The 56,417-nt window shown below is 71.3% G+C and carries 49 protein-coding genes (1 of these 49 running past the window's edge); 23 read left to right on the plus strand and 26 right to left on the minus strand.

Going from position 1 to position 56,417, the window contains the following annotated elements; all coding sequences use genetic code 11:
- The 4 genes from OKJ99_RS30870 to OKJ99_RS30885 all read left to right on the plus strand — a co-directional run.
- A partial coding sequence (locus OKJ99_RS30870; RefSeq protein WP_407700802.1) for an AMP-binding enzyme occupies positions 1–381 on the plus strand: 381 nt, incomplete at its 5' end.
- Positions 382–463: 82 nt separating this feature from the next.
- Complete coding sequence (locus tag OKJ99_RS30875) at positions 464–1,348, plus strand: LLM class F420-dependent oxidoreductase (RefSeq protein ID WP_326021239.1); 885 nt, start codon at positions 464–466, stop codon at positions 1,346–1,348.
- Entirely contained in the window at positions 1,345–2,217 is an 873-nt protein-coding gene (locus OKJ99_RS30880; protein ID WP_326021240.1) for an SDR family NAD(P)-dependent oxidoreductase, read from the plus strand. The genes OKJ99_RS30875 and OKJ99_RS30880 overlap by 4 nt, the downstream gene beginning before the upstream one ends.
- A 259-nt stretch (positions 2,218–2,476) precedes the next feature.
- Positions 2,477–2,827 carry an STAS domain-containing protein gene (locus OKJ99_RS30885; protein ID WP_326021241.1) on the plus strand — a complete coding sequence of 117 codons (351 nt, stop codon included), beginning with the start codon at positions 2,477–2,479 and terminating at the stop codon, positions 2,825–2,827.
- Between the two features lie 46 nt (positions 2,828–2,873).
- Here the strand turns inward: OKJ99_RS30885 and OKJ99_RS30890 are convergent, their stop codons facing one another.
- The 6 genes from OKJ99_RS30890 to OKJ99_RS30915 all read right to left on the minus strand — a co-directional run bounded on the left by OKJ99_RS30890 (position 2,874) and on the right by OKJ99_RS30915 (position 9,531).
- Positions 2,874–3,542 (minus strand): response regulator transcription factor, encoded by a 669-nt coding sequence (locus OKJ99_RS30890; protein WP_326021242.1) that lies wholly within the window; start codon positions 3,540–3,542, stop codon positions 2,874–2,876.
- Positions 3,535–4,644: a sensor histidine kinase gene (locus tag OKJ99_RS30895; protein ID WP_326021288.1), complete on the minus strand. Its 1,110-nt coding sequence runs from the start codon at positions 4,642–4,644 to the stop codon at positions 3,535–3,537. The genes OKJ99_RS30890 and OKJ99_RS30895 overlap by 8 nt, the downstream gene beginning before the upstream one ends.
- A 104-nt stretch (positions 4,645–4,748) precedes the next feature.
- Positions 4,749–5,288: a hypothetical protein gene (locus OKJ99_RS30900; protein ID WP_326021243.1), complete on the minus strand. Its 540-nt coding sequence runs from the start codon at positions 5,286–5,288 to the stop codon at positions 4,749–4,751.
- Positions 5,289–5,369: 81 nt separating this feature from the next.
- Entirely contained in the window at positions 5,370–7,142 is a 1,773-nt protein-coding gene (locus tag OKJ99_RS30905) for a glycoside hydrolase family 3 protein (protein ID WP_326021244.1), read from the minus strand.
- Positions 7,143–7,174: 32 nt separating this feature from the next.
- The gene (locus tag OKJ99_RS30910) at positions 7,175–8,452 is read right to left on the minus strand and encodes an MFS transporter (RefSeq protein ID WP_326021245.1); all 1,278 of its coding nucleotides are present in this window, start codon (positions 8,450–8,452) and stop codon (positions 7,175–7,177) included.
- A 74-nt stretch (positions 8,453–8,526) separates the two neighbouring features.
- Positions 8,527–9,531, minus strand: coding sequence for a LacI family DNA-binding transcriptional regulator (locus OKJ99_RS30915; protein WP_326021246.1), 1,005 nt, complete (start codon positions 9,529–9,531; stop codon positions 8,527–8,529).
- 189 nt (positions 9,532–9,720) lie between these two features.
- Between OKJ99_RS30915 and OKJ99_RS30920 the strand changes: the two genes are divergently transcribed.
- The gene (locus OKJ99_RS30920) at positions 9,721–10,386 is read left to right on the plus strand and encodes a GntR family transcriptional regulator (protein ID WP_326021289.1); all 666 of its coding nucleotides are present in this window, start codon (positions 9,721–9,723) and stop codon (positions 10,384–10,386) included.
- On the opposite strand, the gene OKJ99_RS30925 is transcribed toward OKJ99_RS30920, so the two are convergent.
- Positions 10,377–11,306: a carbamate kinase gene (locus tag OKJ99_RS30925; RefSeq protein ID WP_326021247.1), complete on the minus strand. Its 930-nt coding sequence runs from the start codon at positions 11,304–11,306 to the stop codon at positions 10,377–10,379. The genes OKJ99_RS30920 and OKJ99_RS30925 overlap by 10 nt on opposite strands.
- A 122-nt stretch (positions 11,307–11,428) precedes the next feature.
- Here OKJ99_RS30925 and OKJ99_RS30930 point away from each other — a divergent pair, with 122 nt between their 5' ends.
- The 5 genes from OKJ99_RS30930 (at position 11,429) to OKJ99_RS30950 (ending at position 17,552) form a co-directional block, all read left to right on the plus strand.
- Positions 11,429–12,382: a DUF2877 domain-containing protein gene (locus OKJ99_RS30930; RefSeq protein ID WP_326021248.1), complete on the plus strand. Its 954-nt coding sequence runs from the start codon at positions 11,429–11,431 to the stop codon at positions 12,380–12,382.
- The gene (gene fdrA / locus OKJ99_RS30935; RefSeq protein ID WP_326021249.1) at positions 12,379–13,926 is read left to right on the plus strand and encodes an acyl-CoA synthetase FdrA; all 1,548 of its coding nucleotides are present in this window, start codon (positions 12,379–12,381) and stop codon (positions 13,924–13,926) included. Before OKJ99_RS30930 ends, fdrA begins: the two co-directional genes overlap by 4 nt.
- A complete protein-coding gene (locus OKJ99_RS30940) occupies positions 13,923–15,395 on the plus strand; it encodes a YlbE family protein (RefSeq protein WP_326021250.1) in 1,473 nt (490 codons plus the stop codon). Before fdrA ends, OKJ99_RS30940 begins: the two co-directional genes overlap by 4 nt.
- 286 nt (positions 15,396–15,681) lie before the next feature.
- Positions 15,682–16,416 carry a glycoside hydrolase family 16 protein gene (locus tag OKJ99_RS30945; protein ID WP_326021251.1) on the plus strand — a complete coding sequence of 245 codons (735 nt, stop codon included), beginning with the start codon at positions 15,682–15,684 and terminating at the stop codon, positions 16,414–16,416.
- Between the two features lie 104 nt (positions 16,417–16,520).
- Positions 16,521–17,552: a LacI family DNA-binding transcriptional regulator gene (locus OKJ99_RS30950; RefSeq protein ID WP_326021252.1), complete on the plus strand. Its 1,032-nt coding sequence runs from the start codon at positions 16,521–16,523 to the stop codon at positions 17,550–17,552.
- A gap of 18 nt (positions 17,553–17,570) precedes the next feature.
- Here the strand turns inward: OKJ99_RS30950 and OKJ99_RS30955 are convergent, their stop codons facing one another.
- Positions 17,571–18,995 carry a glycoside hydrolase family 32 protein gene (locus tag OKJ99_RS30955; protein WP_326021253.1) on the minus strand — a complete coding sequence of 475 codons (1,425 nt, stop codon included), beginning with the start codon at positions 18,993–18,995 and terminating at the stop codon, positions 17,571–17,573.
- A gap of 200 nt (positions 18,996–19,195) precedes the next feature.
- Between OKJ99_RS30955 and OKJ99_RS30960 the strand changes: the two genes are divergently transcribed.
- On the plus strand, positions 19,196–20,164 hold the full coding sequence (locus tag OKJ99_RS30960) for a carbohydrate kinase family protein (RefSeq protein WP_326021254.1): 969 nt from the start codon (positions 19,196–19,198) through the stop codon (positions 20,162–20,164).
- 57 nt (positions 20,165–20,221) lie between these two features.
- On the opposite strand, the gene OKJ99_RS30965 is transcribed toward OKJ99_RS30960, so the two are convergent.
- Positions 20,222–21,820, minus strand: a complete 1,599-nt coding sequence (locus OKJ99_RS30965) for a glycoside hydrolase family 32 protein (protein ID WP_326021255.1) — start codon at positions 21,818–21,820, stop codon at positions 20,222–20,224.
- Between the two features lie 278 nt (positions 21,821–22,098).
- Here OKJ99_RS30965 and OKJ99_RS30970 point away from each other — a divergent pair, with 278 nt between their 5' ends.
- From OKJ99_RS30970 to OKJ99_RS30980, 3 genes are read left to right on the plus strand one after another with little or no spacing between them, the layout of a single operon-like run.
- Positions 22,099–23,535 (plus strand): extracellular solute-binding protein, encoded by a 1,437-nt coding sequence (locus OKJ99_RS30970; protein WP_326021256.1) that lies wholly within the window; start codon positions 22,099–22,101, stop codon positions 23,533–23,535.
- Positions 23,532–24,458, plus strand: a complete 927-nt coding sequence (locus OKJ99_RS30975) for a carbohydrate ABC transporter permease (RefSeq protein ID WP_326021257.1) — start codon at positions 23,532–23,534, stop codon at positions 24,456–24,458. Before OKJ99_RS30970 ends, OKJ99_RS30975 begins: the two co-directional genes overlap by 4 nt.
- 14 nt (positions 24,459–24,472) lie before the next feature.
- Positions 24,473–25,369 carry a carbohydrate ABC transporter permease gene (locus tag OKJ99_RS30980; RefSeq protein ID WP_326021258.1) on the plus strand — a complete coding sequence of 299 codons (897 nt, stop codon included), beginning with the start codon at positions 24,473–24,475 and terminating at the stop codon, positions 25,367–25,369.
- Positions 25,370–25,387: 18 nt separating this feature from the next.
- On the opposite strand, the gene OKJ99_RS30985 is transcribed toward OKJ99_RS30980, so the two are convergent.
- Both OKJ99_RS30985 and OKJ99_RS30990 read right to left on the minus strand, forming a co-directional pair.
- Positions 25,388–26,023 (minus strand): DUF1345 domain-containing protein, encoded by a 636-nt coding sequence (locus OKJ99_RS30985; RefSeq protein ID WP_326021259.1) that lies wholly within the window; start codon positions 26,021–26,023, stop codon positions 25,388–25,390.
- Positions 26,024–26,107: 84 nt separating this feature from the next.
- Positions 26,108–27,040 (minus strand): NADP-dependent oxidoreductase, encoded by a 933-nt coding sequence (locus OKJ99_RS30990; protein ID WP_326021260.1) that lies wholly within the window; start codon positions 27,038–27,040, stop codon positions 26,108–26,110.
- Between the two features lie 115 nt (positions 27,041–27,155).
- On the opposite strand from OKJ99_RS30990, the gene OKJ99_RS30995 reads away from it, so the two are divergent.
- Positions 27,156–27,533 (plus strand): winged helix-turn-helix transcriptional regulator, encoded by a 378-nt coding sequence (locus tag OKJ99_RS30995; protein ID WP_326021261.1) that lies wholly within the window; start codon positions 27,156–27,158, stop codon positions 27,531–27,533.
- Entirely contained in the window at positions 27,526–28,743 is a 1,218-nt protein-coding gene (locus OKJ99_RS31000) for a PucR family transcriptional regulator (RefSeq protein ID WP_326021262.1), read from the plus strand. The genes OKJ99_RS30995 and OKJ99_RS31000 overlap by 8 nt, the downstream gene beginning before the upstream one ends.
- 51 nt (positions 28,744–28,794) lie before the next feature.
- Here the strand turns inward: OKJ99_RS31000 and OKJ99_RS31005 are convergent, their stop codons facing one another.
- A complete protein-coding gene (locus tag OKJ99_RS31005) occupies positions 28,795–30,438 on the minus strand; it encodes an FUSC family protein (RefSeq protein ID WP_326021290.1) in 1,644 nt (547 codons plus the stop codon).
- Between the two features lie 359 nt (positions 30,439–30,797).
- Between OKJ99_RS31005 and OKJ99_RS31010 the strand changes: the two genes are divergently transcribed.
- Together OKJ99_RS31010 and OKJ99_RS31015 are read left to right on the plus strand one after the other, a co-directional pair.
- Entirely contained in the window at positions 30,798–33,308 is a 2,511-nt protein-coding gene (locus tag OKJ99_RS31010; protein ID WP_326021263.1) for an ATP-dependent Clp protease ATP-binding subunit, read from the plus strand.
- The gene (locus OKJ99_RS31015; protein WP_326021264.1) at positions 33,305–35,617 is read left to right on the plus strand and encodes an FdhF/YdeP family oxidoreductase; all 2,313 of its coding nucleotides are present in this window, start codon (positions 33,305–33,307) and stop codon (positions 35,615–35,617) included. The genes OKJ99_RS31010 and OKJ99_RS31015 overlap by 4 nt, the downstream gene beginning before the upstream one ends.
- 25 nt (positions 35,618–35,642) lie before the next feature.
- On the opposite strand, the gene OKJ99_RS31020 is transcribed toward OKJ99_RS31015, so the two are convergent.
- The 8 genes from OKJ99_RS31020 to OKJ99_RS31055 all read right to left on the minus strand — a co-directional run bounded on the left by OKJ99_RS31020 (position 35,643) and on the right by OKJ99_RS31055 (position 42,987).
- Positions 35,643–36,881, minus strand: a complete 1,239-nt coding sequence (locus OKJ99_RS31020; RefSeq protein ID WP_326021265.1) for a cytochrome P450 family protein — start codon at positions 36,879–36,881, stop codon at positions 35,643–35,645.
- Positions 36,878–38,122 carry a cytochrome P450 family protein gene (locus tag OKJ99_RS31025; protein ID WP_326021266.1) on the minus strand — a complete coding sequence of 415 codons (1,245 nt, stop codon included), beginning with the start codon at positions 38,120–38,122 and terminating at the stop codon, positions 36,878–36,880. The genes OKJ99_RS31020 and OKJ99_RS31025 overlap by 4 nt, the downstream gene beginning before the upstream one ends.
- Positions 38,119–38,745, minus strand: coding sequence for a GTP-binding protein (locus tag OKJ99_RS31030; RefSeq protein WP_326021267.1), 627 nt, complete (start codon positions 38,743–38,745; stop codon positions 38,119–38,121). The genes OKJ99_RS31025 and OKJ99_RS31030 overlap by 4 nt, the downstream gene beginning before the upstream one ends.
- The gene (locus tag OKJ99_RS31035; protein ID WP_326021268.1) at positions 38,720–39,079 is read right to left on the minus strand and encodes a DUF742 domain-containing protein; all 360 of its coding nucleotides are present in this window, start codon (positions 39,077–39,079) and stop codon (positions 38,720–38,722) included. The genes OKJ99_RS31030 and OKJ99_RS31035 overlap by 26 nt, the downstream gene beginning before the upstream one ends.
- Positions 39,076–39,510, minus strand: coding sequence for a roadblock/LC7 domain-containing protein (locus OKJ99_RS31040; RefSeq protein WP_326021269.1), 435 nt, complete (start codon positions 39,508–39,510; stop codon positions 39,076–39,078). Before OKJ99_RS31040 ends, OKJ99_RS31035 begins: the two co-directional genes overlap by 4 nt.
- A complete protein-coding gene (locus OKJ99_RS31045; protein WP_326021270.1) occupies positions 39,503–40,963 on the minus strand; it encodes an ATP-binding protein in 1,461 nt (486 codons plus the stop codon). Before OKJ99_RS31045 ends, OKJ99_RS31040 begins: the two co-directional genes overlap by 8 nt.
- A 240-nt stretch (positions 40,964–41,203) precedes the next feature.
- Complete coding sequence (locus OKJ99_RS31050) at positions 41,204–41,836, minus strand: class F sortase (RefSeq protein WP_326021271.1); 633 nt, start codon at positions 41,834–41,836, stop codon at positions 41,204–41,206.
- Positions 41,833–42,987, minus strand: coding sequence for a hypothetical protein (locus OKJ99_RS31055; RefSeq protein WP_326021272.1), 1,155 nt, complete (start codon positions 42,985–42,987; stop codon positions 41,833–41,835). The genes OKJ99_RS31050 and OKJ99_RS31055 overlap by 4 nt, the downstream gene beginning before the upstream one ends.
- 279 nt (positions 42,988–43,266) lie before the next feature.
- On the opposite strand from OKJ99_RS31055, the gene OKJ99_RS31060 reads away from it, so the two are divergent.
- Positions 43,267–45,345 (plus strand): phosphocholine-specific phospholipase C, encoded by a 2,079-nt coding sequence (locus OKJ99_RS31060; RefSeq protein ID WP_326021273.1) that lies wholly within the window; start codon positions 43,267–43,269, stop codon positions 45,343–45,345.
- 45 nt (positions 45,346–45,390) lie between these two features.
- On the opposite strand, the gene OKJ99_RS31065 is transcribed toward OKJ99_RS31060, so the two are convergent.
- From OKJ99_RS31065 to OKJ99_RS31085, 5 genes are all read right to left on the minus strand, one after another.
- Positions 45,391–46,080 carry a PepSY domain-containing protein gene (locus tag OKJ99_RS31065; protein ID WP_326021274.1) on the minus strand — a complete coding sequence of 230 codons (690 nt, stop codon included), beginning with the start codon at positions 46,078–46,080 and terminating at the stop codon, positions 45,391–45,393.
- A gap of 175 nt (positions 46,081–46,255) precedes the next feature.
- Positions 46,256–46,693, minus strand: a complete 438-nt coding sequence (locus OKJ99_RS31070; protein WP_326021275.1) for a VOC family protein — start codon at positions 46,691–46,693, stop codon at positions 46,256–46,258.
- 70 nt (positions 46,694–46,763) lie between these two features.
- Positions 46,764–48,356 carry a flavin-containing monooxygenase gene (locus OKJ99_RS31075; RefSeq protein WP_326021276.1) on the minus strand — a complete coding sequence of 531 codons (1,593 nt, stop codon included), beginning with the start codon at positions 48,354–48,356 and terminating at the stop codon, positions 46,764–46,766.
- 3 nt (positions 48,357–48,359) lie between these two features.
- The gene (locus OKJ99_RS31080; protein ID WP_326021277.1) at positions 48,360–49,304 is read right to left on the minus strand and encodes an alpha/beta hydrolase; all 945 of its coding nucleotides are present in this window, start codon (positions 49,302–49,304) and stop codon (positions 48,360–48,362) included.
- A 166-nt stretch (positions 49,305–49,470) separates the two neighbouring features.
- A complete protein-coding gene (locus OKJ99_RS31085) occupies positions 49,471–50,667 on the minus strand; it encodes a cytochrome P450 (protein ID WP_326021278.1) in 1,197 nt (398 codons plus the stop codon).
- Positions 50,668–50,827: 160 nt separating this feature from the next.
- On the opposite strand from OKJ99_RS31085, the gene OKJ99_RS31090 reads away from it, so the two are divergent.
- Together OKJ99_RS31090 and OKJ99_RS31095 are read left to right on the plus strand one after the other, a co-directional pair.
- Positions 50,828–51,415, plus strand: coding sequence for a dihydrofolate reductase family protein (locus tag OKJ99_RS31090; protein ID WP_326021279.1), 588 nt, complete (start codon positions 50,828–50,830; stop codon positions 51,413–51,415).
- A gap of 97 nt (positions 51,416–51,512) precedes the next feature.
- Positions 51,513–52,829, plus strand: a complete 1,317-nt coding sequence (locus OKJ99_RS31095) for a glycoside hydrolase family 125 protein (protein WP_326021280.1) — start codon at positions 51,513–51,515, stop codon at positions 52,827–52,829.
- Positions 52,830–52,853: 24 nt separating this feature from the next.
- Here the strand turns inward: OKJ99_RS31095 and OKJ99_RS31100 are convergent, their stop codons facing one another.
- Positions 52,854–53,501, minus strand: a complete 648-nt coding sequence (locus OKJ99_RS31100) for a TetR/AcrR family transcriptional regulator (RefSeq protein ID WP_326021281.1) — start codon at positions 53,499–53,501, stop codon at positions 52,854–52,856.
- A 137-nt stretch (positions 53,502–53,638) separates the two neighbouring features.
- On the opposite strand from OKJ99_RS31100, the gene OKJ99_RS31105 reads away from it, so the two are divergent.
- Positions 53,639–55,237 (plus strand): GMC family oxidoreductase N-terminal domain-containing protein, encoded by a 1,599-nt coding sequence (locus OKJ99_RS31105; protein WP_326021282.1) that lies wholly within the window; start codon positions 53,639–53,641, stop codon positions 55,235–55,237.
- Positions 55,238–55,420: 183 nt separating this feature from the next.
- Positions 55,421–56,417, plus strand: partial view of a Pls/PosA family non-ribosomal peptide synthetase gene (locus OKJ99_RS31110; protein ID WP_326021283.1) — the 5' portion only. 2,894 nt of this gene lie beyond the right edge of the window; the window shows 997 of its 3,891 coding nt (coding positions 1–997); it begins with the start codon at positions 55,421–55,423; the stop codon falls past the right edge of the window.

Genomic DNA, 56,417 nt, shown 5'->3' on the forward strand with positions numbered 1-56,417 from the left:
GGCGACGTCGGACGCCTCGACGAACGCGGCTTCCTCATCATCACCGACCGCCTCAAGGACATGTTCCTGGTCGGCGGGTTCAACGCCTACCCCGCCGAGATCGAACAAGCCCTGCGCGGCCACCCCGCCATCACCGACGTCGCCGTCGTCGGCGCACCGGACGAACGCCTCGGCGAGGTGGGCATCGCCTACTGCGTCCCAGCGGACGACACCCGGATCGACGCCGCCGAACTGACCGCCTGGGCACGGCAGCGCCTCGCCAACTTCAAAGTGCCGCGCGCCTTCGTCCCCGTCGACACCCTGCCCCACAACGCGGCGGGCAAGGTCGACAAGGTCACCCTCCGCGCACGCGCCCGCGAGGAACCGCCGTCCCGGACGTGAGCCGACCGTCCGGGTTCCAACTCGCCTCTTCCCGCCCTACGTTGCCCATCTCCCGCTGACACCCGTCCCCACAGGAGAGCGCATGAAGTACTCCGTCGTCCTCCCCGTCAACCTCGGCGTCCTCGGTGAGCCCTCCGATGTGCTGCGCGTGGCCCGGCACGCCGAAGAGCTCGGCTTCGAGTCGGTCTCCGCTGTGGAGCACGCCGTCGTGATCAGTGACACCGAGAGCCGCTACCCCTACGCGCCCGACGGCCGACTGCCCCTGCCGAACGACCTCCCCTACCCCGACCCGCTCGAACTGCTCGCCTACCTCGCCGCCGGCACCGACCGGCTCGGCCTCTCGACCGGCGTGCTGGTGCTGCCGAACCACAATCCGTTCGTGCTGGCCAAGCGTCTGGCCACCCTGGACCGGCTGAGCGGGGGACGGCTGCGGATCTGTGCCGGGCTCGGCTGGATGCGCGAGGAGATCGAGGCGTGCGGCGGCGACTTCGCGCGGCGCGGCAAGGTGGCGGACGAGTCGATCCGGCTGATGAGGGAGCTGTGGGCGTCGACTTCGCCCGAAGGGCTGTCCTTCCAGGGCGAGTTCTACGCGGTGGAGGGCGCGCACAGCTACCCCAAGCCGCATGCGGGACGCGCCGTGCCGCTGCACATCGGCGGCCACTCCGAGGCGGCGGCCCGCCGGGCGGGACGCCTCGGCGACGGCTTCCAGCCCCTGGGCCTGGCCGGCGACGAACTGACCGCGGCCCTCACCCTCGTACGGGAGACGGCGCGGGAGGCCGGACGGGATCCCGGTGACGTGGAGTTGACGCTGGGAGCGACGCTGCCGCGCGCGGCGGACAGGACCGAGTGGGCCGAGTCGCTCGGCGCCGACCGGCTCGTGCTGTCCGGGTCCCGGCACGCGACGTCCCTGGACGCGTTCCTCGATGAGTTGACGGCCTGCGCCGTGAAGGTGGGGCTGTCCCGGTGACCGAGTACCTCGCTCCCCCGCCAGGACCCGAACCGCCGTCCGCACTGCCGCGCGACCCCGAGCACCCGCTGTTCGCCGGGCGGACCGCCGTGGTCACGGGCGGGGCGCGCGGCATCGGCGCGGGCATCGTCCGGGCACTCGCGTATCACGGGGCGCGCGTAGTGCTGTGCGACACGGAGGGCGACGCGGCGCGGGCGACGGCCGAGACGGCGCTCGGCGACGGCTCCCCCGAGGTGACGGTCGTGGCCGGTGACATCCGCGCACGCACCACCGTCGACGCCCTGGTCGCGGCGGCCGGTGAGCCGGACTTCCTGGTGAACAACGTGGGTGACTTCCGCCCCTCCGGCCCGTTCCTCACCAGCGAGGAGCGGGACTGGCAGGACATGTACGAGCTGAACCTCCTGCACATCCTGCGGGTGACGCGGGCGTTCCTGCCCGCGATGGTGGAACGCGGGCACGGCGGCATCGTCAACCTGTCGTCCGTGGAAGGGCTGCGGGGCATTCCCGGCAGCGCGGTGTACGGGGCGTTCAAGGCGGCCGCCATCGCCTTCACGGCATCGCTGGCCGCGGAGGTCGGCCAGTACGGCATCCGTGTCAACGGCATCGCGCCCGACCTCACCGACACCCCGCAGACCCCGATGTGGGCGTCGACCGCCGCCAAGTACGGGGACCACGTGGGCAAATGGGTGCCGGTGGGCCGCTTCGGGCACCCGGCGGACCACGGCGACGCGGCGGTGTTCCTGCTGTCCGAGCAGTCCCGCTTCATGACCGGTACGACGCTGAACCTGGACGGCGGCACGATGGCGGCGCCGGGCTGGCTGCGGCGCGACGAGCACCGGTACACGAACATGCCGCGGGGGCTGCGTTGAGCGCCCGCGGCATGATCGTGCACTGGTGGCCCGGAGCGAGCCCCTGAAAGTCCCTCTCGCGCTCCCTGCACCGGCCATATGCCACTGCACGCCGAAAAGCGTCTGTTCGCCGTCGGCGATACGCTCCGCCATATGCCCAGGGCATGACCAGCGAGCATCCTTGGCCGCCTTCCGTCGGTTCTGATGCCAGGACGGTGCGCGCGGTGCTTCCATGGAACACTCAACGCACCTCAAGCGGGTAGGCCGAGGAGCAATAACCATGAGCACACCGACCTCACCCCCCTTCGACATCCACGTCGTGGACGCCGGAGACCTCGTCCTCCTCCACGCGCGCGGAGAACTCGACCTGAACACCGCGCCGGGCCTCGACCTCGCGCTGGTCCCCTTGCACCCACGCCGCTGCGAACTCGACTTCGCCGACGTGCCGTTCACCGACTCGACCGGCATCAACCTCCTCGTACGCCATCAACAGCTGGCCGCCGACGCGGGAGGCAGCCTGCGCCTGATCGCCGTCAGCGGGCCCGTCCGCCGGGTCCTGGACATCTCCGGCACCGCCGGTCTCCTGCTCACCTCCCCCGAACCACCCCCGCCGGAGGCCACCGGGCCCTGATCCGGACGGCCGAACCGCACGCGTGGCGCTGCCGGTTGGGGCCGGATCAGGCCAGGCCGGCGGCGATCGCGCGGCGGACGGCGTCGGCGCGGTCGCGGATGTCGGCCTTGGCGAAGAGGTTGTTGATGTGCGTCTTGACCGTGGCCTCGCTGATGAAGAGCTTCTCGGCGATGGCGCGGTTGGGCAGTCCCTGACCGATGAGCGTGAGCACTTCGCGCTCTCGCGGCGTGATGTCCGCGGGCAGCGACCGCGGGGCGGCCGCCGGTGCCGTGGTGCGCACCGTGGCCAGCAGCCGGTCCTGGACCGCGCGGTCGAGGACGGACTGGCCGGCGGCGGCCGCCCGGATCGCCCGCAGGATGTCCTGGCGGCCGGCGTTCTTCGTCAGGTAGCCGCGGGCGCCGGCGCTCAGCGCGGCCAGGATGGAGTCGTCGTCGGCGAAGGTGGTCAGCACGACCACCGCCACGCCGGGGTGTTCCTCGCTCAGCCGGCGGGTGGCCTCGATGCCGTCCATCTCCGGCATCCGCAGGTCCATCAGCACCACGTCGACCGGCCCCGCCGCCACGGCGCTCAGCACCTCGGTGCCGTTGGCCGCTGCCGTGATCACGTCGATGTCCTCGGACAGTGCGAGTACCGCCGCGAGGGGTTCGCGGACGGCGGCCTGGTCGTCCGCGACGACGACTCTCAACCGGTGCCGTCCATCGGCCTGTTCACTCATCGGGGATCACTGCCTCCACCTGCCAGCCGCCTGCGTCCGGCCCTTCGGCGACCGGTCCCGCAGTAAGGGTGCCATCCAGGAGGGCGACCCGCTCGCGCATCCCGATGAGTCCCATCCCGCTGCCGAGTCCCACGGTCACCGCACGGGCGGCGGGCCCGTTGCGGACCGTCAGCGTCGTCGAGGCCCCGGCGAACGCGAGCTCCACCGCGACCGTCCCACCCGGGGCGTGCCGGCCCGCGTTGGTCAGGGCCTCCTGGGCGATCCGCAACAGATTCTGCGTCCCGCGTGCCGACAGCGGCCGGACGGTGCCGGTGACGGTGAGCGCGTCGCGGTGGCCGGACGACTCCAGCATCGCGGTCAGCGTCTCGACCAGCGGCAGCGCGTCCTCACGCAGCGCGTGCACCGTCCACTGCGCCTGCTTGAGGCTCTCCTTGACCATGCTGTGCGCCTTCTGGTTCGCCTCGCGGACCTTGTCCAGGTCGCCGGTGTCCAGCAGCGCGTCGGCGAGCTCCAGCTGCATGTTGATCCCGGCCAGCGAGTGCGCCAGGACGTCGTGCACGTCCCGGGCGATCCGGCCGCGCTCGGCCAGCGCGGCGGTCCGGGCCTCGGCGCGTGCGGCGCGCTCGGAGGACTCGGCCGCGCCGATCACCGCTTCCAGCGCGCGCTGTTTGCTCCGGCTGAGCATGCCCGCCACCACGGGGACGCCGGTGGTGAGTCCCAGGACCCAGGGAAGGTTCGGATGCCCCGGGCCGACATCGAAGTAGAGCACCGCGCCGCACAGGAGACTGCTCGACGCGGCCAGCGGGAGCGACCACTGGGGAGGAAAGCGGTAGCCGATGTGGCCGACGAGGAAGAACGCGAACAGATAGCAGGCCCCGGTGCTGCTGACGCCGATCAGCGCGGCCGACGCGACGATCCCCAGCGCCAGTCCTACGAGGACGGCGCGCGGGGCGAACCGGGCTTCGGGCAGATGCCGGGCCAGCAGCGCCACCGAACACAGCACGAGCAGGACGCCGACCGCCAGGCCCCGGCCGCCGAGTCCCAGCGGCCGGACCGTCACGAACCCGCAGGCGATGACCGTCAGCGTGACGGCCCCGTGCATCCTGGGGTCCCTGCGCGGGACCACCGGGCGCTGCCCGGACTCCGGGCCGGACCCGACGTCCCGACCGCTCTCAGCTGTGGCCACGGCGCGACGATAGCCCACGATCAGGCGCCGTGGTCCGGGCTCAGAGCCGGTCGCGTCAGCTGCGCCCGCGGCCCACGGTCGACGAGGCGGCCGCGGACGAAGATGGTGGCCAGCCGTGTGACGACCTCGGTGAGGGCCATGAGGACGAACGCGGCGACCCACGCCTGGTCGCTGGTGATGTGGTGGGTGAGGCTGAAGCGGGCGACGTCGTCGCCGCCGCCGTGCTCGGTCCACAGCTGGAACCCCATGCGCGCGCCCATGCCGAGTACCCACAGGACCGCGGAGACCGCTCCGGCCTTGATCAGGAGATGCTCCCCGGAGACCCGGATCCGGGTGTAGACGCCGCCCCCGATGCCGAGCGCGGCGCCCGCGGCCACCAGGGTGCCGATCAGCACCAGGTCGTTGCCCCCGGTCGGGACGGAGTCGAGGTACTGCTGGGCCACGAAGGCCACGATCCCCAGCGGGACGAGGAAGGACTTCCAGTCCAGCCGCCCTTCCCGCAGCTGCCGGAAGACGACGAGGATGAGAGCGATGTCGGTGATCCACTCGGTCGTTGTCATGCCCTCAAGACTGCTGCGGCGAGGCGCTGACCACCTGGACCCATGGGTGGACCTCCGGGTGGACATCGGCGGCGCCCGCGTTCAGTACGTCATGCCGTGCCCGAAGCGGTACAGCGGTGAGCGCGTGTCGAAGGGGACGTCCTCGCGGCTCTCCTCGACCGCCTTCATCGACGACGGCAGGTCGAACGGCAGCCGTCCCTGCGGCGCGTCGGCCCCGAAGAGCAGGTCGAGCAGGGCGTCGTCCTCGGCACCGAAGTCGGCCACGACGGCCGTCGCCGCTTCGGCGATCTCCGTGAGCACGGCGGGGCGCTCCAGGTAGACGAGCACGACGGTGGGCACCTGCGCCGCGAGCCCGCGCACATGCCGCACGACGTCCTCGGGGAAGTCGAGCGAGCCTGCGTGGAACCACTCGCTGAGCGCGGTGCCCCGGTCCTCGTACGGGGCGCGCAGTCGCACCACGGCGACCTCGGCGTCCGCGACGTCGGGCACCAACTGGCCGTGTTCGGCGACCAGTTCGGCGTCCAGCCCCTCCGCGTACACACGCAGGCCGGTGCGGTCGGACAGCGGCAGCACGGCGTCGGCGTTCTTCACCAGGACCAACGAACGGCGCTGCGCCGTCCGTCCCGCTTCGCGCAGTGGCGCCGAACCGACGGTCTGCGCCGCCTGCTCGGCGTCGACCGTGCGCTGCTCGAAGAGTCCGAGCCGGAACTTCTCGCGCAGGAGCCTGCGTACCGACTCGTCGATGCGCTCCTGCGACACGGCGCCGCTGTCCACGAGTTCGAGGACGAGGTCCGTGCAGTCGTCGCCGCCGAACTGGTCGACGCCCGAGTCCAGGGCGCGGGCGATCCGCTGCGCCGGAGTCAGCTGTTCCAGACCGTAGGCGTGCGCCTCGAAGACGTCGCCGGAGAGCATGGTCGACTCGATGACGTTCCAGTCCGTGCAGACGATCCCGTCGAAGCCGTAGTGGCCGCGCAGCAGGTCGGTCACCACGGGCTTGTTGAACGCGAAGCCGACCTCCTCCCAGCCCGGCACGGCGAGCGGCATCCCGTAGTACGTCATCACCTGCGTCGCCCCGGCGCGGAACGCCGCGTCGAACGGCAGCTGGTGCAGCCGGGCCAGGCCGCCCGGGTACACCTGCTCGCGGTGCGCCGGGTCGTGCGCGTCCTCGCCGCCCAACTGCGGTCCGCCGCCCGGGAAGTGCTTGACCATCGCCGCGACGGAGCGGGCGCCGAGCCGCTCGCCGCCGCGCAGGCCCCGGATGAACGCGGCCGTCATGTTGGCCACCGTGACCGGGTCCTCGCCGAACGTGCCGTAACCGCGCGACCAGCGCGGGTCGGTGAACAGGTCGGCCATCGGCCCGAGCGCGACCCGGATGCCGAGCGCGGTGTGCTCGCGCCGCACCACCTCCCCGTACTCCTCGGCGAGCCGGACGTCACCGATCGCGCCGATGCCGGTGTGCTCGGGCCAGCGCGACATCCGCTCGATGGCCTGGCCCGCCGCCGGGCTGGAGAACATGCCGTGCCGCGGGTCCGTGGAGACGGTGACGGGAATGCCGAGCCGGGTGTCGGCGGCGAGCTCCTGGAGCCGGTTGTGCCAGAGCGCGATCTCGTACGGGTCGGTCCCGTTGAGGAGGTTGAAGTGGGTGATGTGGCGGTCCACGACCAGCTCGCGCGCGGTGCGCACCCCGTTGTCCGCGTCCGGCTCGGCGAGCAAGTGGCCGCCGGGAGCGAGGGTGTTGGCGGTGTGGAAGAGCTGTCCGGCCTTCTCCTGCGGTGTCATGCGGGAGAGCAGGTCCTCGACGCGCCGCTCAACGGGCAGTTCGGGGTTCAGGTACGGGGCGGAGGGGTGGTTCATGGCGGAACTTCCTTGTGCGGCGAGGGCGTTGCTCAGCGGCGCTTGACGGGCAGCACGGCCGGGATCGCGAGGAGCGCGGCGAGCAGACCGAAGACGAAGAGCGCGGGGTAGTTGTTGCCGTCCCCGAGGGCGAGCAGCGTCGGCGCGATGAGGGTGATCAGCGAGTACGGCAGTGTGGCGGCGATGTTCATGACGCCGAGGTCCTTGGCCGCGTTGTTCGGGTCGGGCAGCACATCGGCGGGCAGCGCGATGTCGACGGCGAAGTACACGCCCATGCCGACCCCGACGATCGCCTGCGCGATCAGGAACCCGGTCACCGACGTGGCCAGTGCCATCACGCCCATCGAGGCGGCGAGCAGCACGGCGGCCGTGAACACGATGGGCTTGCGGCGGCCGATCCGGTCCGAGATCCGGCCCGCGGGCACCGTCGCGATCAGGATGAAGATGTTGGCGACGAGGCTGCCCATGAACACGTAGTGGGTGACGGCGTCGTCGTTCTGGCCGAGATAGTCGGAGAGGTAGTACGCCATGTACGTGGTGACGGTGGCGTACGAGGTCCACATCAGGAAGCGGCTCAGCCAGGCCCAGCCGAAGTTCGGGAAGCGCACCGGGTTGGTCCACAGGAAGGCGATCAGCTGGCGGGCGGTCAGCGGCGGCACCTGCTCCTTGCTGACGCGGCGGTCCCGGCCGTAGAGCAGGAACGGCACGATCAGGGCGGCCCCGACGAGCGCGGGGACCAGCATCAGCGCGATGGTCGAGGTGTTGAGGGAGTCCACCAGGAAGGTGCCGCCGAGCGTCGCGAGCGGGTTGGCGAGGGCGAGCACCGCGGAGGCGAAGCCCATCTGCCGCTCGGGCACCTGGTCGGCGAGGGCGCCGTAGATTGCGGCCACCAGTGCGTTGTAGAAGCACTGCGCCAGACACCAGCCGACGACGATCTCCCAGGTGCTGTTCGCGTAGGCGATCACCACGATCCCCACGAAGCCGCCTGCCGTGCCGATCACCATCCAGGGGCGGCGGGCGCCGAACCGGGACGTGGTGCGGTCGGAGAGCAGGCCGAACAGCGGGTTGGCGACGAGCGCGACCAGGGCGCCTGCGCCGAGTGCCAGCGACAGGGCGCCCACCTTGCCGGCCGCGTCCATCCGCTCGACCTTGAGCGCGACGGAGATCAGCGACGGCACCAGTACGCCCATCCAGGCGCCGAGCAGGGCCAGGAAGTGGACGAGGACGAAGGTGCCGGGGACGCGCTCGCGGGCGTCGCCCCCGGGTGGTGCGGGGGCAGCGCCGGGTGCGGCACTGCTGGGGGCGGACATGGTCACAACTCTCCTTTGAGCCATGGGGCTTACTGCCTTGAGCCATGGGGCTCACTGCTTGGTCGGACTGGCTGTTACTGGTCCTCGTGGCTGCCGCAGGAGTCGCGGATCACGAGTTCGGTGGGCACGGTGAAGTGGGCCGGGGGCCGCCCGTGCTCGATGGAGTCGAGCAGCATCCGCACCGCGGCCGCGCCCATCTGCCGGAACGGCTGGCGGACCGTGGTCAGCGGCGGCTGCATGACACGGGCGATGGGGGAATCGTCGAACCCGATGACGGCGACGTCGTCGGGCACCCGATGGCCGGCGGCATGCAGGGCGTTGAGCGCCGAGAAGGCGATCTCGTCCCAGGCCACGGCGAGCCCGTCCGGGTCGGTGCCGAGCAGTTCGGTGATCTCGTCGGCGGTCGGCTCGCGGTCGGCCGGCAGCAGCGTGAGGTCCGGGTCGTACGGGATGCCGCCTTCGCGCAGGGCGTCCAGGTACCCCTCGAAGCGCTCCTGGGCGAAGGCGTCGTTCAACTGCCCGCCCACGAAGGCGATCCGCCGCCGCCCGTGCCGCACCAGGTGCAGCACGGCTTCGCGGAAACCGGCGCGGTTGGTGCTCTCGACGTACGGCAGGTCGAGGCGGTGGCCGCGGTCGTCGATGACCACGGAGGGCATGCTGGTGTGTGCGATGGCGCCGATGTGCCGGGGCGTGCCCTCGGGCATCAGCAGGATCAGCCCGTCCACGGGCAGCGTCGGCAGGGTCTGCGTGACGAACTCGCGCTCGGCGCGCTCGCCCGGCCGCAGCGGGTGGACCATCAGGTGCAGGCCGCGCCGCGCGGACTCCTCGGCGATCCCGTACTGGATGTCGGAGTAGCCCCACCACTGCTGGAGCGGCATGAGCAGCCCGAGCGTGTCGTGCCTGCCGGTGCGCAGGGAGCGCGCGCTGGCGCTCGGCGCGTATCCGAGGTCGGCGGCGATCCGCTGGATGCGCTCGCGGGTCTCGGCGCCGACGTCCGGATGCCCGTTCAGCGCACGGGAGACCGTGGGCTTGCTGACGCCGGCTTCCTTGGCGATGTCCGCGATGGTGACGCGGGGCATGGGGCCTCACCTGGTTCGTGGGTCGGGTTCCGGGGCTCGGTTCCGACACCTTCGGAACTGTTCCACAATCGATTGCGGAACAGCTCCGAAGGTAACTCCGGTGGGCCGTGGGAAGCAAGGGGCTCAAGAGAGCCTAGAATAGTATACCAATTCAGGCATTGATATACCGAAGGGATGCGCGAGGACCGGATGGCAGCGGAAGAGGGCAGGGAGGCCGAGTCGGTGCGGATCGCGCGGCAGATCCGTGACGACATCATCAACGGCACCCGCCCGCAGGGCAGCAAGCTCGTCGAGCGGGACCTGGCGAACGAGCTCGGCGTGAGCAGGGTGCCGGTGCGGGACGCGCTGAAGGCGCTGGTCGCGGAGGGGCTCGTCACGCCGCGACCCCGGACGTGGGCCGTCGTCCGCGAGTTCACGAAGAGCGACATCGCCGATCTCCAAGAGGTGCGTTTCGCGCTGGAGACCGTCACGTTCAAGCTGGCGGCGCAGCGGCGCACCCGTGCCGGGCTTCAGCAGTTGCGCGCCGTGCTCGACGCCGAACTCGACGCCGCGGCCTCGGGAGACGCCGTGACCGCGCGCCGGATCGCCGCCGAATTCCACGAGTGCGCCACGGAACTCGCGGGCAATCACGTCTTCGACGAGCTGGAGCTGACCCTGCGCAGTCGGATGCGCTGGCTGCTCGGCCAGCACGACGACCTGGCGAAGGTCGCCGAGGAACACCGGCTGCTCTACGAGGCCATCGAGCGGCGCGACGTCGCCGGGGTCGAGGCACTCGTGCTGCGCCACCTGGAGACCGGGCGGGCACAGCAGGAGGCACGCGCCCACAAGGTGGACCGACCGGCGGGTCAGTCGTAGACGATGCCCTCCGCGACGTCGCCGCGGATCTCGGTGCCGACCTTGCGGGCGAGCAGGTCGTCGAGCCGGTCGAGGGGGCCGATGAGGGCACGGCCACCGGCGCGCGCGACGCGGACGGCGGCGTCGATCTTGGGTTGCATCGAGCCCGCGGCGAAGGTGAGTTCGCCGATGTCCTCGCTGGAGGCGGTCTTGATGTCCCGCTGCTCGGGCGTGCCCCAGTTCTCGCTGACGTACTCGGCGTCCGTCAGCATGACGAGCATGTCGGCCCCCAGCTCCGCCGCAAGCGCCGCGCTGGCGAGGTCCTTGTCGACCACCGCCTGCACACCGCTCGTACGGCCGGCGCTGTCGGCCTTCACCGGCACACCACCGCCGCCGACACACACCACGAGCCGCCGGTTGTCCAGCAGGAGGCGGATGTCGGGGGCCTGGAGGACGCGGACCGGGTCGGGCGAGGGCACGACGCGGCGGAAGGTGTCGCCGTCCCGCGCGATCGTCCAGCGGTACTCCGCCGCCGCCTCGGCCGCGTCCTGGGCCGAGTAGGTCGGCCCGATGAGCTTCGTCGGCTGCTCGAAGGCCGGATCGTTCTCGTCCACCAGCGTCGTGGTGAGCACGGCCGTCACCTCGCGCTCACCGGCGAGGGCATTGGACAGCTCCTGCTGGATGACGTAGCCGATCATGCCCTGCGTCTCGGCGCCGAGGATGTCCAACGGGTAGGCGGCGACGTCCTGGTAGGCCAGGTTCTGCAGGGCGAGCAGGCCGACCTGCGGCCCGTTTCCGTGAGTGATGACGACTTCGTGCTCGCGGGCGAGCCCCGCCAGGGCGTCGCAGGACGACCTCACGTTGGTGCGCAGCCGGTCGGCCGTCATGGGTTCCCCGCGACGGGCCAGGGCGTTTCCGCCCAGTGCGACCACCACTCGCATGGTGACTCCCCTCTCCGTTCCGTGCTCCCGTTCCCCGTGCTCCCGGGAGGCAGCACCCTCGAAATGGTATACCAAATGGGCTAGGGTTCGGCCAGAAGCTCACCCACAAGAAGGTGGCGCCCATGACACCGCCCGCCCCGCCGCCCCTGACAGCACTCTCCGTCGACGGCAACCTGCTGGCACGCCTGCGCCACGGGCGGCTGACCGGGCACGTAGAGAGTGCGTTCACTCATGTCATCAACCTTCTGAGCTGCGATGACGAGCTGGTCTCCCTGTGTGCGCGCACCCTCGACGACGCACCGTGGAGCATGCGCGTCGACGTCGACGACTGGCAGGCCCGGGGCATCAGGGCGGGCACCCCCGTCACACTGGCCACCGATGCGATCACCCTCGGCGCCCCGACCCGCCACGTCGTGGTGCTGACGCCCGGCCCTCGGGAATGGCACTCCAAACCGGTCCCGCTGCGGCTGACCGGGCACCAACTGGCCGTACGGGCCGGGGTCCTCGCGGAGTTGCTCGACGCGCACGGTGCGCGCGGCGGCATGCGCACACCGCCCGACTCGGCGAACACCTTCGAGGCCGCGATGGGGGCGGAGCTGCGCCGGGGGCAGGACGCGCTGCACCGTTCCGTGCTCGCGGGCGACGGGCCGGGCACGAGCGCGGCGATCACCCAACTACTGGGCCTGGGCCCCGGGTTGACCCCGTCAGGAGACGACTTCCTGACGGGACTCGCGCTCCTCGCCGCCCAGCCCGGCAGCCGCATACCCGGTTACGTCACCGCCGCCCACGAAGTACTGGACCGCCTCCCCGACCGCACGACGCGGCTGAGCCGGACCACCCTGCGCGAAGCGCTGCGCGGCCGTGCGCGACAGAGCTTGCTCGACCTGCTGCACCTGTTGCTCACGCCCGACGAGTTGGTGGCGCCCGGCATGTCGCCCGCCCCCGCCGAGCTGTCCCGCCGCCTGCGGCCACCGGTCGACCGCGTGCTCGCCATCGGCCACACCTCCGGGGCCGACCTCCTGTCCGGTCTGCTGACCGGACTCCGCCTGGAAGCAGAACTGAAAGGTTCCATGTGAACGCCACCGCAGTGATCAAGAAGAATACGTACTTCGATTCGGTGTCGCTGATGTCGATCTCGACGAAGGCGAACCAACTCGACGGCGTGGAGCAGGCGTTCGTCGCCATGGCCACCGCGAAGAACAAGGAGGTGCTCAGCAACCTCGACCTGCTCACGGCGGAGCTGGAGGCGGCCGGCAACGGTGACCTCATGATCGTCACCGTGACCGGGGACGGCGTCGACACCGAGGCCACGCTCGCCCGGATCGAGGAGCTCCTCCAGCGCAAGGCCCCGGCAAGCGGCGGGTCGAGGGTCACCCACCGCACCCTCGTCTCCGCCGCCAAGGCGGACCCGACGGCGAACCTGGCCGTCATCGCCGTCAACGGTGCCTACGCGGCCCGCGAGGCACGCACGGCGCTCGACAACGATCTGCACGTCATGATGTTCAGCGACAACGTCGCACTCGACGACGAGATCGCGCTGAAGACCCTGGCCCACGACAAGGGCCTGCTGATGATGGGTCCCGACTGCGGCACCGCCATCATCAACAACGTCGGGCTCTGTTTCGCCAACGCGGTACGCCCCGGACCGGTCGGCATCGTCGCCGCGTCCGGCACCGGGTCGCAAGAGGTCAGCGTGCGCGTGCACGCCATCGGCGGCGGGATATCCCAGCTCATCGGCGTCGGCGGGCGCGATCTGAGCGCCGAGGTCGGCGGCGTCATGATGATCGACGCCATCCGCGCCCTCGCCGCCGACCCGCGGACACGGGCGATCGTCCTCGTCTCCAAGCCCCCCGCCCCGGCGGTCGAGCGGAAGGTGCTCGCCGAGATCGCCACCGCGGGCAAGCCGGTCGTCGTGTACTTCGTCGGCGGATCGGAGCAGGCGGTCACCGAGGCGGGCGGGCACTACGCCGCCGACAGCCAGGACGCCGCACTCCAGGCGGTGCGCCTGACCAGCGACCCGGAGGCCGCCGTGCCGGGCCTCGACACCGATCGCGTCACGTCGGTACGGGCAAAGCTCGACCCCCAACAGCGGTACGTCCGCGGCCTGTTCTGCGGCGGCACCCTGTGCGACGAGTCGATGTACGCACTCCTCGACGCCGGGGTCGACGAGGTCTGGAGCAACATCCAGAAGACCCCGGACCGCGTCCTCGGCGCGAAGGACGAGAGCCGGGGCCACACCTTCCTCGACTTCGGCGACGACGAGTTCACCAACGGCCGGCCGCACCCGATGATCGACCCGTTCCCGCGCCTGGAGCGCCTGCTGCAAGAGGCCCGCGACCCCGAAGTCGCCGTCGTCGTCCTGGACTTCGTCCTCGGGTACGGGGCACACGAGGACCCCGTCGGCGTGAGCCTGCCGGCGATCGCCGAGGCCAAGAGCGTCGCCGCCGCGGCCGGGCGCCACCTGGAGATCGTCGGCTATGTCCTCGGCACCGACCAGGACGACCCCCAACTCTCCGCACAGATCGCCCTGTTGGAGGGCGCGGGGGTCACCGTCACCCGCAGCAGCACCGAAACCGGGCAGTACGCCCGCGCCATCATCAGCGAGGGAGCCCGCGCATGACCACGCACACCAGCACGTCCGACGGCACACCCACCAGCACCCCCATCACCCCCATCACCCGCCTCTTCGGCGCCGAACTGAACGTCGTCAACGTCGGCCTCGCCATGTTCGAGGAGGACATCGCCGCCCAGAACGCCAAGGTCACCACGGTCGACTGGGTCCCGCCGGGCAACGGCAAGCCCGAGGTCATCGCCGCGCTCGACCACCTCGCGCGTCCGGACATCGCCGCACGCATCGAGGCCGCCAACGCCGAGGCGGTAGAGCGGATCACCAGCGCGAAGCCGATGCTGATCGGCTTCGGCCGGGCCATCGACGTCGTCCCCGGCATGACCCCGACCACCATCATCCACGCCGGGCCTCCCATCACCTGGGAGAAGATGTCCGGCCCGATGAAGGGCGCCGTACTGGGCGCCATCGTCTTCGAGGGCCTGGCCGCCGACCTCGCCGAGGCCGAACACGTCGCGGCCTCCGGCCGGATCACCTTCTCCCCCTGCCACGAACACGACTGCGTGGGCTCCATGGCGGGAGTCACCTCGGCGTCGATGTACATGCACGTCCTGCACAACGAGACGCACGGCAACCGCGCGTACACCAACCTCTCCGAGCAGATGTCGAAGATCCTGCGCATGGGGGCCAACGACGATTCGGTCGTCGAGCGACTGATCTGGATGCGGGACGTCCTCGGCCCCATGCTCAAGGAGGCCATGGAGATCGGCGGCCCGATCGACCTGCGGCTGCTGCTCTCCCAGGCGCTGCACATGGGCGACGAGGCGCACAACCGCAACATCGCCGGGAGCCTGCTGCTCATGCAGGAACTCGCGCCCCGCATGGTGCGAACGGGCTTCTCCGCCGAGCAGCAGAAGGACGTCTTCGACTTCATCGCCAGCTCGGACTACTTCTCCGGGCCGACCTGGCTGGCCATGGCCAAGGCGGCCCTGGACGCGGCGCACGGCATCGAGGACTCGACGATCGTCACCACGATGGCCCGCAACGGCGTCGAGTTCGGGCTGCGCGTCAGCGGCCTGCCCGGGAACCACTGGCTGACCGGTCCCGCCCAGAAGGTCGTCGGCCCGATGTTCGCCGGCTACCGCCCCGAGGACTCCGGCCTCGACATCGGGGACAGCGCCATCAGCGAGACGTACGGCTTCGGTGGCTTCGCCATGGCCGCGGCCCCCGCCATCGTCGCGCTCGTCGGCGGCACCGTGGAGGAAGCCCTCGCCCACACCCGCGAGATGGGCGAGATCACCACCGCGCGGAACCCGAACATCACCATCCCCTCCCTGGACTTCCAGGGCCTGCCGACCGGCATCGACATCCGCAAGGTGCTCGACACGGGCATCCTGCCGGTCATCAACACCGCCATCGCGCACAAGGAACCGGGCATCGGCATGATCGGAGCCGGTATCACCCACCCGCCCGCCGAGGTCTTCGAGAAGGCGGTCGTGGCGCTCGCCGCGAAGTTCTCCTGACCCAGCGGCGCCCCGTGCCCCTGCCGCCGCCTTCGCGTGCGGCGGGGCACCCAGGGCCCACCGGATCCTTCACCAGGACCACCAGGAACACCAGGAACACCCCGAACGGAAGGCAGCCGGCAGCACGGCGGCTTCAGCGTCCGCGCAGCGGATTCAACTTCCAAAGGCACGTGCCGACTTCCGCGCCCCGTCTTGCCAACTGGCGAACGGACTCCTACAGTCCGGCGACAAGTGGGGCGTGGGATCGCTCCCACGCCCGTTCGTTCATCCAAGCAATGGAGCCGCGATGACCGACATACCGCACAGGCCGAGCCGCAGGCGCATACTCGGCGCCGCCCTGGCCGCGCCGCCCGTACTGATGCTGGGCGCACAGTCCGCACGGGCCGATTCGTGGGGCGCCCCCGTGACCGTCGACTCCTGGAACAAGATCAGCGGAAGGTGGACCGCCAACAACGAGCTGGAGACCTACACACCGGACTGCGTCTGGTACGAGGGCGGCACGCTGGTGATCAAGGCGTACAACGCCGGGGGCGGCCTCTACTACGCGGGCCGGGTCGAGTCGACGGCGCTGTACGGGTACGGCACGTACAGCTTCACCGCGAACATGCCGAACGGGCAGGGGCTGCTGCCCGCGGTGTGGGCGGCGTACCTGAATCCGTGGCTGCCGGAGTTCGACGCGGCCGAGATCGTGGGACAGAACCCGAACGTCGTCCACCAGACCTCCCACGACGCCAACAACGCCCAGCAGCAGTTCTCCACGACGAACGCGTCCGGCTGGACGAACGCTTTCCACACGTACTCGTTCAGCTGGTTCCCCGATCACATCGACTTCGCCGTGGACGGCACCATCACCGGCACCACCTGGTACCGCACCCCGGCGGGTACGGGCATGCACTTCATCGCCAACATCGCGGTCGGCGGAGACTGGCCGGGCAACCCCGACGCCTCCACCTGGGCCACCGCCGACGGCGCCCGCTACCTCAAGGTCTCCTCCATCACGCACACGCCGTACTACCCGTGAGGTGAGGCGGCTTCGGGGCATCCGGCACACTGGAGCCCCATCGCCCTGTCCGGCCGGACACCTCGTCGTGCCGGGCCGGACACCAGGCCCCGAAGGAGCCCCGCGTGAAGCGCCCCACCGCCCGTGACGTCGCCCAGCTCGCCGGCGTCTCGCGTGCAGCCGTGTCGTTCGTCTTCAGCGGGCGGGCCGAGGGGAATCTGTCGGCCCGCACGCAGCAGCGCATCAAGGAGGCGGCGGACGCGCTCGACTACCGGCCCGACGAGGTGGCGCGGTCGCTGCGCGCGCGGCGTACGGGGGTGATCGGGATGCTCAGCGACTCGATCGCGACGAGCCCGTTCGCCGGGCGCATGGTGCTCGGCGCGATGGAGGCGGCGCGTGCGCGCGGCCATCAGGTGCTACTGATGGAGTCGGGCAGTGACAGCGCGGCGGAGGCCGAGGCGGTCGCCGAGCTGCGGGCACGCCGCGTCGACGGGTTCGTCTACGCGGCCATGGAGCTGAACGCGACGGACGTCCCCGAGGGCCTGGACCCGGCGCGCACCGTGCTCGCCAACTGCCTTGCCCGCAAGGAGGGTTCGTACGCCGCCGTGGTCACGGACGAGCGGGCGGGCGGGCGCGGCGCCGTCGACGTGCTGCTCGCGGCGGGGCACCGGGACATCGCCCTGGTGGGCGGCCCCAAGGGGAACATCGCCGCCGACGACCGCGCCCTCGGCTTCGCCGACGGACTGCGCGCGGCGGGCGTCAAGGTGCCCGCGCGGCGGCGACTGCGGGTCGGCTGGCAGATCGACGAGGGGTACGCCGCCGCGCTGCGCCTGCTGGACGTGGCGGAGCCGCCGACGGCCGTGGTGTGCGCCAACGACCGTGTGGCGACAGGGGTTTTGCTGGCCGCCGCCCGACTGGGCATCTCCGTGCCGGAGCGGCTTTCGGTGGTCGGGTACGACGACCAGGATCAGATGGCGGCTCATCTGGTCCCGGCCCTGACGACCGTCGCGCTGCCGCATCACGCGATGGGCGCGACGGCCGTGGACACCCTGCTCGACGCGGTGGAGTCCGGCGAACCGGTCGCCGCGGGGCGCGTGCGGCGCCTGGAGTGCCCGGTCGTCGCGCGCGCCTCGGTGGCGGCTCCGGCCGACGCCTGAGCGTCCGCGGTCACCGCATCACGGGTGTTCCCAGGCCGTCGCGTCGACGTCCGCGCCGCCCTGTGTCACCGACACCTGCCACGTGCCCTCCGGAGCCGGGTACACCTTCTCCGTGAGGGCGACCCGCTCGTCCCACACCACTTCCACCAGCGGCCCGTCGACCAGGATCCGCAGCCGTCCGCCGGTGCCGGTCGGCCCGCTGGCGGTGACCATGTCGGTGCGGGGGCGGGGGTGTGCGGCGGAGGCCGGCGCGCCCGTGCGGTCCAGGGTGAGGGTGCCGCGGGTGGGGTTGGCGCGCAGGGTGAGGGTGGCGCCCAGGTGGACCGTGACCTCGGTGTCCGGTTCCTGGACGCGGACGTCGGCCTGGATCTCGTACGCGGGAGGCAGCGGTGCACCCGGGGGCAGTTCCTCGCCGCGCAGCGCCGTCAGTTCGCGGGCGAAGGTGTGTCGCAGGGTGCCGTCGGGGTGCAGGCCGAGTTCGCGGGGGTGGGTGAGGCAGCCGGCCCAGCCCGCCGCGACGGACTCGGCCTCGGTGCGCGACTCCCAGCTCCAGCCCCACACCAGGGTGCGGTCGGCCTCGACGAGTGCGGTGGGCGCGTAGAAGTCCCGCCCGTGGTCGAGGAGTCCGCCGCTCTCGGGCAGGAAGCGCAGGCCGTCGCCGTGCGGACGCAGTGTGCCGGTGAGGTGGGTGGCGGTGTAGGTGACACCGTCGACCCACAGGGACAGCACGAGCATCCAGCGCCCCTCCCCCACGGGGAACAGGGCGGGGCACTCCCAGGCCGTGGCCGGCATCGCGTGCCGGGCGGCGGCGGGTGCGGCGGCGTCGAGGAGTGAACCGGCGTACTCCCAGGGCGAGTCGAGGGTGTCGCCGGTGATCCGGTAGAGGAGGACGTCGGGGCGCGGCGCCGTGCCGCGGTGCCCCGCGCCGATCAGGGCCCAGCGGCGGCCTTCGAAGGTGAAGACGTACGGGTCGCGGAACGCGAGCAGGTCGAGCCCCGGCGGCGGGCCGTCGACCACGGGCCGGGGCAGCGCGTCGAACCGGGTCAGGTCCGGGTCGACGGCGCGGGCCAGCATGACGCTGCCGATGCCGTCGTCGCGGTTCATGCCGGTGTAGACGGCGGTGGGGACCCCGTGGTCGACGACGGCGCAGCCGGACCAGGCGCCGAGCCGGTCGGGCCGCTCGGGGCCGGGGGCGAGGGCGACGCCGTGGTCGCTCCAGTGGGCCAGGTCGGGGCTGGAGGCGTGGCCCCAGTGGATGTCGCCCCACACGGCGGCGTGCGGGTTGTGCTGGAAGAACAGGTGGTAGCGGCCGTCGTGGTACAGCGGCCCGTTGGGGTCGTTGCACCAGTTCCCCGCGGCGGGCCGGACGTGGTGGCGCGGCGCCGAGCGGTCGGCGGCGGGTGTCGCGGTGGCCTGCGGGGCGCGGTGCGTGACGTGCGGCATGCGGCATGACTCCTCGACGTCGTGAACGCGGTTCGCGGGGCGTCGTGCGGGTCGGCGGCCGTTCGCGTACGCCCTGCGCAGCGCAACCTAGCACGTGATAGCTTCACTGCTCCCCCGGCCACCGCACCCCGTCCGGACCGACGCGAACACAGGGCATCCGGACACACCAAAGGACCCAACTCCCCGAAGGGACACGACCCTTGATCGTCGTCACTGGCGAGGCCCTCATCGACCTCGTCCCGCAGCCCGGATCCGAGCGGCCTGGATCCGAACGGCCCGGACCCGAGGGCCCCGAACCCGAGCAGTCCGGATCCGCAGGGGCGCTCGCCGCCCTCACACCCAAGCGCGGCGGCGGCCCGTACAACACGGCCGTGGCACTGGGGCGGCTCGGCGAGCGCACCGCGTTCCTGTCCCGCGTCTCGCGCGACGCCTTCGGCGAGGAACTGCTGACCGGTCTGCGCGCGGCGGGAGTCGACGTGTCGTACGTGCAGCGGGGCGCGGAGCCCACGGCGCTCGCGGTGGCCTCGGTGGGCCCCGACGGCTCGGCCGGGTACTCCTTCTACGTCGACGGCACCGCGGACCGCCTCTTCGCCGCGCCCGCCCAACTCCCGTACGACACGCGGGCAGTGTCGTTCGGCACCTGCTCGCTGGTCCTGGAACCGGGGGCGAGCGCGTACGAGGAGGTGCTGCACCGCACCCACGCGCGTGGCCTGTGCACGGCCCTCGATCCGAACATCCGACCCGGCCTGATCCCGGACCCCGCCGCCTACCGGGCGCGCTTCCACTCCTGGCTGGCGAGCACCACGCTGGTGAAACTGTCCGACGACGACAGCCGGTGGCTCGGCGGCGACCCCGCCTCCTGGCTCGGCCAGGGCCCGTCGGCCGTCGTCGTCACGCGCGGGGCGGCAGGCCTGACCGCCTTCACGCGGGCGGGCGAGGTGACGGTGCCAGGGGTGCCGGTGGACGTGGCGGACACCATCGGCGCGGGCGACACGGTCAACGCGGCGCTGCTCCACCGCCTTTCGGCCCACGACGCGCTGGACGCTGCGTCGATGACAGCCCTCAGCGAGGCGCAGTGGCGCGACATCCTCTCCTTCGCGGCGCGGGCGGCCGCGGTGACGGTGTCCCGGGCGGGCGCCGAGCCACCCTATGCCCACGAACTCGGCTGAGCTGTCAGGGATTTGACCGGGCACCCGTCCGCGTGCGCGAGCCGGACGGGTGCCCGGTCAGCCCAGCCCCAACTCCCGTATCTCCAGCGCGCCGAAGACGGCCGGCCCACCCGACGCGTACAGCGCGACCCGGTCGTCGCCGGGCAGGCCGAACGCCTGGTGGGTGTGGACATGGCGGCCCTCCCCCACGAACACCTCCACCGTCGTGCGGTCCACCAGGATGCGCAGCGCCAGCTTGCCCGCGTCCGCGTCGACCGGGCTGTGTGTCTCGCGGGTGCCGCCGGGGTAGAGGGTGCCGCCACGGTTGACGTACGCGTAGCCGGCCGCGACGTACACACCGACGTCCACGTGCCGGGTGCCTCCGGGGGCCTTGCGGAGCTGGAAGCCGACGTTCTCCGTCTCGCCGGGGGTCCAGCGCAGTTCGCCACGGATCTCGTAGGCGGTGCCGGTGAAGTCGAGGGGTGTGGTCCCGTCGACGCGCACGTCGCCGAGGGCGGTCGTGCGCGTGACGTAGGCGTCCAGGGCCGGGGTGGGGCGCGAGGCGAGGAAGTAGGCGCCGTCGCCCGCCCGTTGGAGGGTGATCTCGCGGGTGATCGAGTCGGTGCCGTTGAAGCCGTCGGCGACGAGGGTGGGGGTGTTGTGGGGATAGTCCCAGCTGTTGGTCCAGGCGAAGGCGTAGCGGGCGGACGCGTCCACCGTCCCGTCGGCGGCCCTCTTCTCGCAGGTCACGGCCGCGTACCAGTCCGGTCCTCGGTCCAGCCACTGCGGTGCGTCCGCGTCGGCGGCGAAGGTGTCACCGTCGAAGTCGCCTGTCCAGTACGCGTAGGTGGCGGGCAGGCCGCTCGACGAGCCGTTGGCGCTCGCGGCGAGCACCCAGTGCCAGGTGTCGTCGGCGGCCTTGATGCGGAACAGGTCGGGGCATTCGAGGGTGCCGTAGCCGTCGCGGACGAATCCGCTGCGGTACGTCCAGGACTTGAGGTCGTCGGAGGTGTAGAGCCCGATCTTGTCGCGCTCGGCGAGCGCGAGGACCCAGCGGTCGCGGTCGGTGTCGCGCACCACCTTGGGGTCGCGGAAGTCCTTGACACCCGGGTTGGGCAGGACCGGCTGCGTGCCGTGGGGCCGGAAGGTGCGGCCGGAGTCGGTGGAGTACCAGAGGTACTGCGCCTGGGAGTTGGCGGCGGCGTCCGGCTCCATGGTCACGAGAGCGATCACCGCTCCCGCGCCGAAGCCTGCCGTGTTGTCCTCGTCGACGACGGCGCTGCCCGACCATGCGTCGCCCGCGGGGGTGGTGTCCTTGGGCAGGGCGACGCCCCGGTCCGTGTAGCACACCAGGTCGGGCGAGGTGGCGAGCCGCCAGGAGGTGCCTTCGGAGCCGGTGATGTAGTCGGCGTTGTAGAGCGTGTGGTACGCGTAGGCGCCGTCGATCCAGAGGGGGCGCTGCGGGTCGTTCTTCCAGTTGTCGGGGATCGTGTAGTGGTACGCGGCGCGGTAACTGCCCAGTGCGGCGGCGGACTTGGGCTTCGCCGCAGCGGTCGGTCCAGGTCTGGCGGGGGCTGCGAATGCCGGAGTGGGCAGGGCCAGCGTGCCTCCCAGGGCCGAGGCCCCGAGGAGTGCGGTTCGGCGGGTGACGGGTTGGGGCCGGGGTCGGGGCTCCATGGTTCGGCCTTTCGGTCGGGTCGAGGGCCGCGCCCTCGGATCGGAGGGCCGCGCAGTCGCTGCCACTGTCGCTGTCACTGTGGCTGCCGGCGGCCCTTTCGGACGGCTCGAACCTAACTCGTGCTAGGTCAAGTCCCGCAAGGGGTGTGGGGCTCCCGAAAAAACCTCCGGCCACCCTCTTGACGCGACCCTCCCACCCCTTTCATCATCCCGAGGTCACCTCAACTATCACGAGTTAGGTCGGACTTGATGCTCCCCACCGCCCCGGGACGGCAGCCATGACCACACCCGCACCGCCCCCGGCCCCGCGCCGCGGCACCCCCAGCCGTCGCACACTCCTGCGCGCCGGCGGCTACGGCCTCGCCGCGGCCGGGCTCGCCTCCACCGCCGCCAACTGGGACCGGCTCACCGCGTCCGACATCCCCGGCCGCGACGGCTCCATGCTCACCGTCGCGATCCTCGGCTCCGCCATCGACCCGAACCAACAGAGCGTCCTGGTCGAGGACTTCCAGCGCCTGCACCCCGGCATCAAGGTCCGGCTGCTCGCCGTGCAGGCCACCGACTGGAACGACTTCTTCGCCAAGATCCTCACCCAGATCGCCGCGGGCAGCGCCCCCGACGTGGTGTACGTCGCCACCGAGGGTGTGCAGCTCTTCGCCGACCGGCTCGGCCTCGCCCTCGACGACCGGGTCCGCCGGGACGCCGGTGAGCTCCGCGAGTTCTTCGCCGACGTCCACCCCTCGCTCGTCGAGTCGATGATGTACGAGGGGTCGCTGTACCAGCTGCCGGTCGAGTTCAACGCCGCCGACATGTACCTCAGCAAGAAGGTCCTCACCCGCACGGGCGCCGAACTCCCGCCCGCCGACTGGACCCGCGACGACTTCACCGCGCTGCTGCGGGACATGAAGCGCGCGGGCGGCCGGGGCTTCACCCCGTTCTTCTGGACCAACCGTCTGTGGGGCGGCGTCGTGCCGTGGCTCTTCGCGAACGGCACCAACGTCCTCACCGAGTCCAAGGCGCCCGGCGGCGACTGGCTCTGGAACACCTTCTACGACCCGGCGATGCGGCGCGGTCGCGGCGGCGGCTTCCGCTGGACCACCCCGCAGGCGCTCGACGCGCGTGTGGAGGAGGTCTACGAGTATCTGGCCTCGCTCGTCCATGACGGCCTGTGCTCGCGGCCCGAGGGCGGCAGTGGCACCAACCTCATCGGCGCGTTCTCCACCGGCCGCGTCGGCGCCACCCCGGCCGGCGGTTTCTGGGCGGGCGGGCTGAGCGCGGCGGGCGTGCGACGGGACGCGTACGACACCCAGTTCTTCCCGCGCTGGCGTACCCAGCGCCACCAGTACGGGGCCGCCGGGTACGCGATCCTGCGCACGTCCAAGAGGCAGGACGAGGCGTGGGAGTTCGTGAAGTACTCGGTGCGCAAGGACGTGATGACCCGGCTGTTCCAGGCGAACGAGACCACTCCGGCGCGCCGCTCCATGCTCACCGCCGAGCGGTACGCGAAGACGGGACCGGCCCACTGGGACGTCTTCTACGACACCCTCGACCGCTTCCCCACCACAGGACCGATCCCGGCCCCGCCGCAGGTCGCCGCCGTCGATCTCGCCCTGACCAAGCACACCGCGACCGCGCTCGGCAGCCGACGGGGCGTCAGACCCGCGCTGCGGGCGCTGCAACGGGACCTGGAGCGAGCCATGGAGCGTGACGTATGAGCAGCACCGACAGCACCACCCACGCCACCACCGGCACCCGGGCCGGCAGGAGCCGTGCCGCGCGGGTCACCGCCTGGCTGTTCCTCGCACCCACCATGCTCGGTGTGCTCGTCTTCACCGTGGTGCCGATCGTCGGCTCGGTGGTTTTGTCCTTCTTCCACTGGGACGTCATCGACCGCCCGACGTACGCGGGGCTCTCCAACTACGGTGAGCTGACGGCCGATACGTCGATCCTCACCGCCTTCCGCAACACGCTGCTCTTCATGGTGCTGGCCGTGACACTGCAGCTCGCCGTCGCTCTGGTCCTCGCCCTCGCCCTGCAGGGACGCATGCCACGCTGGATCCAACAGGCCCTGCGCTCCGCCTTCTTCTTCCCCCTCGTCCTGTCGGCGGCGTCGATCTCGGTCGTCATGAAGTACCTGTTCAACCAGGACTTCGGCGTCGTCAACTGGCTGCTCGGACAGGTCGGCGCGGCCCCCGTGCCCTGGCTGACCTCCGAGGGCTGGGCGATGGCGGCGGTGGTCCTCGTCTATGTGTGGCAGCAGTTCGGCTTCTCCTTCCTGCTGTTCGTCGGCGGACTCGCCAACATTCCGCGCGAGCTGCACGAGGCGGCGGCGATGGACGGTGCGACGGGCCTGCGCAAGCACCTGCGGATCACCATCCCGCTGCTCTCCCCCACCCTGCTGGTGGCGTCCGTGGTGGGTGTCATCAACGCGCTCCAGGTCTTCGAGCAGCCGTACGTGCTCACCGACGGCGGGCCCGGCGACGCGACCCGTACCGCCGTGATGGTGCTGTACCAGACCGCCTTCGAGCAGCTGCGGTTCGGCGAGGCGTCGGCGGTGGGCGTGGTGCTGTTCGTGCTGATCCTCGCCGTCACCGCGCTCCAGTTTCGCCTCAGCCGCCGCTTCGTGCACTACCAGTGAGAGGCCCTTCCACCATGACCGCAGTGTCGTACTCCTCTTCCTCCCCGACCGCGCCGGAACGGCTGCGCGAGCGGGTCGGCTCGCTCACCGCGCGGCGGCTCGGCACGGCGGCGCGCGTCGCGGGGCTGCTCGTCGTCGCGCTGCTCACCATCGGGCCCGTGGTGTGGACGGTGTCCACGTCGCTGCGCTCACCGGCCGAGTCCTTCGACCTGCCGCCGCGCCTGATCCCGGCCGACGGCACACTCTCCGCGTACCGGCAGGTCTTCGGGCAGCTCGACGTGTGGCTGCTCGCGCTCAACTCCGCGCTGGTGACAGGCCTCATCGCCGTCGGCCAGATGATCACGGCGGGGCTCGCCGGCTACGCGTTCGCGCTGCTCGACTTCCGCTTCAAGCGGCCCCTGTTCGGCCTGGTGCTGGCCACCATGATGGTGCCGGTGCAGGTCACGATCGTGCCCGTGTTCCTGATCCTGAAGGGCATGGGCCTGACGGACACCCTCCTCGCCCTGATCGTGCCGGCGGTGCCGACCGCGTTCGGGACGTTCCTGATGCGCCAGTACTTCCTGACGATGCCGAAGGAGCTCGGCGAGGCGGCGATGATCGACGGCGCGGGACCGTGGCGGATCTTCCGCTCGGTGTACGCACCCCTCGCGACACCGGGCCTCGCCATCGTCGGCGTACTCGCCTTCAACTACCACTGGAACGAGTTCTTCCGCCCCCTGATCCTGGAGACCAGCAACCAGAACTTCACGATGCCGCTCGGCCTGGTCTCCCTCCAGGGGAACCTCGGCACGGGGTCGATCTCCGTGGTCCTTGCGGGAGTTGTCCTGTCGATGATTCCGGCGGTGGTGGTGTTCGTGATCGGGCAGCGGCCGTTGCGGGAGGGGATCACGTCGTCGGGATTGAAGGGCTGAGCTCGGAATTCCGCGGGTTCAGCCGGTGACCATTCCCGCGACCAGGTTGATGGCCGTGGCCAGAAGGCTCGTGCCGAAGAGGTACGAAAGGAGCGAGTGCCGCAGCACGACCGACCGGATCACCGAACTGGTGACGTTGGTGTCGGAGACCTGGTACGTCATGCCGAGGTTGTAGCTGAAATAGAAGAAGTCCCGGTACGCCGGCGGGTCGTCGCAGTTGAAGTCGATGCCGCCCGAGGGCTCTTGGTAGTACAGGTAGGCGTAGCGCGCCGCGTACATCAGGTGCAGCGCCGCCCACGCCATGAACACGCCGCCCAGGGCGACCGCCGCCCCGGCGTGCCGGGCGCCGGAGCCGTCGAGGAGCAGGAGCACCACGATGGCTCCAAGACCGCACAGGGCCGTGCCGACCACCGCGAACTCCTCGGTGACGGGCGCGAAGTCCTCCCGCCGCGCCTCGCGGCGGGTCGCGGCCGCGTCCATCGGCCACATCACCGCCCAGCCCGACACCACGAAGACCAGTTCCGTGGCGGCGATGCCCGCGAGAATGCCCAGGGGGACGCCGACCGCGATGGCGACAGCCACCGCGGCCACCAACCCGATACCCACGGAGACGGCCAGACGGGGAACCGCGGACGTCGGCAACCAGGCGCTCATGGCTCGCCACACTAAAGCTCGTTGGCACGAGGTGCGGTCCGCTTGCCCGGCCGGCGTTGTGGCGTGTCGCGGGCCACGACGCGGTCAGAGGGTGAGGACGAGCTTGCCCTGGAGGTGGCCGCCGTCGAGCAGCCGGTGCGCGTCGGTGACGCGTTCGAACGGGAACGTCTCCTGCACGTGGACCCGGAGCCTGCCCCGTTCGACGAGGTCGACGAGGCCGCGCAGGGCCACCGGATCGGGGTCGACCGCGATGCCGCTGAAACGCATGCCGGCCGCTTCGTACCCGGCGATGAGCCGCGCATCGTCGTCGGCGACCGCCGTCACCAGGTGCCCGCCGGGGCGGAGCGCTGCGAGCGACCGCTCGGCGATGTCGCCGCCGAGCGTGTCGAGCACGACGTCGATGTCGCGGACCGCCTCGGTGAAGTCGACCGTCGTGTAGTCGATCACCTCGTCGGCGCCGAGCTCCTCGACGAGCTTCCGCTTGCGCCCACTGGCGGTCGTGACGACGTGCGCGCCGAGCGCTTTCGCGATCTGGATCGCGACGTGCCCGACCCCACCGCCACCGCCGTGGACCAGGACGCGATCGCCCTCGGTCACGCCGCCGAGGTCGACGAGGCCCTGCCACGCGGTCAGCCCGACGACGGGCAGCGCCGACGCCTCGACGTGCGAGAGCGACGCCGGCTTGCGTACCAGGTGCAACGCCGGCGCCGCCACGACCTCGGCGTACGCGTTCGCCGCCCGCGGGAACAACGGCATCCCGAAGACCTCGTCGCCGGGCCTGAACCGATACGTCAGCGACCCCTCCTCGACCACGCCGCTGATGTCCCAGCCGAGGACGAACGGCGGCGGGCCGAGCAGCGGAGGGAACCCGCCGGCACGCAGGAGCGCCTCCAGCGGGTTCAGCCCGATCGCCTTGACCCGGACGAGAACCTCAGTCGGCAGGGGCCGGGGCTCGGGCGCGTCCACGACGGTGAGGACCTCGGGACCGCCGAGCGCCTGCTGCGTGATGACTCGCATGACTCTCCTTGCATGGGGATGGGGGCAACGCGGGACAACGGCGGGACAACGGGGGACAACGGGGGGACAACCCACGCTAGGGATTCGATAGGAACCACCAGGTACCTTTGGCGCCATGAGCGGTTTCGGTCCCGGTGATCCCTTCCTCGCCGACTGCCCGGCGCGTCTGGCGGTCGAGCTGATCGCCGACAAGTGGACCGCGGTCGTGCTCTACGGCCTCAGTAAGGGCCCGGTGCGCCACGGTGAGCTGGTCGAGCTGATCGGCGACATCTCCCGCAAGATGCTCACCCAGACGCTCCGGCGACTGGAGGCGCACGGCCTCGTACGCCGCCATGCCTACGCCGAGGCTCCGCCCCGCGTCGAGTACGAGCTCACCCCGCTGGGGACGACGCTGATCGACCCGATCCACATGCTGACCGAGTGGGCGAGGGCGAACGGCGACGCGGTGCTCGACGCACTCGACGCCAACACCGAGCCGGCCACCCATGGCTGAGCACATCGCGGACGCGCCCGGCCGGGTGCCGAACCCGCTGCTCGGTGAGCTCGTCGCGTGGGCGGAGCAGCGGCTGCCCGCGCTGATCGACGACGTGTGCGCGGCCACCCGCGAGCGCATCGACCTCTACCGCGACGAAAGCATCGTCCCGGGCGAGGAGTTGCGCGCCTCCGTCGGTGCCAACCTGCGGTTCATCCTCGACGGTCTCGCAGGGGCCGAGGGCGCGACCGACCTGTCGGCGCCCTCCGACACCGGTCAGCGCCGCGCGCACCAGCGGGCGCCGCTGCCCGAGGTGCTGCGCTGCTACCGCATCGCCTGCGCCATGCTCTGGGACCTGTTCGTCGAGCACGCCCGACGCGTCGGCCGACCGGGCTTCCTGGACGCGCTGCTCGCCGCGTCGAGCACCCTGTGGCGGCTCTCGGACGAGCACGCGCTGGCCCTCACGGAGGCCTACCGTTCGGCGACCGCAGAGCTGCTGGTCGCTCAGCAGCGACGGCGTTCGGCGCTCATGGAGGCGCTGTTCACCGGTCAGTTGGTGCCCGAGTCCGGTTCGTGGGAGGTCGGCAGGCTGCTGGGGCTGCCCCTCGACACGAAGCTGATGGTGGCGGCCGCGGAGACCGCAGGACTCGCCGAGGAGAGCCTGGTCGGCGTCGAACGCATGCTGGGCGGGCTCGGCATCGTGTCGGCCTGGCATCTCACGCCCACCCTCCAGGCCGGTGTGATCGCCCTGCGCGACGAGCAGCGCGACGCCGTCCTGGGCGTGCTGCGCGCGGCCGCCGCGTCCCGTACCGGTGTGAGCCCCTCGTACGAGTCGCTTGCCGACACCCCGCGCGCGTTCCATCTCGCCCGGGCTGCGCTGGCCGACATCCCCGCGGGCCGGGCCGAGGTGCGGGAGTTCAGCACCAGTCCCCTTGCCGCGCTGATCGCCCACGACCCGGACGAGGGTCGGCGCCTGGCCAAGGAGGTGCTCGGGCCGGTGCTCGCCCTGCCGCGGGAGGATCGGGTCGCGCTGTTGCGGACGCTGCGGGCCTACGTCGATCAGGCCGGGTCGGCCGAGAGCGCGGCACGTGTGCTGCACTGCCACGCGAACACCGTTCGGTACCGGCTGAACCGCGTCCGCGAACTCACCGGCCGCTCGCTCAGTGATCCGCGCTCGCTGGCCGAGCTGGTGACTGCGACCGACGCCGCCCGCCTGGACACCGACGGCTGAGGGCGGGGGCCGAGGGCGGGCCCTGAGGGCGGATGCTGAGGGCGGGGGCTCTCACCCCAGGCGCCGCAGGATCCGGTACGCGCGCTGTTCGGCGGCGGCGAGCTCGGTGGGGTCGAGTTCGGCCGGCCACAGTTCGCCGGCCGCCGCGTCGTCCGCCTCGCGCAGCTCGACGACGGCCGCGGCCAGCCGCGACCGCAGCTCCGGCAGCGTAGAGGCGTCCGGGTTCCGCAGGGCCCGCTCGGCGAGTTCGGCCGCCGTGCCGCACGCGGTGAGCGCGCGCCGCACCCGTTCCGCCGCACGGCCGTGGATGAGGACGAGCGCGCACAGCAGGGCCACGACGATGCCCACCACGCTGCCCAGCGCGCGGTCCTGGACCAGGTCTTCGGCCGGTACGGGGGTCGCGAGGTCGCTCATCAGCAGGGCCAGGGGTGTCAGGAACACGACCCCGATGCCGTAGTTGTGGGCGACCCCGTATTCCAGCAGGAATTCCAGCAGCACGATGATGAGGACGAGCGTCAAGGGCCCGGGGTGCAGCGCAAGCACGGCGAGGGCGAGGGCCAGTCCGGCCGCGGTGCCCAGGGTGCGCTGGACGGCGCGCTGTGCGGCGGTGCGCACGTTGATCGAGTGGAGCACGGCGGCCGCGGAGATCGCCGCCCAGTAGCCGTGGCCGAGGCCGAGCAGCAGGGCGGCGCCTCCGGCGAGGCCGGTGCCCACGGTCATGCGCAGGGCGGGTACGAGCAGGACGGCGCGGCGGGAGGCGCGGCCTGCCGGGTCGGCGCGCCGGCCGAGGGTCAGGACCCCCGCCCGCCGTTCCAGGGACGCGTCCGAGCGGGCCGGTGCGGCGGGTTCCGTGCCCTCGGAGATCTCGGCCAACGCGGCCAGGTCCGGCAGCAGATCCGGTTGGCCGCGGCGCCGGGCCAGGAGCAGGACCGCCTGGCCGCGCAGGTGCCCGGCCATTGCGGCAGGCAGGTCCGGTGGGCGGCTCGCGGAGCGGATCAGCACGGTCCAGGAGATGGCGGCCAGGCGTACGCAGGGCCCGCCGTCGCGCCCGCGTTCGGTGGCGGTCGCGGGCGGCAGGCCGAGCGCCCGGTGCGCTTCGAGGACGGCGGCGGTCGCCTGGTGGCGCGCGAGCCGGTCCGTGCCGCCGCCGCTGCCGGTGCCGGTGCCTGGTTCGCCGCCGCCGCTGCCGGTGCCTGCGTCGAGGAGTCCGGCGAGCTCACGCAGCGCCACGGCCACGGCCAGCCGCTGGGGCCGCTCCGGATGCGCGAACCGGCCCAGCATCGCCAAGGCCCAGGCCACGACCGCGCCGAGCGCCGCCAGCGCGGTGCGCGTGAGCACGTCGGACGGGGCCGGGGCGCCGTAGGCGGACACCGCGAACGCGAACAGCAGCAGGACCGCGCCGAGCCCTCTGAGCCGGGCCGCGTCGCAGCCGAGCTTCGCGGCCCCGGCCACGACCGCCATGGCCGCGACCACCACGGCGGCGCCCACTCCCCCGTCCTGCGGGCGGGCCCAGACACCGAGCGCCGTACCGCCGCCGACGCAGGCGGTCATCACGACCGCGACGAGGGCGAGCACCCGCCCCCTGCGGGCGTACGGGAAATTGCGGCCGAACGTCGTCGTGAACGCGCCGAGCATCGCGTAGACGGCCGCCGCCGCCTGTCCGGCGAGCGCCATCGGAACGGCGATCAGGGCCATCGCCAGGGCGGCGCGCAATCCGAACGAAAAGGTTCCGTCCACGCTGTGCAGCGCCAGGGCTCCGCGCGGCGAGAGCGCCCGCCGTACCCGCTCGGCCGCACGCGGCAGGTGTCTCACTCCACTGTCCAAACGCCCCGGGAATTTCTCTGAATCTAAATGAATCTAAATGAATCTATTCGAGTGGCGTCGCCGATCCGAATCAATGACCGTCCTTTATGCGGGCGGACAAAGAGTTTTGTGGCGAATACCAGAATTGCCGACGGGCGCGGGCCCATTGACCACTCTCCGCAATGATCGGCTTGCGGGGGATCCACCTCAGAGGTTGGCTTGGAGAAACCCTTCGCGCACCTGGAGTCGCCATGTCGATGCCGCCGTTCGGGTTCGGTTCCTCGGACCCCTTCAGCGAAATGTTCAACCGGTTCTTCGGTACGTCCCCCGCGAGCTCGCCACCGGCGGTGCAGCGCGTGCCCATCGGCCGGCTGCTCACGGAGTCGTCCCAGGAGCTGCTCAACCTGGCGGCCCAGAAGGCGCACGAGGACGGCACCTCCGACCTGGACACCGAACATCTGCTGTGGGCGACAACGAAGGTGGAGCCATCGCGCCGGGTGCTGGAGCAGGCCGGTGTCGACCCCGACCGGCTCGCCGAGGAGATCGCCACGATCCTGCCGCGGGAGGCGGGGCAGCCGTCAGCGGAGCCCGGGCTCACCCCGGCGGCCAAGCGCTCGCTGGCCGCCGCGCACGCCCAGTCGCAGGCGGCGGGCGTCTCCTACATCGGTCCTGAGCACATCCTCGGCGCCCTGGTCGCCGACCCCGCCACGGGAGCGGCGCGGCTGCTGAGCGCGGGCGGCCTCGATCCGAACCGGCTGGCGAGCGCCGCGGAGCAGGCGGCCCGCCCCGACAGCAGCGGCGGCGGCAGCAACGGAACGGCGGGGTCGTCCACGACGCTCGACGAGTTCGGGCGCGATCTCACCGAGGAGGCCAAGGCCGGGAAGCTGGACCCGGTCGTGGGCCGCGCCGAGGAGATCGAGCAGACCGTGGAGATCCTCTCCCGGCGCTCGAAGAACAACCCGGTGCTGATCGGTGAGCCCGGCGTCGGCAAGACCGCCATCGTCGAGGGGCTCGCCCAGCGCATCGTCGCGGGCGAGGTCCCGGACACCCTCAAGGACAAGCGGGTCGTCTCCCTCGACCTGTCCGCGATGGTGGCGGGGGCGCAGTACCGCGGCCAGTTCGAGGAGCGCCTGAAGAAGGTCATCGAGGACGTCCAGAACGCGGGCGGGGGCATCATCCTGTTCATCGACGAGCTGCACACCGTCGTCGGCGCGGGCGCCACCGGCGAGGGCTCGATGGACGCGGGCAACATGCTCAAACCCGCCCTCGCGCGCGGCGAGCTGCACGTCGTCGGCGCCACCACCATCGACGAGTACCGCAAGCACATCGAGAAGGACGCCGCGCTGGAGCGCCGCTTCCAGCCCGTGCTCATCCCGGAACCGACGGTCGAGGAGACCGTGCAGATCCTGGAGGGGCTGCGGGACGCGTACGAGGCGCATCACCAAGTCCGGTTCGCCGACGGCGCGTTGACCGCGGCAGCCGAGCTCTCCGACCGGTACATCAGTGACCGGTTCCTGCCCGACAAGGCCATCGACCTCATGGACCAGGCGGGCGCCCGGGTACGGCTGCGCACCGCGAGCCGCTCCACCGAGGTCGTCGAGCGCGAGGACCGGATCGCCAAGCTGACGCGCGAGAAGGACCAGGCCGTCGCCTCCGAGGACTTCGAGAAGGCCTCCGAGCTGAAGAAGCAGATCGCCGAGGTCGAGGGCGAGGTCGCCGGGATCGAGGAGCGCCGTGAGGGTGTCATCTCCGTGACGGCCGGTGACATCGCCGACATCGTCTCCCGCCGCACCGGCATCCCCGTCGCCCAGCTCACGGCCGGCGAGAAGGAGAAGCTGCTCCGGCTCGAGGAGGAGATGCACTCCCGCATCGTCGGGCAGGACGAGGCGGTCACCGCGGTCTCCGAGGCGGTGCGCCGCAACCGGGCGGGCATGGGCGACCCGAACCGGCCCGTCGGCTCGTTCCTCTTCCTCGGCCCGACCGGTGTCGGCAAGACCGAACTCGCCAAGACACTCGCGGAGTTGCTGTTCGGCGACGAGAGCCGCATGGTCCGCTTCGACATGAGCGAGTTCCAGGAGAAGCACACCGTCGCCCGGCTGGTCGGTGCCCCTCCCGGCTACGTCGGCTACGACGAGGCGGGGCAGCTCACCGAGAAGGTCCGCCGACAGCCCTACAGCGTCGTCCTGTTCGACGAGGTGGAGAAGGCGCACCCCGACATCTTCAACACGCTGCTGCAGATCCTCGACGACGGCCGGCTCACCGACTCCCAGGGCCGCACCGTCGACTTCCGGCACTGCGTGGTCATCATGACGTCCAACATCGGCGCCCATCGCATCCTCGCCCACCAGGGCGACGCCGCCGAGCTCAAGGACGAGCTGATGGACGAGCTCCGGGGCCGTTTCCTGCCGGAGTTCCTCAACCGCATCGACGACATCATCGTCTTCCACAGCCTCACCGAGGACGACCTCGGCCGGATCGTCGACCACCTGCTGGACCAGAGCGAGCGCCGGGTGCACGCGCAGGGGCTGAACCTCGAGGTCACCGAGGCGGCCAAGAAGCTGCTGATCGCGCACGGCCACCAGCCGGAGTTCGGCGCGCGTCCACTGCGCCGCACGATCCAGACGGAGCTCGACAACCGCATCGCGTCCCTGCTGCTCGGCGGCGAGGCCGAACCCGGCGACACGATCGTCGCCGACGTGCAGAACGACACCCTGCACTGCACGATCCGCACGAACTCCTCCGACAAGGAACGAGCCCAGTGAACGCCTCCCAGGACGGCAAGGACGCACCGGAGTCGCGCGTCGGCCCGGTGCCCGAAGAGAAGCCGGACTTCCACCCGTACCACCACCCCGCGGCGGGCTGGGGCGCCGCCAAGAGTGTCACCCGGTTCCTGGTGGGCGAGCGCGAACTCCTCGACGGGCCCCGGGCCATCCTGAAGATGAACCACGAGAACGGTGGCTTCGACTGTCCCGGCTGTGCCTGGCCGGACGATCGCAAGGGCCTGCACCTGGACATCTGCGAGAACGGGATCAAGCACGTCGCCTGGGAGATGACACGCAAGCGGGTCGGGCAGGAGTTCTTCGCCGAGCATTCGGTGAGCGAGCTGTCCGGGTGGAGCGACTTCGCCCTTGAGGACCAGGGACGGCTGACCGGGCCGATGTCCTACGACCCGGAGACCGACCACTACGTCCCCATCAGCTGGAAGGACGCGTTCGCGCTGGTGGGGCGGACGGTGCGGGGGCTGGACAACCCGAACCAGGCCGCGTTCTACACGTCGGGGCGGCTCGGCAACGAGGCCACCTTCCTCTACCAGTTGTGGGCGCGCGAGCTGGGCACGAACAACCTGCCCGACTGCTCCAACATGTGCCACGAGGCCAGCGGCCGCGCCCTGCAGGCCTCCCTGGGCACCGGCAAGGGCACCTGTGACCTCGCGGACTGGGAGGCCACGGACGCCCTGTTCATCATGGGTGTCAACGCCGCGTCCAACGCGCCACGGATGCTCACCGCGCTCGCCGAGGCCTACCAGCGCGGCGCCCAGGTCGTACACATCAACCCGCTCGTCGAAGCGGCGGCGACCCGCACGATCATCCCGCACGACTTCAAGGACATGGCGCTCAACAAGGCGACGCGCACCAGCACTCTGAACCTCCAGGTGCGCATCGGCGGCGACATGGCGTTCCTGCGCGGCATCGCCAAGGCGGTCCTGGAACAGTCGGGATCCGACCCCAAGGCCCTCGACAAGGAGTTCATCGACCGCCACACCGAGGGCTTCGACGCGTACCGGGAACTGTGCGAGGCAACACCCTGGGACGAGATCGAGCGCCAGTCGGGGCTGAGCCGCGAGGACGTCCTCAAGGCGGCCCGCGTGTACCGCGACGCGGACCGCTCCATCATCAGCTGGTGCCTGGGCGTGACCCAGCACGAGCACGGTGTCGACACGGTCCGCGAGATCGTCAACGTCCTGCTGCTGCGCGGCAATCTGGGCCGCGAAGGTGCGGGGCCCTCCCCCGTGCGCGGGCACAGCAACGTCCAGGGCAACCGGACCTGCGGCATCGACCACCGCCCCAGCGACGCGTTCCTGGCCCGGCTCGCGGAGGCCTGCGACATCGACGCGCCGCGTGCGCACGGGCTCGACACGGTGGGCACGATCGAGGCGATGCGGCGCGGCGACGTGAAGGTGTTCGTCGGCATGGGCGGCAACTTCGCGCTCGCGGCCCCCGACACCCCTTATACGTACGAGGCGTTGCGGACCTGCGAGTTGACGGTGCAGGTGAGTACGAAGCTGAACCGCAGTCATCTCGTGCACGGGCGCAGGGCGTTGATCCTGCCGTGCCTGGGCCGCACCGAGAAGGATCAGCAGCGCGGTGGCCTTCAGTCGACCTCGGTCGAGGACTCGATGAGCATGGTGCACCTGTCCGTCGGCATGAAGCGGCCGGCGTCCAAGCACCTGCTGTCCGAGCCGGCCATCATCGCCGGCATGGCGCGCGCCTCGCTGCCCGACAGCGGCACACCCTGGGAGTGGTACGTCGAGGACTACGACCGTGTCCGTGACACCATGGCGCAGGTCATCGACGGGTTCGAGGACTGCAACCGCCGGGTGCGCCTGCCGCTCGGCTTCCGCATCAAGCAGCCCGCACGGGAGTTGGTCTTCCTCACCGACTCGGGCCGCGCCGAGTTCTCCGCCGCCCCGCTGCCCGACGTGATCCCGGAGCCCGGCACGCTGGCGCTCGGCACGATGCGCTCCCACGACCAGTGGAACACGACCATCTACTCGGACAACGACCGCTACCGGGGCATCAAGAACCTGCGCACACTGGTCTTCCTGAACCAGGACGACATGCGCGAGCGGGGCATCGGCGAGTTCGACCCGGTCGACATCACGAGCACCGCCCGGGACGGCAGCCGGCGCAGCCTTGAGGGCTACCTGGCGATCCCGTACGACATCCCGCGCGGCTGCGCGGCCGGGTACATGCCGGAGATGAACGTGCTGTGCGCGATCGGCGACCACAGCACCCAGAGCGACCAGCCCATCATGAAGCACGTCAAGGTGACGGTGACCCTGTCGTCATGACGGACCGGCCGGTCCGGGGCGCCGCTCAGGCGTGCAGTCGGACCGGGATTCGCTGCCAGCCGTACGCGATGAACGACGGGACCTGGCTGAGCTCCTCCGGTTCGACCGCGAGGCGCAGGTTCGGGTAGCGGTCGAAGAGGGCGGGCAGGGCGGTGCGGGCCTCCAGGCGGGCGAGCGGGGCGCCGATGCAGCGGTGGACGCCGATGCCGAAGGACATGTGGTCGTCGGCGGCGTTGGCCGCGTCGAACTCGTCCGCCGTGGGCCCGTAGTGCTCGGGGTCGTAGCCCGAGGCGGCGTACGTGGTGAGGATGGCGTCGCCCGCCGGGATCGTCACGCCGTCGACGGTCACGTCGGTGACCGCGAAGCGCAGCGGCAGGCTGGCGATGGAGGGGTGCACGCGCAGCGTCTCGTCGATGACGGCGTCCCAGGTGATCTCGCCGGAGCGGACGGCGGCGAGCTGTTCGGGGTGGGTGAGCAGGGCGACGACCGCGTTGCCGATCAGGTTGACGGTCGTCTCGAAGCCGGCGCCGATGACCAGGAGCAGGGTGTAGAGCAGTTCCTCGTCGCTGAGCCGGTCGCCGTCCTCCGCGCGCACCCGCAGCAGCTCGGTGGTCATGTCGTCGCCGGGGTGCTCGGTGCGGTGGGCGATGATCGCCGGCAGTACGGTGCCGATCTGCTCCTGCACGAACGCGCCGTGCTCGGGGCTGGGGTCGGAGGTGTCCATGATGGCCGAGACGAGGCGCTCGACCGGGCCCAGCAACTCGTCGGGGACGCCGAAGAGTTCGCAGATCAACTGCATCGGCAGCTGGTTGGCGTACAGCGGGCGCAGGTCCACGACCTCGTCGGGCGCCGCCGCGTCGAGGCCCGCGAGGAGCTCCTCGGTGATCTTCTCGACGCGCGGGCGCATCGCCTCGGTACGGCGGGCGGTGAAGCTGGGCGCGACGAGCTTGCGCAGCCGCGTGTGGTCGGGGCCGTAGGTGGAGAGCATGTTGACCACGCCGACCCAGCCGAGCACCCAGCCCCACTCGGGGTGTTCGCCGACCTCGGGCCAGAGCGACCAGTGCTTGCGCGGGTCCTTGCTCACCTGCGGGTCCAGGATCAGCGACCGGAGGGTGTCGTAACGCGTGGGCGCCCAGGCCGGGATGCCACCGGGCAGGTCGACGGGGACCACGGATCCCGCCGCGCGCAGTCGGGCGGCCTCGGCCGGCAGGTCGGCGCCGAACGGGTCGATGGCGATACGGGACGAAGACGCGGTCTCGGTCACTCGGCTGCTCCTGAGTGGGATGCGGTACGGGGGACGAAGCGGACGGGCAGTTCCGTCAGGGAGCGGTGGAACGGGCCCGTGCGCCAGGTCAGTTGCTCGCGCGCGGTGAGCGGCTCCAGGTCGGGGAGCCACTGCGTGAGGCGTTCGATGGCCTCGGTGGCGATGAGCAGGGTGTGCTGCTTGACCGGGCAGGAGTGCTCCCCGGCCGACCAGGACAGGTGCGAGGCGTCCTGCGGGTGGCGGGTGGCCGAGGACTGCGCGGCCGCCTCCTCCGCGGTGTGTCCGAGGGCACCGTAGGAGATGACGACGGGGACGGCGGCACGCACCCACACACCGTGGAACGTCAGCGGCTTGCGGGCGTAGTGGATGCCGTAGTTGGCCAGCGGGGTCTCGTGGCGCAGCACCTCGACGACCGCGTCCATGACCGGCCGGGACCCGCTGGTCAGCGTCGAGTAGTACGCCGGGTTCCCGAGGATCCGCGAGAGGGCGTTGGAGACGAGGTTGGCGGTGGGCTCGTGGCCCGCGCCGAGCATGAGGAACACCTGCCAGGTGACCTCCTCGGGGGTGAGGCCGAGGGGGTGGTCGAGCAGCCAGCTGGTGAGGTCCTGGCCGCGCTGCGCGCTCTTGGCGGCGACGAGGTCCAGGATGTAGCGGCCGAACTCCTCCTCGCCGCGGGCGGCATCCTCGCCGCCGTCCATCACCCGCGCGATGGCGCCCTGGAGCCGGTCGCTCTCGCTGTCCGGCAGCCCGAAGAGGTTGTTGAAGACCAGCGACATCAGCGGGCGGGCGAACTCGCTCACGAGGTCGGCCCGCCCCCGCGACGCCATCCCAGCGGCCAGCACGTCCACGGCGCGGTGCACCCGGTCGCGCAGGTCGTGCGGCTCCACCAGGTCGAAGGCGTCGGAGAGGGAGCGACGGTAACGCACGTGCTGCTCACCGTCGTTGAACAGCGCGTTGGGCCGCCACCGCATCATGCCGAGGATGGGCGAGTCGCCGTCGATGCTCTCCTCCCACGTGCGCGGGTCGTGCGACCAGGCCTCGGTGTCGTGGAGCAGGTCGAGCGCGGCCCGCCGGTCAGTGACGACGTACGCGGGCACGCCGGGGGCGAGTTCGGCGTGGCCGACCGGGCCCTGGGCGCGCAGGGCCTCGTAGTAGCTGCGCGGGTCGGCGGCGAAGCCGTCCTCCCACAGGCGGACAGGCGCGGACAGATGGAAGGCCTCGGCCTGCGCGGGATACGTCATCGGGGCTCCGGGACGGTGCGGTCGATCAGGTGCTGCACGAGGGCGAGCAGCGCGTCGACGGACGAGTGGGTGTCACGCGCGTCGCAGATCACCATCGGGGTGTCCGCATCCAGGTCGAGGGAGCACCGCAACTGCTCCTCGGTGTAACTGCGGGAGTCCGGGAAGGTGTTGAGGGCGACGGCGTAGGGCAGTCCCGACTCCTCGACGAGGCCGAGGGCGTCGAAGGACTCGTCGATCCTGCGGGTGTCGACCAGCACGAGGGCGCCGAGCGCGCCGTACGCGATGTCGTCCCACAGCGCGCGGAAGCGCTCCTGGCCCGGGGTGCCGAACAGGTAGAGGACGGCTCCGCCCTTGAGGCTGATCCGGCCGAAGTCGATGGCGACGGTCGTGGTCGTCTTCTCCCGCACGCCCGCGAGGTCGTCGACGGCCACCGATGCCTCGGTGAGCTGCTCCTCGGTGTGCAGCGGGCGGATCTCGGACACGGAGTCGATCAGCGTGGTCTTGCCCACCCCGAAGGGCCCGGTCACCAGGATCTTCACCAACTCGCGTGCGGTGTCCGGGAGATGCACGGAGCTCTTGGCGCTCGCGGGCGCGGACTTAGCGCTTGAGGGCGCGGAGGCCATCGGCGACTCTCTTCAGCAGATCGGGATCGGGCTGCGCGGCGGGCGGGACCGGCGGGCGGGCGCCCACGAGTCCCTGGTCGACCAGTGCGGCGGCGAGCACGCGTACGGCGGAGACCGGCAGTTCGAGCAGGGCGGCGGACTCGACCACGGTGAGCGAGCCGCCGTCCAGGGTGCGCAGCAGGGCGTGCTGCGCGGCGGGCAGACCGGCGGGCCAGGGCGCACCGACGCCGGTCAGCACGGAGAGGCGCTCCAGGCTGTTGCGGCTGGGCCGCGCGACCCCGCCGGTGGCGAGGTACGCGGGGACCAGCGGGCGGCCGCTCCGGCGGCCCGTCATTCCCCGGTGCCGCCGTCGATGCCGCCGTCGGTCCCGCGGGGCGCGGCCGCCATAACCTTCTCGCCGAGCCTGGCCACCTGCGAGTGGACGCGGTGGCCGAGCAGGTCGAGCCGGACCTCGGGGTCGCCGAAGGCGGCCACACAGGTGCCGTGCGCGGTGGGCGCGACGAGGATGTAGCCGTGGTCGGACTCGATGACCACCTGGCGTACGTCCGCTGACTCCTGGTCGGCGAAGGCGGCCGCCGCGGTGCGACAGGCGCCCTGCACGGTGCTGGTGATGGCGGCGACGCGCTCCGCGGACGCCTGCGTCAACGCCTCCGTGTACCCGGAGACCAGGCCGTCCCTGGTGAGCAGGACGGCGGCCTGGACGTGCGGGATCTCCAGGATCGGATCGAGGACCCAAGCGCTGTCGCCGAGGTCGCGGCTACTCATCGGGGGTGTTCCCTTCACTGGTGCCGGGGCGGTCGCCGGCGGTGTCGTGCGGTTGCTGCGCGGGCCGCTCCTCCCGCGCCGCGGCGGTGGCCGCCTGGAGGGCGCCGAGCGCGGCGGCCTGTTCCTCGGGGCTGCGGTGTGCGGCGGGCCGGGGCTTCGGCGGTGCCTGGCGGGCGTCGGACGGTGCGTCGGGCTGCGCGTCGGAGCGGACCCGGCGGCGGCGACGCGGGAGTTCGCCCCCGTCGGTGAGCGGGGTGTCCGGCCGGGTGGGGGCGGCCGCCGGGGCCTCGTCCGCCGCGAGGCCGTGGGTGGAGTCGTGGGTGACGTCGCGAAGGGAGTCACGAGTGGACCGGGGAGCCGCGGCGGCGGGCCTGCGCTCCTCGGGGGCGATCCGGCACAGGAGGTGGTCCCGTACGAGCAGGACCGCGCGGACGCCGCCGTACGGAGAGGGCGAGGACAGGTCGACGGACAGGTCGAACTGCCGGGTCAGCTGGCCGATCGCGGCGAGCCCCATGCGCGGCGGATCGCCGAGCTCCGACAGGAGGATGGGCTCCTCCCCCGCCACCATCCGCTGGGCATGGGCCCGTTCGTCGGAACTCATCCCGACACCGGCGTCGTCGACGGTCACACTGACGCCGTGGTGGACGCGTTCGAGGTGCACACCCACGGAGGTGTCGGTCGAGGAGTGGCGCAGGGCGTTGTCGAGGAGTTCGGCCACGATGATGGCGACCGGCTCGACGGCGTGCGAGATGAGCCCGGTGCCGTCCTCGAGGTGGTTGTGGACCTCCACCCGGTCGTATCCGGCGAGCCGGGACTGGCCGCCGGTGACGGCCTCCACCAGGTGCGACTCACCACGGGCGAGCCCGACCCAGGCCCCGCAGACCACGGCGGCGACCTGCGCCCGGCGCAGCGACTGCTCGTTCTCGTGGTCGAGTGCGAACAGCGTCTGCGCCAACTCCGGGTCGTCGTAGCGCTCCTGGAGCCCGCGCAGGACGTCCTGCAACCGGTACAGGCCCGCCTGGATCTCGCGCGTCGCGCCGCGCATTCCGGCGCGGGCGGCGGCGTCGACCCGCTTGCGCTCCTGGGCGATGGCGGTGCGCAGCCCGTCGAGCACGGCGTCGAGGCCCGCGGCCAGTTCCTTGCCGCCGAGTTCGGGCTGCAGGGGTCCTGGCACCTGGAAGTGCGAGTGGGCGGCGTGGGTGGCCGCGGCCGGCATGCGCGTGCCGGACAGATGGGCGATCTCGGAGGTGAACGCCGCGGTGAGGTCGTCGAGTTCCTCGCGGGCGGCCTCCAACTCCTCGCGGGAGGCTACGAGGCGGGAGCGGAGCGAATCGGTCTCGTCGCGCTGTCTGCCGCTGCGTTGCCGGGCCTTCACCAGCCCGCCGCCGAGCACGAACGCCGACACGGTCCCGGCGGCCAGGGCTCCTGCGGCCAGCTCGGGTATCTCAATCATGGATGCGGACCTCGAGGAGAACAGGGCGTGGGGGCCGACTGCGAGGAGGGGGACGGGGTGGGGTGAGGGAAAGGAGGGAAGGCACGGAAGCCCGCCTACCGCTTGCGACCCTACCTCCCACCATACGTTCGAGTGAACCCGTCCAGAATCTTGAATCGCGATGCCCGACGCCCCACGGTGAGGCGTCGAGGCGGCGGAGGTCGGGACCTGCCAACACCACGGGGCCTGGGGCCTCGTGGCCTATGAGCCCCCGTGGATTCCGTCGAGTTTCGCGAAGACCACGACGTTCGACTGGTACCCGCCCTCGCTCTTGCGGTACTCGCCTCCGCAGGTGATGAGCCGCAGTTGGGCATCGCGGGTGGCCCCGTAGACCAGCTGGTTGGGGAACCGGCTCTTCTTGTACGTCCTGACGGCGGTGACGCGGAACTCGGCGGTGCTGCCGTCGGCGCGCCGCACGTTCACGGTGTTTCCACTGCGCAGTTGGCCAAGGCGGTAGAACACGGCCGGACCGGACTTGGTGTCGACGTGGCCGAGCACGATGGCATTGCCCCGTGCGCCCGGTGGGACCCCGTCCTCGTACCAGCCCACGAGATTGCGGTTCTTCTTGCTGGGGATCTGCAGCCGGTCCTGCGCGTCGAGGGAGAGGCCGGTGAAGGGGGCCGACACCCGCAGCCTGGGAATGCGCAGCCGCACGGGCGGTGAATCGGCCGCGCGGTGCGCCAACTCGCCCTGGGCGCGCAGGGGCGAGGAGATCCGCGTCCGGGCGCTTCCGTCGGAGGACGCGACCGCTGGGTGCGCTCCGGGAAGGAGGAGCGCACCCAGTAGCACCGGCACCGCGGCGAGCGGGACCGAGGTTCGAAGGGGCGAGGTCACCGCGTCTCCGTGGCGGTGCCGCCGACGCCGGTGTCGACCGGTCCCGAAGGACGCGGCGCGGTGATCATGGTGGTGTCCGAGGCGCGCACGCCCGTGCCCACGGGGTCTCCGGAGGCGGCGGTGACGGTGAGTTCGCTCTGCACGGAGAGCTTGCCCACCGGAGCGCTGCGGGTGGCGGCCAACTGGAAGTCGGATCCGACCTTGCCCGAGGGGGCCAGGTCCGCGCCCGCCCGGCGCACCGAGTTCAGCTGCACGACCAGCGAGCCGTTCGGGCCCTTCGTCGCCTGGACGGGCCGCCCCTGGGCGGTGATCCGCAGGTCCTTGGGGGCGAGCGCCTTCGGCCCCTTGAACACCAGGCGGCTGCCGGTGGCGGGATAGCGCGGACCGTCGGCCGGGTTGGTGTAGTCGACGGTGCCGGCGCCCGCGCGCTTGCCCTTGACCAGCTTGGCCGGGGTGGACAACGCCGCGTGTGCGGTGCCCGTGACGGCGAAGTCGTAGGTGCTGCCGTCGATGGTGATGTCGTCCACGTAGGTGCCGAGGCTCGCGTCCGCGCTGCCCAGCGTGCCGACGTTGGCGATGACACCGAAGGCGCCGTCCCCCGCCGCCGCGCATGCCTGCGCGAACGCGCCGAGCGGTGCGGTGGCTCCGGCCGCCGCCACGCCGGGAATCGTGCGTGAGGTCTTCACCAGCGATGTCTTCGTGACCTCGAACTTCTGCCACGTGTCGCCCGCCATGCCCTGATGGCCGTCGGTGTCGGTGTTGGCGTTCGGTTCGAAGCTGAGTGTGGTGAACGCCCCCAGGCACAGCGAAGGCAGCTGGAGGTTGGGGCCGTATCCCGTGATGCTGGACTGGGCCGAATCCACGTAGGCGCGGTAGGAAATACCGCGTGACAGCAGCGTGGAAAGCGACTTTGCGCCGGTGAAGTAGTGGGCGGCCTGGGCCTGCTGACCGTCCTTCACGGCGAGATGCAGACTGCCGTTGAAGTGGACCGGGTCCGGCTCCGGCGAGATCTCCTGGGTTCCGGGCGCCTTGCCCGCGTTCGAGGGATCGTCCTGGAACCGGTACCAGGGCCCCTCCGGGCCGAGATCCGAAGGATGGACCTTTACCGGCGCTTCCGCCGCGGCACTGACGCCGACGCTCCCGCCGACCACGGCCCCCAGACACAGAGCGGCAACCGCACCATTACGGGCGGATCTTCGCGTAATACTTCTTTTGCTGCGCATGGGGCCCACTGTGCCCCCGGTAAAGCATTTCGGATGACCTGCGCATTGGCGGGAAGGTCGGGTTCACCCGAATCGCGCACACGCCCCGTACGTGAATTGGCCATCGATTTACCCTCCCGACACCCCGCCCCCCTTCCCAGTGGACCAGACCTCTTGGAACACTTTGGCGACTTCTGTTCGCTTCTCCCCCAAAGAGGCCTTGCACCCATGCCAGAACTGAACCGACGGCGCTTCCTCCAGATCACCGGCGCGGCCGCCGGCACTGCCGGGGTCGCCACCGGTATCGCAGCGTTGTCCGATTCCATCGACCGGGCCGCCGCGATCCCCGCGGCCCGCAGATCCGGCACTCTGGACGACGTCGAGCACATCGTCGTCCTGATGCAGGAGAACCGGTCCTTCGACCACTACTTCGGCGCGATGAAGGGCGTACGCGGGTTCGGCGACCCGCGGCCCGTCACGCTGCCCAGCGGCAAGTCGGTCTGGCACCAGGCGGACGGCACCGGCAAGGAGGTGCTGCCCTACCACCCGGACGCCGAGAACCTCGGCATGCAGTTCATCGCGGGCCTCAACCACGACTGGGGCGGCGGCCACAAGGCCTTCAACGACGGCAAGTACGACGACTGGATCGCCGCCAAGACGACGGGGACGATGGCGTATCTGACCCGCCAGGACATCCCGTTCCACTACGCGCTCGCCGACAAGTTCACCGTCTGCGACGCCTACCACTGCTCGATCATCGGGGCCACCGACCCCAACCGCTACTACATGCTCTCCGGCCACGTCGGCAACGACGGCACGGGCGGCGGCCCGATCCTGGGCAACGAGGAAGCGGGCTACGGCTGGACCACGTACGCCGAACGCCTGGAGGAGGCCGGGGTCTCCTGGAAGGTCTACCAGGACATCGGCGACGGCCTGGACAAGGACGGCGGCTGGGGCTGGATCGACGACGCCTACCGCGGCAACTACGGCGACAACTCACTGCTCTACTTCAACAAGTACCGCGACGCCAAGCCCGGCGACCCGCTCTACGACAAGGCCCGCACCGGCACCAACGCCAAGGCCGGCGACGGCTACTTCGACATCCTCAGGGCCGACGTCAAGGCCGACAAGCTGCCGAAGATCTCGTACGTCGCCGCTCCGGAGGCCTTCTCCGAGCACCCCAACTTCCCCACCAACTACGGGGCCTGGTACATCTCCCAGGTCCTGGACGCGCTGACCTCGAACCCCGAGGTCTGGTCCAAGACGGCCCTGTTCATCACGTACGACGAGAACGACGGCTACTTCGACCACGTGGTGCCGCCGTACCCGCCCCGGTCCGCGGACGACGGCCGCTCCACCGTGGACACCGGGCTCGACGTCTTCGAGGGCAACGCCACGTACGGGGCGGGCGTCTACGGCCTCGGCCAGCGCGTCCCGATGATCGTGGTCTCGCCCTGGTCCACCGGTGGCTACGTGTGCTCCGAGACCTTCGACCACACCTCGGTCATCCGCTTCATGGAGCGCCGCTTCGGGGTCGAGGAGCCGAACATCTCCCCCTGGCGGCGCGCCATCTGCGGCGACCTCACCTCGGCCTTCGACTTCTCCCTCAAGGACACCGACCCGGCCGAACTCCCGGGCACCGACGCCTACGAGCCGCCGGACCACGAGCGCCACGACAGCTACGTGCCCAAGCCGCCGGCCCAGGGCGCGCTGCCCACGCAGGAGAAGGGCAGCCGCCCCTCCCGCCCGCTGCGCTACGCCCCCGCGGTGGACGGCGTGGCGGACCCGGCGAACGGCCGCTACCAGCTCACCTTCACCGGCGGCTCCACGGCCGGCGCCCACTTCTACGTGACGGCTCCGGTGCGCACCGACGGTCCGTGGACGTACACCACCGAGGCCGGCAAGAACGTCTCCGACAGCTGGAACACGGAGTACTCCAAGGGGACGTACGACCTCACGGTGCACGGCCCGAACGGCTTCCTGCGCGCGTTCCGCGGTCCCGGCACCGCCAAGGCCCCCGAGGTCACGGCCCGCCATGTCGCCGACTCCGGCAACCTGTCGCTGACGATGACCAACCCGACGGACGCGGCCGCCCACCTCACGGTCACCGACGCCTACGGCGACAAGAGCGAGACCTTCACCGTCAAGCCGGGGGCCACGGTGCAGCACACCGTCGACCTGCGCGCGAGCAAGCGCTGGTACGACGTGTCGGTGGGCTCGGACGCCGACGAGACCTTCCTGCGCCGCTTCGCGGGCCATGTGGAGAACGGCCAGGCGGGCGTGAGCGACCCGGCGATCCGCACCTGAGGGAAGTCCATCGAGGCGGGCGGGTCATCCCGCCCGCCCTTTCCCTCAGTCCTGGTCGACGTGCTCGTTCAGGACCTTGCCGTTGGCGGCGTCGATGTCGAACGTCGTCTTGTCCCAGGTGGCGGGCGTGACCACGTCGACCGACCAGACCGTGGATCCGCTGTCGGAGTCGTCGAGGGCGACGGACGTGACCTTGCCCTTCTTGCGCTCCGTGGCCGTATCGGCGGCCTTCACGGCCGTGATCTTGGCTGCGGAGAGCTTGTCGGCGTTCTCCTTCTTGTCGTCCGCGTCCTGGTCCTTGTCCGCCGTGGAGCCGGTCACCTTGCCGGTGACGGCATCGACCGTTACGTCGGTGCTCGTACCGTCCGACGCGACGACCTCGGCGTCCCACTCCGGGTTGCCCTGCTTGTCGTCGCCGAGCTCGATCTCCAGGAGCTTGCTGCCGGAGACGTCCTTCTCGGCGGTGCGTGCCGCCTTGTCCCAGTCGACCTTCGTCGCGGAGAGCAGCTTCTTGCGCTCGGCCTGGTCCTCGTTCAGCCGGCCGGTCGGGGTCGCGTCGCTCGCCTGATCCTGCTGGGCGGCGCTCTCGCTCTCCTTGGCGCCCGAGGAGGTGTCGTCCCCGTCGTCCGACGAGCACGCGCTCAGCAGGGAGAGCGAGGCGGCGACGGCGCACACGACGCCGACGGCACGCCCTCGCGCGCTTCGGTTGCTCCGCTTCGCGGGTACAGAGTGCATGCACAGGCCTTTCGCGCCAGGGGCCGGGGGCTGCGCCGCACGAAGCGGACGCTCGCCGATCGTCGCAGCCTGCCCGGGGCTCGGCATCCCGACAGCCCGGCGCACGGCCTCCCGCCCCGCCCGCCATCCGCGTCGGGGCCGGGAGACCGATCGCCACGATTGACCCGATCGGCCGTCAGCCCTTCTTCAGCTCCTCGGCGAACATCACGATGATGCCGCTGGGGCCGCGGACGTATGTGAGCTTGTAGATGTCCTCGTAGGTGCCCACACCGCGAAGCGGGTGGCAGCCGTGCCTGGCGGCGGTCGCGAGGGCTTCCTCGATGTTGTCGACCGAGAAGGCGACGCGGTGCATGCCGATCTCGTTGGGAAGGGTCGGCTCCGTCTCGATCGCCTCGGGGTGGAGGTACTCGAAGAGTTCGAGGCGGCCCTGACCGTCCGGCGTCTGGAGCATCGCGATCTTGGCGTGATTGCCGTCGAGGCCGACGGCGGTGTCGGTCCACTCACCGCTGACCGTGTCGCGGCCGAGGACCGTGAGGCCGAGGTCGGTGAAGAAGGAGATCGTTGCTTCGAGGTCGCGAACGGCGATGGCGACGTTCTCAAGTTTGATGGCCATGCGCCGCATGCTACGAGCCGGGCGGCTCGCTGGGCGGGCGGTTACGAGCACGGTGTGCTCGTGTCCGGGGTCAGCTCAGTTCGAAGCCGTGGTAGTGGCTCACCGCGATGCCGTTGGTGAGGTCGCGGTAGAGGCCGACGCCGCCGACGAAGGGCATGAACACCCGTTGTTTGCCGGGGATGTTGGCGCCCATGTACCAGGACGCGGCCTGTGGCATGAGCGTGAGGTCGCCGAGGTCGTTGGTGGTGTGGACCCAGTTGTCCTCGGCGTCGGGGTCGGCCTCCATGCGGCGCAGCCCGCGCTCGCGCAGGTGGGTGAGGGCGCGCGTGATCCAGTCCACGTGGTGCTCGATCGAGGTCATCATGTTGGAGAGGACTGACGGGCTCTGGGGGCCGGTCACCGTGAACAGGTTGGGGAAGCCGGCCGACATCAGGCCGAGGTACGTGCGCGGGCCGTGCGCCCACTTGTCGCGCAGGGAGTGGCCGTCGGTGCCCCGGATGTCGATGGCGTTCAGGGCGCCGGTCATCGCGTCGAAGCCGGTCGCCATGACGATGACGTCGACGTCGTACGCGGCCCCGTCCTCGGTCACGATCCCGCGCCCGGTCATCCGGGCGATCGGTCGCTCGGCGAGATCGACCAGGGTGACGTTGTCCTGGTTGAACACCTCGAAGTAGCCGGTGTCGACGCACATCCGCTTACTGGCGATCGGATACGTGCGCGGGGTGAGCCGCTCGGCGAGTTCGGGGCTCTTCACCTTCTCGCGGATCCGGGCCCGGACGTACTCGGCGACGGCCTCGTTGGCATCGGCGTCCTTGAGCAGGTCGCTGAAGCCGCTGCCGAAGCACAGGCCGCCGATGTCCCAGCGGCGGTCCAACTCCCCGACGACTGCCTCCGCTTCGGTCTCGATCAGCAGCACCCGCGCCTCTTCGTCGCAGTCGAAGCCCTTCGAGGAGGCGCGGGACACCTCGCGCCGCTCGGGGTAGCGCGTCCGTGCCGCGGCGAGGCGGTCGGCGTTGGGGCCGTTGTGGGCGGGCACCGCGTAGGACGGGGTGCGCTGGAAGACGGTGAGCGAGCCGACGAGCGGGGCGATCGCGGTGATGGTCTGGAGCCCGGAGGAACCGGTGCCGATCACGGCGACCCGCTTCCCGGCCAGGTCGGCGCCCTCGTGCGGCCAGCTCGACGTCCACAGCACCTCGCCCGCGAAGTCCGCCAGGCCCTCGAAGTCCGGTCGGGACGGCACGGACAGACACCCGGTGGCCGCGATCACGTAGCGGGCGGTGCGAGGTGTGCCGTCGGAGGCCGTCACCGTCCAGCGCTGCGTCGCGTCGTCCCAATCGAGCGACTCCACACGGGTGTTGAGGACGATGTCCTCGCGGAGGTCGAAGCGGTCGGCCACGTGGCGCACGTAGGAGAGGATCTCCGGCTGGGCCGCGTAGCGCTCGCTCCAGTCCCACTCCTGCTCCAGGTCGGCGTCGAAGGAGTAGGAGTACTCGACGGACTCGATGTCGCAGCGGGCCCCGGGATAGCGGTTCCAGTACCAGGTGCCGCCGACGTCCGCACCGGCCTCGATGACGCGGGTGTCGAAGCCGAGCGCGCGCAGCCGGTGCAGTTGGTAGAGGCCTGCGAAGCCGGCGCCGATGACGATGACGTCGTGGTCGGCCATGGCTCACACCGCCCTTTCGGCGACGAACTTGTTGATGTGTTCCGCCACCAGACGCAGCCCGTCCTCGAAGCCCGGCAGGATGCCCACCATCTGGAAGAAGGCGTGCATCTGGCCCGCGGCCTCCTCAAGCGCCACCGGGACTCCCGCGTCGCGCAGCGCGTGCGCGTAGGCGACGCCCTCGTCGTGCAGCGGGTCGTACTCGGCGAGGTGGACGAACGCCGGGGGCAGTCCCGCGAGGCTGTCGGCGCGCAGCGGGGAGGCGTCCGGGTGGGTGCGGGCCCGCTCGTCGGGGAGGTAGTGGCCCCAGAACCAGATCATGGTGTCGCGGGCGAGCAGGAGTTGGTTCTGCGGGGCGACGTACGAGGGCCGGTCCAGGTCGCAGTCGGTGACGGGATAGATCAGGGCCTGGTAGTCGATGGCGGGCCCGCCGCGGTCGCGGGCCCAGCGGGTCATGACGGCGGCGATGTTGCCGCCCGCGCTGTCGCCCGCCACGATCAACGGAGCGCCCTCCGGCGCGAGTTCGGCCGCGTGCTCGGCCGTCCAGGCCAGCCCTGCCCAGCTGTCCTCGATCGCGGTCGGGAACGGATGCTCGGGCGCCTTGCGGTAGTTGACCATGACCACCGTGGACTGTGTCGTGTTCGCGAGCCGGCGGCCCACGTGGTCGTACTGCAGGTCGATGTCGCCGACGACCCAGCCGCCGCCGTGGAAGTACACGATGACCGCCTGCGGGGTGCCCGCGGGGCGCAGCACCCGGGTGCGGAAGCGCCCGCCGTCCCTGCCCTCGATCTTGACGTCCCGTACCGCGCCGACCTCCGGGCCCCGGCCGCTGAGACCGGAGAGGATCGGGCCGTGCAGCCGGGCGACGGCCGGCGTGGACTCGTGCATCGCCGGGCCTTCGGCCTTGGCCAACTCCGCCAGAAACGCCTGGGTCACCGGTTCCAGTGGCATACGGCCGTCCCCTCGTCGATGCCGCTCGTGTTCTCGGAGGTGATGCGAGGTGATGCGCGTACGGCCGGCGGTTCCGGTCCCGCGCACCAGCCGCTGTACCGTGCATTGACCATGGTCGCCGGAGATCCTCGCGGGGTCCAGACGTCGGCAGGGACCGGCTCGTGCCTCACCCACCGGCCGCGAACGGCAGCGTCTCGTACCGCCGTACGTAGCAGCCGTCCGCGAACGTGCCGCGGGGCGCGTCGACCGTGAAGGCCGGGAACCGGGTCAGGAGTTCGGTGAGCGCGATCCGCCCCTGGAGGCGGGCCGCCGCGGCGCCCAGGCAGTGGTGCGGGCCATAGCCGAAGGCCAGATGCTGTGGGGTCGCACGCTCCAGGTCGACCTCGTCCGCGCGGGGGCCGAAGGCGCGCGGGTCGCGGTTGGCGGAGCCGTAGAGCAGCAGCACCTTGGCCCCGGCCGGCACGGTTCTGCCGTGCAGCCTCAGGTCCTCGGTGAGGGTACGGGCCAGCCCCTGCACCGGCGACGCCAGGCGCAGCGCCTCCTCGACGAACGGGCCGACCGACTCCGGTTCCGATGCGACCCGTGCCCGTAATGCGGGTTGCTCGGTGAGGAGTTGGGCGGCCGTGGTGAGCAGCCCGATGGTCGTGTCGTTGCCGCCTGCGATCATGGTGAAGGCGAAGCCGAGGATCCGGACGGCCGCCTGCGGATCGTCGGCCAGGACCCGGACGAGGTCGGAGACCGTGTCGTCGGCCGGGTGCGCGCGGCGCCGCTCGATCAAGTCCCCGAAGTAGCCGAAGAGTTCGCCGACCGCCTTGTGCGCGTCGAGCGCGTGGCCCTTGGCGCCCGCCTGCACGATCGCTTGCGTCCAGCCCGCGAAACGCTCCCGGTCGGCTTCGTCGACGCCCAGATAGTGGGCGACGACGAAACACGGGAGCGGCCGCATCAGTTCGGCGACGATGTCCGGCGAGCCGTTCGCCGCGGCGATCGCGTCGAGCCTGGTGCGCACGAAGGCGCGTACCGCGTCCGCCACGGATTCCACGCGGCGCGGGGTGAACCCCCTGGTGAGCAGGGAGCGGAACTCCGTGTGCTCGGGCGGGTCGAGCATGACGAGCGGCGGCGCGACGTCGACACCGGCCGCCGCCATGTCGTCCCGGACGACGGTCAGCCCCTTCCGTGAGGAGAACACTTCGGGGCGGCGCAGCGCGTCCAGCACGTCGTCGTAGCGCGACAGCACCCAGTAGTCGCCGTCCTCGACGCGGTGCAGCGGATCGTGGTCGCGCAGGGCCGCGTACATCGCGTAGGGGTCGCGCCAGGACTCGGCACCGCGGGGAAGGAATCGGGCGGGCGGCGGGGCGATACTCATGGCGGCACCGTGAGCGACTTCTGACGCACTGTCAATGGACGGCAGGGCACGCGTCGGCCACATATTTGAGGTGCGGTGCCGGGATGCCGATGAGTTCGGAGGTCACGGGGAGTCGATGCCCGTGACGGACGGGACGACGACACGCGGCGGGAGACGCACGATGGCCAAGGTGTTCACGCACATGACGATGTCACTGGACGGGTTCATCGCGAACCCGGAGGACGAGGTCGGGGAGCTGTTCGAGTGGTACGAGGCGGGAGGGGTCAACGTCCCCAACCCGAACGAGACCGTCACCTTCCAGGTCGACGACGCCAGTGCCCAGGTGCTTGGCGAGCTGACCGGCAACTGCGGGGCCCTCGTCGCGGGGCGGCGGCTGTTCGACATCGCGCACGGCTGGGGTGACAAGCACCCGGCGGGCGCGCCCGTCGTCGTGGTCACGCATCGCGCGCCCGAGGACGCCGCCACGAAGTGGCCCACCACGACGTTCGTCGACGGAGTCGAGGCCGCGATCAGCCGGGCCAAGGAGATCGCGGGCGATCAGGACGTCACGATCGCGAGCGCGGCCATCACCCAACAGGCGCTCGACCTCGGCCTGGTGGACGAGGTGTGTGTCAGCCTCGTGCCGGTGCTGTTCGGCGAGGGGATCCCGTACTTCGCCAAGCTGGAACGGGGTCACCTGCTCCTCGACGACCCGGTCGTCGTCCAGGGGCGGCGCGCCCTGCACCTGCGGTATCCGGTCCGGCGATAGCCGGCGGTCGGGCCCTTCCCCGCCCTCCGGTCGTGATCTAGGTTTGGCGCCGGGGCCAGGGAGGGCTCGCCCCCTTGCCGCCACCGAAAGGCCGACGATGCCGTTTCCCACCAGCGTCCAGCACAATCCGGTCGTCCAGCAGGCGGTCCGCCGCCTCGACGAGCTCGGCGATCCCCGCTTCGCGCAGACGCTGGTGCGCTGCCTGGACGACACGCTGGCCCGCACCATCCGCCCGATGCCCGACGGCACCGCCTTCGTCGTGACGGGCGACATCCCCGCCATGTGGCTGCGCGACTCGACGACGCAGATGATGCCCTACCTGGCTCTCCTGAAGGACGACACGGACCTCCAGGACCTCCTTCTCGCCGTGCTGCGCCGCCAGTTCCAGCAGATCGCGCACAATCCGTACGCCAACGCGTTCAACGCCGAGCCCTCCGGGCGGGCCCACGACGCGGACGACCTGTGCGAGGACCCCTGGGTCTGGGAGGAGAAGTACGAGGTCGACTCCCTCGCCTTCCCGCTCCTGCTGGCCCACCGCTTCTGGCGGGCCACCGGGCGCACCGACCACGTGGCGCAGGCGCTGGAGGCGGCGCGCGCCGCGATCTCCGTATGGCGCACGGAGCAGGACCACGAACACCTCTCCAAGTACCGCTTCGTGCGGGCGAACGTCCCGCCGACGGACACCCTGGAGAACGCGGGGCGCGGCACACCCGTCGCCGCGACCGGGATGACCTGGAGCGGGTTCAGGCCCAGCGACGACGCGTGCACTTACGGGTACAACGTGCCCGCCAACCTGTCCGCCGCCGCTGCCCTCGACGGCGTCGCCAAGATGGCACGGCACCAGCAGGACACCGAACTCGCCGACGAGGCAGCCCAATTGGCGGGAGAGCTGCGCGCGGCGACCCGGCGGCACGGCACCGTCGACCACCCCGACCACGGCTCGATCTACGCCTACGAGGTGGACGGGCTCGGCAACGCGCTCCTGGCGGACGACGCCAACATGCCCAGCCTGCTGTCCCTGCCGCTCGTCGCCGACGTCTCCCCGACGGATCCGCGGTACCTGGCCACCCGCGCGTTCGTGCTCTCCCCCGCCAATCCGACCTGGTACCGCGGGACGGCCGCCGAGGGCGTGGGCAGCCCGCACACCCCTGACGGTTACATCTGGCCGATCGCCCTCGCCGTGGAGGGTCTGACCAGCAACGACCCCGAGCGGCGACTGCAGTTGCTGCACACTCTGATCAACACCGACGCCGGTACCGGCGCGATGCACGAGTCCTTTCACAAGGACGACCCGGACAGGTTCACCCGCGACTGGTTCTCCTGGGCCAACGCGATGTACGCGGAACTGGCCCTGGATCTGGCCGGGTTCGGCACGCGTTCCCTGTGGGACACGTCCTTGGGCGCCTCCGTCTAGACGGTTCGCCGGGCGCCGCGGCGTTCAGTACGGCAGCCCCTCCGACGCCGCGCGCAGCGCGACATCGAGGCATGCGGCGAACTCGTCGTAGGAGGCGTCGGGTTGGTCCGCGTAGCGGCGGGCGAAGTTCTCCGCGGCCGCGCGCAGGGCGCCGTTGAGTGTCGCCGCGTGCACCGTCACGCGCAGGTCGTCGGCGGCGCCGCCGGAGCGTTCCGCGAGCAGCCGGCCGAGGACGGGGAGCGCGTCGTCGTGGGCCTGGAGCCAGACGGCACGCAGTGCGGGTTCGGTCGAGGTCATGCGGATCAGGGCGAGGATGGTGGGCGTGCCCGGCGGCAGATCGCCCGTCCCGCGTGTCTCGGTGAAGAAGTCCAGCAGGTCCATCTCCGGTGGCCAGTGGCGCAGTTGGGTCACGGCGAAGTCGAGTCCCGCGGCGAGCAGCGGGAGCACGCAGCTCTCCTTCGTCGGGAAGTGGCGCCACAGTGTGCGCGAGGAGACGCCGACGGCCCGCGCTATCTGCTCGCCCGTCGTGGCGGTGACGCCCTGGGTGGTGAACAGGCGCACCGCCTCGCAGGCGATCTCGAACCGGAGCGCGGCCTTGCGGCGTTCGGCGAGCGAGGGCCGCTCGCCCGTCGGAGCCTCCTGCCGCCACTCTTCCCATGGCATCTGTCGCATGCCGCCATCTTGTCACTGAGTGACACGCGACTCTACTCTGCGGTAGCTGACCGGCGAGTAACCACCGTGCTCTCGCCCGGAGTTGGCAGGCGTACGCATGCCCCTGTGCCCTCCCCCACTTGGTCAAGGAGTTGCTCATGCCCTCCCCCACCAGGCGCGCCCTGCTCACCGGTGCCGCCGCCCTCACCGCAGCGACCGCCCTTCCCTCCCCGACCGCCTCGGCCGCACCCGCCCGCGTACGTCTGACCCGCGAGGAACACCGCGTCGTCGTCATCGGATCAGGCTTCGGCGGCGGCGTCGCAGCGCTGCGGCTCGCCCAGGCGGGCGTCCCGGTGACCGTCCTCGAACGCGGGCGGCGCTGGCCGACCGGCCCGAACGCGGAGACCTTCCCCCATGTCTCCGGCCTCGACAAGCGGATGCTCTGGTACGGCACCCTGCCCGAAGCCGTCCGGCCGCTCGCGCGCCTCATCGGCACCCCGCTCGGCTTCACGCCCTACACCGGCCTCCTCGAACCGGTCCTCGGCGAGAACATCCTGAGCGTGTGCGCGGCCGGGGTCGGCGGCGGATCGCTCGTCTACCAGGGCATGACGCTCCAGCCCTCGGAGTCCGTCTTCAACACCTGGCTGCCCGAAGGCCTCGACTACCGGCGCATGGACCGGGTCCACTATCCGCGCGTCGCCCGCATGCTCAAGGCGGCCACCGCGCCCGACCAACTCATCGACTCACCCACGTACTTCGCGTCGCGGGTCTTCGGCGAACGGGTCCGCAAGGCGGGATACGGCCTGGAGAAGATCCCCATGCCGATCGACTGGGACTACGCCCTGGCCGAACTGCGCGGCGAGATGAAGCCCTCGTACACGAACGGCGACTGCGCGCTCGGCGTCAACAACGGCGGCAAGCACTCCGTGGACGTGACGTACCTGAAGCAGGCCGAGGCGACCGGCAAGGTCACCGTCGCCACCCACCACAACGTCACCTCCGTCGCACGCGCCGCCGACGGCCGCTGGGAGGTGCACGTCGACCGCACCGACGACTCCGGAACCGTGCTGGAACAGAAGGTGCTCACCAGCCGGGCCCTGATCATGGCGGCCGGCAGCGTCAACACCAGCAAACTGCTGGTCCGCGCGGGCGCGACCGGCGCCGTCCCCGACCTGCCCGAAGGACTCGGCGAGGGCTGGGGCACCAACGGCGACCGCATCTACGCCTGGACGAGCCTCCAGGAGGACTTCGGCAGCGAGCAGGGCGGCCCCGTCGTCTACGGCAGCAAGGACTGGGCGGATCCCGCCACCGCGAACACCGTCATCCAGGCCTCCCTGCCGCCCCTCGGCCTCGACATCCGCACCACGATGCTGGTCGGGTTCGGCGTCAGCCCCGACCGCGGCCGCCTGCGCTACAACGGCGCCACCGACTCCGTGTCCCTGCACTGGCCCGCGGGCGGCGACTCCAGCAGCTACCGCGCGATCCACCGGCGGGTCACGGAGATCTCCCAGGGCCTCGGCACCCTCGTCGACACCAACTCCCTGGTCAACAGCACCTGGCACCCGCTCGGCGGCGCACCCATGGGCACCGTGTGCGACCTGGAGGGCCGCGTCCAGGGCCAGCGCGGGCTCTACGTTCTCGACGGTGCGCTCATCCCCGGCACCACCGGCGCCTGCAACCCCTCGATGACCATCGCCGCGGTCGCCGAACGCGCCATGGACGGCATCACCGCCGAGGATGTCGGCACGGTCATCTGACAGCCAACCACACCCGGTCTCAGGTGAGTTGGTTACGCCCTGATTGACCTGCACGATCCGCGCCCCGCGCCCCGGACGCCGTAACATGTCCCGGTTGTCCGGCCCCGGCCGGGCAACTCCGGGCAGTTCGAGGGCACTTGCGTCGCGTCCACCGGGCTGCCGCCGTCTCGACGTTGGGACCCGATGGACGCCACTCGCGCACACGACGAGCTCAGCCTGCTCGAAGCGGAGCTGACCGAACGGCTCGACGCTCCGGCCCACTTCTTCGCGAAGGACGCCGCCGCCCCGCGCACCCTGGTCGACATCCTCGACGCGACCGTCCGCACCCATCCCGACGAACCCGCCCTCGACGACGGCGTGCGCCGTCTGACGTACCGCGCGCTGGACACCGAGGTCGACCGGCTGCGCCGCCGTCTGGCCGGGGCCGGGGTGGGGCGCGGCGACCGGGTCGGCGTGCGGGTGCCGTCGGGCACGAACGACCTGTACGTCGCGATCCTCGCCGTGCTCGCCGCAGGCGCCGCGTACGTACCCGTGGACGCCGAGGACCCGGACGAGCGGGCCCAACTCGTCTTCGGCGAGGCGGGGGTGAGGACCGTGATCGGGGCGGGGCACGCCTTCACCGTCGCGCAACCCTCCCCCGCTCCCGCCGGGCGTCCCGGGCCCGAGGACGACGCGTGGGTCATCTTCACGTCCGGTTCGACCGGGCGACCCAAGGGCGTCGCCGTCAGCAACCGCGGTGCCGCGGCGTTCGTGGACGCGGAGGCCGCGCTCTTCCTCACCGAGGACCCGATCGGGCCAGGCGACCGTGTCATGGCGGGCCTGTCCGTCGCGTTCGACGCGTCCTGCGAGGAGATGTGGCTGGCGTGGCGGCACGGCGCCTGCCTGGTGCCGGTGCCGCGCGCCCAGGTGCGCGGCGGCGCCGACCTCGGGCCCTGGCTGGCCGAGCAGGAGATCACCGTGATCTCCACCGTGCCGACGCTGGCCGCCCTGTGGGAGCCGGAGGCCCTCAACGACGTCCGGCTGCTGATCTTCGGCGGCGAAGCGTGCCCGCCCGAGCTCGTCCAGCGCCTCGTCACCGAGGGCCGCGAGGTGTGGAACACGTACGGGCCCACCGAGGCCACCGTCGTCACCTGCGCCGCCCTGATGACCGGCGCCGAGCCGATCCGCATCGGGCTGCCGC

Origin of the sequence: Streptomyces endophyticus, from assembly GCF_035798155.1 — a bacterium.
GTDB lineage: Bacteria > Actinomycetota > Actinomycetes > Streptomycetales > Streptomycetaceae > Streptomyces > Streptomyces endophyticus.

Excerpts from the sequence above, each read along its gene's own strand:
- OKJ99_RS30955 (WP_326021253.1), bottom strand. The coding sequence starts at position 18,995 with ATGCCGCACGTCACGCACCGCGCCCCGCAGGCCACCGCGACACCCGCC.
- OKJ99_RS30975 (WP_326021257.1), top strand. The coding sequence starts at position 23,532 with ATGAGCAGCACCGACAGCACCACCCACGCCACCACCGGCACCCGGGCC.
- OKJ99_RS31070 (WP_326021275.1), bottom strand. The coding sequence starts at position 46,693 with ATGGCCATCAAACTTGAGAACGTCGCCATCGCCGTTCGCGACCTCGAA.
- OKJ99_RS30915 (WP_326021246.1), bottom strand. The coding sequence starts at position 9,531 with ATGCCCCGCGTCACCATCGCGGACATCGCCAAGGAAGCCGGCGTCAGC.
- OKJ99_RS31080 (WP_326021277.1), bottom strand. The coding sequence starts at position 49,304 with ATGCCACTGGAACCGGTGACCCAGGCGTTTCTGGCGGAGTTGGCCAAG.
- OKJ99_RS31075 (WP_326021276.1), bottom strand. The coding sequence starts at position 48,356 with ATGGCCGACCACGACGTCATCGTCATCGGCGCCGGCTTCGCAGGCCTC.
- OKJ99_RS30965 (WP_326021255.1), bottom strand. The coding sequence starts at position 21,820 with ATGGAGCCCCGACCCCGGCCCCAACCCGTCACCCGCCGAACCGCACTC.
- OKJ99_RS31045 (WP_326021270.1), bottom strand. The coding sequence starts at position 40,963 with ATGATTGAGATACCCGAGCTGGCCGCAGGAGCCCTGGCCGCCGGGACC.
- OKJ99_RS30910 (WP_326021245.1), bottom strand. The coding sequence starts at position 8,452 with ATGTCCGCCCCCAGCAGTGCCGCACCCGGCGCTGCCCCCGCACCACCC.
- OKJ99_RS30940 (WP_326021250.1), top strand. The coding sequence starts at position 13,923 with ATGACCACGCACACCAGCACGTCCGACGGCACACCCACCAGCACCCCC.
- OKJ99_RS31040 (WP_326021269.1), bottom strand. The coding sequence starts at position 39,510 with ATGAGTAGCCGCGACCTCGGCGACAGCGCTTGGGTCCTCGATCCGATC.
- OKJ99_RS31095 (WP_326021280.1), top strand. The coding sequence starts at position 51,513 with ATGCCGTTTCCCACCAGCGTCCAGCACAATCCGGTCGTCCAGCAGGCG.
- OKJ99_RS31100 (WP_326021281.1), bottom strand. The coding sequence starts at position 53,501 with ATGCGACAGATGCCATGGGAAGAGTGGCGGCAGGAGGCTCCGACGGGC.
- OKJ99_RS31005 (WP_326021290.1), bottom strand. The coding sequence starts at position 30,438 with ATGGCCCTGATCGCCGTTCCGATGGCGCTCGCCGGACAGGCGGCGGCG.
- OKJ99_RS30980 (WP_326021258.1), top strand. The coding sequence starts at position 24,473 with ATGACCGCAGTGTCGTACTCCTCTTCCTCCCCGACCGCGCCGGAACGG.
- OKJ99_RS30875 (WP_326021239.1), top strand. The coding sequence starts at position 464 with ATGAAGTACTCCGTCGTCCTCCCCGTCAACCTCGGCGTCCTCGGTGAG.
- OKJ99_RS30925 (WP_326021247.1), bottom strand. The coding sequence starts at position 11,306 with ATGCGAGTGGTGGTCGCACTGGGCGGAAACGCCCTGGCCCGTCGCGGG.
- OKJ99_RS30930 (WP_326021248.1), top strand. The coding sequence starts at position 11,429 with ATGACACCGCCCGCCCCGCCGCCCCTGACAGCACTCTCCGTCGACGGC.
- OKJ99_RS31065 (WP_326021274.1), bottom strand. The coding sequence starts at position 46,080 with ATGCACTCTGTACCCGCGAAGCGGAGCAACCGAAGCGCGCGAGGGCGT.
- OKJ99_RS31090 (WP_326021279.1), top strand. The coding sequence starts at position 50,828 with ATGGCCAAGGTGTTCACGCACATGACGATGTCACTGGACGGGTTCATC.
- OKJ99_RS31035 (WP_326021268.1), bottom strand. The coding sequence starts at position 39,079 with ATGACGGGCCGCCGGAGCGGCCGCCCGCTGGTCCCCGCGTACCTCGCC.
- OKJ99_RS30895 (WP_326021288.1), bottom strand. The coding sequence starts at position 4,644 with ATGCACGGGGCCGTCACGCTGACGGTCATCGCCTGCGGGTTCGTGACG.
- OKJ99_RS30970 (WP_326021256.1), top strand. The coding sequence starts at position 22,099 with ATGACCACACCCGCACCGCCCCCGGCCCCGCGCCGCGGCACCCCCAGC.
- OKJ99_RS31025 (WP_326021266.1), bottom strand. The coding sequence starts at position 38,122 with ATGACGTATCCCGCGCAGGCCGAGGCCTTCCATCTGTCCGCGCCTGTC.
- OKJ99_RS31060 (WP_326021273.1), top strand. The coding sequence starts at position 43,267 with ATGCCAGAACTGAACCGACGGCGCTTCCTCCAGATCACCGGCGCGGCC.
- OKJ99_RS30905 (WP_326021244.1), bottom strand. The coding sequence starts at position 7,142 with ATGAACCACCCCTCCGCCCCGTACCTGAACCCCGAACTGCCCGTTGAG.
- OKJ99_RS30885 (WP_326021241.1), top strand. The coding sequence starts at position 2,477 with ATGAGCACACCGACCTCACCCCCCTTCGACATCCACGTCGTGGACGCC.
- OKJ99_RS31105 (WP_326021282.1), top strand. The coding sequence starts at position 53,639 with ATGCCCTCCCCCACCAGGCGCGCCCTGCTCACCGGTGCCGCCGCCCTC.
- OKJ99_RS30890 (WP_326021242.1), bottom strand. The coding sequence starts at position 3,542 with ATGAGTGAACAGGCCGATGGACGGCACCGGTTGAGAGTCGTCGTCGCG.
- OKJ99_RS30920 (WP_326021289.1), top strand. The coding sequence starts at position 9,721 with ATGGCAGCGGAAGAGGGCAGGGAGGCCGAGTCGGTGCGGATCGCGCGG.
- OKJ99_RS31085 (WP_326021278.1), bottom strand. The coding sequence starts at position 50,667 with ATGAGTATCGCCCCGCCGCCCGCCCGATTCCTTCCCCGCGGTGCCGAG.
- OKJ99_RS30985 (WP_326021259.1), bottom strand. The coding sequence starts at position 26,023 with ATGAGCGCCTGGTTGCCGACGTCCGCGGTTCCCCGTCTGGCCGTCTCC.
- OKJ99_RS30900 (WP_326021243.1), bottom strand. The coding sequence starts at position 5,288 with ATGACAACGACCGAGTGGATCACCGACATCGCTCTCATCCTCGTCGTC.
- OKJ99_RS30995 (WP_326021261.1), top strand. The coding sequence starts at position 27,156 with ATGAGCGGTTTCGGTCCCGGTGATCCCTTCCTCGCCGACTGCCCGGCG.
- OKJ99_RS31000 (WP_326021262.1), top strand. The coding sequence starts at position 27,526 with ATGGCTGAGCACATCGCGGACGCGCCCGGCCGGGTGCCGAACCCGCTG.
- OKJ99_RS30945 (WP_326021251.1), top strand. The coding sequence starts at position 15,682 with ATGACCGACATACCGCACAGGCCGAGCCGCAGGCGCATACTCGGCGCC.
- OKJ99_RS31030 (WP_326021267.1), bottom strand. The coding sequence starts at position 38,745 with ATGGCCTCCGCGCCCTCAAGCGCTAAGTCCGCGCCCGCGAGCGCCAAG.
- OKJ99_RS31010 (WP_326021263.1), top strand. The coding sequence starts at position 30,798 with ATGTCGATGCCGCCGTTCGGGTTCGGTTCCTCGGACCCCTTCAGCGAA.
- OKJ99_RS30990 (WP_326021260.1), bottom strand. The coding sequence starts at position 27,040 with ATGCGAGTCATCACGCAGCAGGCGCTCGGCGGTCCCGAGGTCCTCACC.